This is a genomic window from Massilia sp. Root335 (genome assembly GCF_001425685.1).
GTDB lineage: Bacteria > Pseudomonadota > Gammaproteobacteria > Burkholderiales > Burkholderiaceae_D > Telluria > Telluria luteola.
In genome coordinates this window covers 402,008-459,054 of the sequence record NZ_LMCY01000003.1, presented here as the reverse complement: position 1 = coordinate 459,054, position 57,047 = coordinate 402,008, and the positions used below count along the sequence as shown (strand labels likewise).

The window sequence follows — 57,047 nt, the reverse complement described above, 5'->3', positions numbered from 1 at the left end:
GCGCCGGCGATCTCGTGCTGGACGCGCTCGGCGCCATCGTTTCGTTCCTGCTGGGCGCGGCCAGCACGGCGCTGCTCGTCAACTACGGACGGCGCCGCAGCCTGGCCAGCGAATACGCGCTGCCGCTGATGTTCGAAGCCGTGCTGCTGCTGGCGTTCGGCGTGCTGGGCGCGCGCCTGTCCAGCGTCCGCGGCCTGTTCGTGCCGGCCACCGTGATGCTGCTGTGCTATACGATGGGCCTGCAGAACGCCCTGGTGACGAAGCTGTCGCACGCCGAGATCCGCACGACGCACATGACGGGCATCGTCACCGACATCGGCATCGAACTGGGCAGGATGTTGTACTGGAATGCCGACGAGACCGCGCGTCCGCGCGTGGCGTCCAACCACGCGCGCCTCGCGGTGCTGTGCGGCCTGCTGGGCAGTTTTTTCGGCGGCGGCGTGGCCGGCGCGCTCGGGTTCAAGGTGCTCGGCTATGCGGCGACGGTGCCGCTGGCGCTGCTGCTGTGCAGCCTCGCCATCGTGCCGGCGCTGGACGACCTGCGCGCACGCGCGCGCAGGTCTTGACCCCGTTCAGCCGCCGCAGTGCGGCAGCGTGACGGAGGCGGCACGGCCGTCGTAGTCGACCTTGACGACGTCGCCGGCCTGCGGACCGCAGCGCACGGCGAACGCCTGGCGTGCCGGCATGCCGTCGTAGCGGCCCTCGCGCGGCGCGATGTCGAGGCGTTTCGCGCCGTCGTGCCACGTCATCCGCACCAGCGCATGCGCGCCTTTCTGGTAGGCGTAGCCGTCGCCGCCGTCGTCGTACAGCGCGTAGGCGCCGTCCTTGCCCGGATAGACGACGAGGTCCATCGGCGCGTCCGACTTCTCGTCCGCGAACTGTTTTACTGGACCCAGCGGCAGGATGCTGCCGGCACGGACGTAGACGGGGATCGTCGCGATGTCGGCCTTCGCCGTCACCACCTGGCCCGCGTCGAGGCGAGTACCGGTCCAGAAGTCGAACCACGCGTCCTTGCCGGGCAGGTAGACCTCGCGCGCCTGCGCATGCGCCTGCACGACGGGCGCCACGAGCAGGGCCTTGCCGAACATGTACTCGTCCGGGATGTGGAGCGCCTGGTCATCGTCGCGGAAGTCGAAGGCGAGGGCGCGCATCATCGTGCCGTCATTGTGCGTGACGTCCCACGAGGCCGAATAGATGTACGGGAGCAGGCGGTAGCGCAGGTCGATGTAGTCACGCATGATCTTCTGCGTGGCGGCGTCGAACTGCCAGATCTCCTTGCCGTCGCCGGTGCCGTGCACGCGGAACATCGGGTTGAACACGCCGAACTGGAACCAGCGCGTGAACAGTTCCGCGTAGGCCGGGTCTTTCGGCTTGCCGCCGAAGAAGCCGCCGATGTCGGCCGACCAGTACGGGATGCCGGTGAGGGTGAAGTTCAGCGCGGCCGGCACCTGGCGGCGGAACGTGTCCCAGTTGCCCATCGTGTCGCCCGACCACGTGATGGCCGCGTTGCGCTGCTGGCCGGCGTAGGCCGAGCGGGTCAGGATGAACGCGCGCTTCTCGGGCTGGTCGCGCACCATCCCGTCATGCACGGCCGTCGTGTGCAGCAGCGGGTAGGCGTTGTAGACGACGCTGCCCTGGCCGGCGGCCGTCTTGACGTCGCGCATCTGGCCCCACCAGCCGCCCAGCTCCGCTTCCGACGCGTCCAGCCACCAGCCGTCGAAGCCCAGCGTGCCCAGGTTGCGCATGATCTGGCGCCAGTACAGGTCGCGGGCGCGCGGGTTGTACGCGTCGTACCAGCGCCCCTTGCCGGCCGGGTAGACGTTCGGATACGTGGCCGGGTACAGGCCGCCGATGGCGTCCAGCGCATGCGTGTTCGCCGTGTCCGGATCGAGGCGCGCCCACACGGAAATGATGGCGTGGATGTTCTCGTCATGCAGTTTTTTCACCATCCCAGCCGGATCGGGGTAGCGGGCCTTGTCGAATGCGTGGCTGCCCCATTGGCCCGGCGCCCAGTACTGCCAGTCCTGGATGACGGCGTCGAGCGGCACCCGCATTTGCCGGTATTTCGCTGCGACGCCGAGCAGCTCGTCCTGCGTCGCGTAGCGTTCCTTCGATTGCCACAGGCCCCACGTCCAGCGCGCCATCATCGGCGCCGTGCCGGTCAGCCGGCGGTAGCCCTTGATCACGTCGTCGAGTTCCGGACCGTACATGAAGTGGTAATCGACGCCGCCCGCTTCCGAACGGATCAGGATCGCCGGTCCCGACGCCAGGCCGGCTTCCACGTCGGTGACGGCCGCGTTGTTCCACAGGATGCCGAACCCCTTGGGCGACACGAGCATCGGCACGGCCACGTCGCGGTTGGCCTGCTGCAGCCGCGTGATGGTGCCGTTGTAGTCGAGCAGGCCGTTCTGGTGCTGGCCCAGGCCGTACAGGATGGTCTCCGTCTGGAAGCGCTGCGTGACGCCGTGCGCCACGTCGCGGCCGCCCTCGCGCAGGATGTCGTGACCGTCGGCCGTCTGGAACGTGATCTCGCCGCCGGGGCGCGCCACGCGCACCCGCAGGTCCGCCGTCGACAGCGTCCAGGCGTCAGCCGCCTCGCCGATCTTGAATGCGATCTTCTCCGGCTGCGCGATGACGGCCGGGTTGTAATTGCCCGCAAAGCCGGCCGGACCGAAGCGCACGTGGACGACGCGCGGCGCCACCGGTTCGATGGTCAGCACGCCCGTGTCCGTGCGCACCTGCATGCCCGTGCCCACGCGCTGCATGGTCAGTGTGGCCGCATGGCCCGTCAGCGCCCACACGGACGCCCCCGCGATGAATAACGACTTCCACATTGTTGTTTTTCCTGTTCGTGTTGTTGAACCTGCCGGTTGTCCCCTGATTGGCAAGCGCGTTGCAACGTCATGTTGACGTTCTTTCAAAGTCTAACATGAAATGTTATCGCGAACATTCAGAAATGATGGCCGTCATGGCGCAGCCAGCGCCCGCTCGCGCCAGGCGCCCGGATTCATGCCGGACCACTCGCGGAACGCGTGCGTGAACGCGCTCTGTTCCTGGAAGCCGAGCAGGAAGGCGATGTCGACTAGCGACAGCCCGTCCTGGCGCAGATAGTCCATCGCCAGTGCGTAGCGGGCGGCGTCGAGCACTTGCTGGAAGGTCGCGCCGGCGTCGGCCAGCTTGCGCTGCAGGGTGCGCGGCGACAGGTCCAGCGCGGCGGCGATGCCGGCCAGCCGCACGGGTCCGGTCGCGAGCCTGCCCGCGATGGCCGCGTGGACCTGCGCGACGATGCCCCCTGGCGCCTGCGCCCGTTCGCGCAGCAGGCGCTCGGCGTGCTGCTGCAGCAGCGGATACATGGCAGTGTCCGCGGCGGGCAGCGGCAGGGCGAGGAGGGCGGCATCGAAGTCGACGGTGTGTGCGGGCGCGCCGAAGTCCGGGACCATGCCGAGCACGCGCGCGTATTCGGCCGGATCGGCGTCGGGCGGGCGCGCATGCGCGAAGGCGAGGGCGCGCGGCGCCAGCGGCCGCCCCGCGAGCCAGCAGCCGAACGTGCGGATGCCGGCGAAGACGCTTTCCGCCAGGTGGCGGCTCGCCGCCGGATAATGGCTGGCCCACGTGTAGCGCGCCATACTGCCTTCGGGTTCGAGGCGCGAGCGTCCGAGGTCGTGCGCCAGCTGTTCGTAGCGTTGCGTCTGTTCCAGCGCCTGGCCGATGTCGCGGCAGGCCAGCAGCACGAGGCCGTACACGCTGTACGTACCGGGCCGCACGCGCTCGCCCACGTGCAGGCCGAAATGCGGATCGCCCGCGAGGCGGCTGCCGGCGTCCAGCAGGGCGATGTAGTCGCATGCCGCCAGCGCGTCCGGCAGCGGGTCGAGCAGCGCCGGCGCGAGCCCGGCCGCCTGCGCCAGCGCGGCCGGCGCGATGCCCCGCGCGGCGGCCGCCTCCAGCAGCGGCTGCAGATAGGCCGCGGTGACGCGCGGCGGCGAGGCTGGCATGTTCGAACAAGCGCTTGGCATGAATCCGCAATACTCGGGTCGTCGGTTTTCTTAAAGTGGCAGCAAACGAGTATAGCCGCATAACACACTGGGGAGAACGGAACGATGCGACGCTGGAATGGTTGGGGAGACGATGCGGTCGACGTGGCGCTGGGCGAGCCCGCGCTGGCGTTCCTGCGCGGGCGCATCGGCGCGGGCACGCCCCCGCGCGACGCGGCATTCGAGGCGTCGTGCGCGGCGCTGCCGCCCGGTAGGCTGCCTGCGCACCGCCTCGCCGACGCCAGCGCGCAGGCGCGCCTGACGCATGCGACGGGCCAGAGCCTGCACGACTGGCTGCGCCTGCGCCATGGCCGCATCGGCGCGGCGCCGGACGCCGTCGCCTTTCCGGAGAGCGCGGACGACGTGCGCGAGCTGCTGCGCTGGGCGCAGACGGTCGATGCGGCCGTCGTGCCGTACGGCGGGGGCACGAGCGTCGCCGGCCACCTGGACGCCGTCGGCGCGCGGCCGACCCTGTGCGTCGACATGGCGCGCATGCGGTCCCTCGTCGCCATCGACCGCGAAGCGCAGCTGGCCGTGTTCGAAGCCGGCGTGGCGGGGCCCGACCTGGAAGCGCAGCTGCGCGCGCACGGCTACACGCTGGGCCACTTCCCGCAATCGTTCGATTACTCGACCCTGGGCGGCTGGGTCGTCACCCGCTCGTCCGGCCAGCAATCGCTGCGTTACGGCCGCATCGAGCAGCTGTTCGCCGGCGGCCGCGTGGAGACGCCGGCCGGCCCGCTCGTCATCCCGACATTTCCCGCGTCCGCCGCCGGTCCCGACCTGCGCGAGCTGGTGCTCGGGTCGGAAGGGCGGCTCGGCATCCTGACGGAAGCGGCCGTGCGCATCACGCACCTGCCGCCGTTCGAGGCGTTCCACGCCGTGTTCTTCCCCGACTGGACTCGCGCCGAGCAGGCCGTGCGCACCATCGTGCAGGCGCGGCTTGGCCTGTCGATGCTGCGCCTGTCGAACGCGGAGGAGACGGCGACGATGCTCACGCTGGGCGGCCATGGCCGCCAGGTGGCACTGCTGGAAACCTGGCTGAAGCTGCGCGGCGCGGGCGCCGGCAAATGCATGCTGCTCGTGGGCGCCAGCGGAGAAAAGGCGCAGGCGCGCGCCGCGCTGAAGGCCGCGCTGGCGCTGGCGCGGCGCGACGGCGGCGTGCACGCGGGCCGCGCGCTGGGCGACGCTTGGCGCCGCAACCGCTTCCGCAACGTCTACCTGCGCAACAGCGCGTGGGCGCACGGCTATGCGATCGACACGGTGGAGACGGCGCTCGACTGGCCGCGCGTCACGCCCGCGATGCGCGCCATCGAACGCGCCGCCCACGACGCGCTCGCGCGGGACGGCGAACGCGCGCACGCCTACACGCATCTGTCGCACCTGTATCCGCAGGGCGCCAGCGTCTACTCGACGTTCATCTGGCGCCTCGCCGGCGATTACGACGCCGACCTGGCGCGCTGGCGCATGCTCAAGACGGCCGTGTCCGAGGCGATCGTCGCGAGCGGCGGCACCATCACCCACCAGCACGGCGTGGGCCGCGACCACGCGCCGTGGCTGGCGCACGAAAAGGGCGAGCTGGGGATGGCCGCGCTGCGCACGCTGTTCGCGCATTTCGATCCGGACGGCCGCATGAACCCGGGCAAGCTGGTGACGCCATGAGCGGACAATTTTCCGCGCTGTGGCAGCGCGGCGGGCGCGCGGCCCTGCCCGACGTGCTGGCGCGCGAGTGGGACGTGCTCGTGGTCGGCGGCGGCATCAGCGGCGCCGGCGTGCTGCTGGAAGCGGCGCGGCGCGGATTGAAGGCGCTGCTGGTCGAGCGCCACGACTTCGCATGGGGCACGTCGAGCCGCTCGTCGAAACTCGTGCACGGCGGCCTGCGCTACCTGAAGGGCGGCCACGTGCGGCTGACGGCGGAATCCGTGCGCGAGCGCGAGATGCTGCTGCGCTGCGCGCCGGGCCTCGTCGAGCCGCAGGGCTTCGCGTTCGCGCAGTACGAGGGCGCGCGTGGCCGCCGCAGTTTCCTGGCGGGCCTCGCGATCTACGACGTGATGGCGGGCCGGCGCGAACGCCACTGGCTGGCTGCCGACGACTTCCTGATGGCGGCGCCGAACGTCAAACGGGACGGCCTCGCGGGCGGCATCGTCTACACGGACGCGCGCACGGACGACGCCAGGCTCGTGCTGCGCGTGCTGCGCGAGGCGCTCGACCACGGCGCGGCGGCCGTCAACCGGCTCGGCGCGCGCGCACTGCTGCGCGAAGGGGGCAGGGTCCGCGGAGCGACGCTTGCCTGCGCCGTCGACGGTACGGAATACGCCGTGCGGGCGAAGGTCGTCATCGATGCGACGGGCGCATGGTCGGGGCCTTTGCATGGCCTGGGCCCGCGCCTGCGCCCGCTGCGCGGCAGCCACCTGATCCTGCCCGCGTGGCGCCTGCCGCTGGCGCGCGCCGTGAGCCTGATGCATCCGCACGATGGGCGGCCCGTGTTCGCCTTTCCGTGGGAGGGCGCGACCCTGGTCGGCACGACGGACCTCGACCACGACGAGGGCATGGACCGCGCGGCCCGCATCACCCGCGCGGAGGTCGATTACCTGATGGCGGCGCTGCAGGCGCAGTTCCCGCATCTGCAACTAACCGACAATGACATCGTGTCCACTTACGCGGGCGTGCGGCCCGTCATCGCGGGCAAGGACGGCAGCGCGCCGTCGCAGGAAGGGCGCGAGCACGTCGTGTGGAGCAGCGCCGGCCTCGTCGCCATCGCCGGCGGCAAGCTGACGACGTTCCGCGCCATCGCCCTCGATGCGTTGCGCGTCGCGAAGGCGCAGCTGCCCGGCTGGAATGACCCGCTCGACGCCTGCGCCGTGTTCGCGCCCGTCCCGCCGCCGCAGGCGCCGCACCTCGATGCGAGTCTGCTGCGCCGCCTGCATGGCCGCCACGGCGCCTGTACCGCGGCCCTGCTGGACGCGGCGCAGCCGGGCGAACTGGAACGGATTCCCGGCACGGAAACGGCGTGGGCGGAGTTGCGCTGGGCCGCGCGCTGCGAAGCCGTGCAGCACCTGGACGACCTGCTGCTGCGCCGCACCCGCCTGGGCCTGCTGCTGCGCGACGGCGGCGCGGCGCACCTGGAGCGCATCCGCGCCATCTGCCAGCCGGAACTCGGCTGGGGCGCCGCGCACTGGGCGCATGAAGAAGCGGCGTATCGCGCATCATGGACTCTTCAACACGGCCTGCCTCATGAAGACTGATACGACCATCCTCGCCATCGACAACGGCACCCAGAGCGTGCGCGCGATCCTGTTCGACCTCGCCGGGAACATCGTCGCCAAGTCGCAGGTGATGCTGGACCCGTATTTTTCCACGCAGCCCGGCTGGGCCGAGCACGACCCGGAGGACTACTGGCAATCGCTGTGCCGCGCGTGCCAGGGCCTGTGGACGCAGCCCGGCGTGCGCCGCGAGTCCATCGCCGGCGTCGCCGTGACGACGCAGCGCGGCACCGTCATCAACCTCGATCGCGCAGGGCGGCCGCTGCGGCCCGCGATCACGTGGCTCGACCAGCGCCACACGGACACGGTGCCGCCGCTGGCGTGGTGGTGGCGCGCCGCGTTCAGGCTGGCGCGTGTGGACGGCACCATCGATTATTTTCGCGGCGAGGCCGAGATCAACTGGATCCGCGCGCACGAACCCGACGTGTGGGCCGCGACCGACAAATTCCTGCTGCTGTCCGGCTACCTGAACTGGCGGCTGAGCGGGCGCTTCGCGGATTCATCGGGCTCGCAGGTCGCGTATCTGCCGTTCGACTACCGGCGCCGGCGCTGGGCCGGGCCGCGCGACTGGAAGTGGCAGGCGCTGGCCGTCGAACCGCACATGCTGCCGGAACTCGTCGATCCCGGCGACCGTCTCGGCGAGATCGGGCGCGCCGCCGCTGACGCCACCGGCATCCCGGCCGGCACGCCGCTGCTGGCCGCCGCCGCCGACAAGGCGTGCGAGGTGATCGGCGCCGGCTGCCGCGAGCCGCATGTCGGGTGCCTCAGCTACGGCACGACGGCCACCATCAACACGACGGGCACGCGCTACGTCGAGGTGACGCCCTTTTTACCGCCGTATCCGGCCGCGATCCCGGGCGCCTACAGCAGCGAAGTGCAGGTGTTCCGCGGCTACTGGATGGTCAACTGGTTCAAGGAGCAGTTCGGCCACCGCGAACAGCAGCGCGCGCTCGCGGAAGACGTGGCGCCCGAGAAGCTGTTCGACCAGCTGGCCAGTTCCGTCCCGCCCGGATCGATGGGCCTGATGCTGCAGCCCTACTGGACGCCAGGCATCCGCGTGCCGGGCCGCGAGGCGAAGGGCGCGATCGTCGGCTTCGGCGACGTGCACACGCGGGCGCACGTCTACCGCGCGATCCTGGAAGGCCTCGCGTATGCGCTGCGCGAAGGGAAGGAGCGCATCGAAAAGCGCAGCGGCGTGGCGATCACCGAGCTGCGCGTGTCGGGCGGCGGCTCGCAGAGCGATTGCGCGATGCAGCTGACGGCCGACATCTTCGGCCTGCCGACGGCGCGGCCGCACGTGTACGAGACGTCGGGCCTGGGCGCCGCCATCGATGCGGCCGTGGGCCTGGGCCTGCACCGCGATTTCGCGGCGGCGATGGCCGCGATGACGCGGGTGGGGCGGGTGTTCGAGCCGGTGCCGGCGCACCGCGACGTGTACGAGCGGCTGTACCGGCAGGTCTACCTGAAGATGTACCGGCAGCTGGCGCCGCTGTATCGGGAGATCGCGGAGATTACGGGCTACCCGAAGAGATAATGCGTCGCGCCCGTGCACGCTGGCATCCAGGTGTTACGCATCGCGGCAGCGCCGGCGAGATTGGGTCCCCGCCATCGCGGGGACGACGTTGATATAACATCGGGGCCCGCCGTCGCGAGACGACGTGGATATGACCCGTCGTTCCCGCGCAGGCGGGAACCCAAGTTTACGGCGCGCGAGGGCACCCGGGTGTTACGCACTGCGGCAGCGCCGGCGAGTTCGGGGCCCCGCCGTCGCGGAGACGACGACGCATCCTATGTTGTCGGGTCGGCTGGCGCCGCCCACCCCGCTCAATACACCGCCGCGTCCCGCACCACATCCCACGCCGCGCCGACGATGGTCGACTCGACCCGGTTGCGGCCTCCGGCCTTGGCGGCATACATGGCGCGGTCGGCGCACACGAACAGGTTTTCGATGGCGTCCAGCTGCGTCGGCACGATCGTCGCGACGCCCACGGACACCGTGAGCCAGGTCGACGTCGTCGAGCGCGGGTTCGGCATCTGCAGGGCTTCGACGGCGGCGCGGATCGTTTCCGCGACGTGCGCCGCGTTTTCCGCCGGGGTCTCGGCGAACAGCAGCACGAATTCCTCGCCGCCGTAGCGGGCCGCGAGGTCGGTCGGGCGCGCGGCGTGGTCGCGCAGCGCCTGCGCGACCTTTTGCAGGCAGACGTCGCCCGCCGCGTGGCCCAGCGTGTCGTTGTACAGCTTGAAGTGGTCGACGTCGAGCACGACCAGCGACAGCGGCTGGGCGTTGCGGATCGCGCGCTGCCATTCCTTGTCGAGGAAGGCGTCGAAGTGGCGGCGGTTGGCGATCTGGGTCAGCGGGTCGAGCATCGCGGCGCGCTGCAGCGCGTCCTCCGATTGCTTGTGGTGGGTGATGTCGTGCAGCAGCGCGACGAACAGGCCGTCCGCGGCGTGCATCGGCGTCATCGTCAGGTCCATCGCGCGCAGGCCGCCGTCGCGGTGGCGGATCTTGACCTCGCGCGTGCCGTAGCTGATGGCGTCCAGGCCCTCGCAGCAGCCGGGCTCCTTGCAATCCAGCAGATCCTTCAGCGACCGGCCGACCAGGTCCTCGGGCGCATAGCCCAGGTAGCGGTCGCAGGCCGGATTGGCGTATTGCACGCGGCCGCAGCGCTCGACGATCAGGAGGCCCTGGTCCATGCTGTTGACGATCATGCGCAGGCGGTCGGCCTGTTCCGACTGTGTGTCCGTGCTGGTGCGCAGGCGCAGCTGGGCGCGCACGCGCGCACAGACTTCTTCCAGGCGCAGCGGCTTGGGGATGTAGTCGGCGGCGCCGGTGTCGAAGCCGGCGACGATGTCTTCCGTGTCGCCGCGCGCGCTCATGAAGATCACGGGAATGCGCATGGTGGCCGGATGCGCCTTGAGGCGGCGGCACGTCTCCAGGCCGTCGATGCCGGGCATCACGACGTCGAGCAGGATCAGGTCGGGTTTTACGCGCAGGGCGATCTCCAGCGCGCGGTCGCCGGAAGTGGCGACGAACGTCTGGTAGCCTTGACGCAGCATCATCGAACGCAGCACCCCGAGGTTGTCGGGCGCGTCGTCGACGATGAGAATGGCGGGCTTGCGTGGGTCGGCAAGCGGCACGGTCGCAGGGTTGGTCATACGGTGCTTGGCGGGGACTGCACGTTTAGATTGCGTGCAAAATCATACACCCCGCAGCACTGGCCTGGGCAATAACTTCTTTTACCGCTGGAAAAATCTGTAACTTTTGCGCAACTGACAAGTGTTTGGCTTGTTCAACAATTGTTTGAGTCCGGCGGCAACGCGTGCCGCCGGACGCGGACCCGTCTTACATCTGGTCCTTGATCAGCTTGCCGAGGGTGGCGATGCCTTCGCGGATGCGTTCCGGCGGCACCGTCACGAACGACAGGCGCAGCGTGTTCGTGACCGGTTCGTTGGCGTAGAACGGCGCGCCCGGGACGAACGCGACGCGGGCGGCGATCGCCTGGTCGAGCAGCTTCATGGCGTCGATGTGCTTGGGCAGCGTGACCCAGATGAACATGCCGCCTTCCGGACGGGTCCACGTCACGCCTTCCGGGAACTCGGCGTCCATTGCGTCCAGCATCGCCTGGCACTGGTTCGCGTACAGGTTGCGGATGGTCGGGATGTGCTCGTTCAGGAAGCCGTCCTTGACGACTTCGTGCACGACCATCTGCGTCAGGGTCGCGGTGTGCAGGTCGGCGGCCTGCTTGGCCAGTTCGAGGCGGCGCACGAGCGGCAGCGGGGCGACGACATAGCCCAGGCGGATGCCCGGCGTCAGCACTTTCGAGAACGACCCCATGTAGATCACGCCGTCCGGGTTCATCGACAGCATGCGCGGCATCGGCTCGCCCTTGTACGACAGCGCGCCGTACGGATCGTCCTCGATCAGCGGCAGGCCCAGGCGGGCGCAGGTTTCGACCAGCTCGCGGCGGCGCTCGATGGACAGCGAGCGGCCCGTCGGGTTCTGGAAGTTCGGCAGCGAGTACAGCAGGCGCGCACCCTTGGCCAGCGGTTCGATCGACGACGGCACGAGGCCGTGGTCGTCCGTCTCGACCGACCGGAATTCCGGACGGTAGACCGAGAAGGCCTGCAGCGCGCCGAGGTAGCTGGGGGTTTCCACCAGCACGCGCGAACCTTCGTCGATCAGCACCTTGCCCAGCAGGTCGAGGGCCTGCTGCGAGCCGGACACCATCAGGATCTGCTCCGGCACGATTGTCGAACCTTCCGTGGACAGGTAATTCGCCACCCATTCGCGCAGCGGTGCGTAGCCGTCCGTCGGGCCGTACTGCAGCGCCTGCTTGCCGTTTTCGCTGAGCACCTTGTCGTAGGCCGCCTTCATGCGTTCGACGGGGAAGGTGGCGGGCGAGGGCAGGCCGCCGGCGAAGGAAATGATTTCCGGACGCTGGGTGATCTTCAGGATCTCGCGGATCGCCGAGCTTTGCAGCTGCTGTGCGCGCTCCGAGAACTGCCACTGGATGGGATTGGGATTTTCGATTTTCATACTGGTCTCACAGGAAGGGCCACGATGGTGCGCCGGTCATTATAAAGCACGCCGGGTAGGCTGCTCTCTCAAGAGGAGCACGCCTGTTGGGCATGCTCCGGTTAAATAAGTACTGCGGAGCGATAGCTTACGCGACTTCGGCGATGAGTTCGATCTCGACGCAGGCGCCGAGGGGCAGGGATGCCACGCCGAACGCCGAGCGCGCGTGCTTGCCCGCGTCGCCGAACACTTCGCCCAGCAGTTCCGAGCAGCCGTTCGTGACGAGGTGTTGCTCGGTATAGTCCGGCGTCGAGGCGACCAGGCTCATTACCTTGACGATGCGTTTTACGCGATTCAGGTCGCCGCCGACGGCCGCCTGCAGCGTGCCCATCAGGTCGACGGCCACGGCGCGCGCCGCCGCCTTGCCCTGTTCCGTCGTCTTTTCCCTGCCCAGCAGGCCCGCATTGACCGTGCCGTCCGCATTCTTGGCGATATGGCCGGACAGGAAGACCGTGTTGCCGGTCTGCGCATACATGACGTAGGCGGCCGCCGGCGTCGCCGGTGCGGCCAGGGTGATGTTCAGTGCTTTGAGTTTGTCGTAGACGGACATGAATTCCCCAGGGTTGTGTGAAAAGAAAGCCGCTATTGTAAGCCTTGCCGGCGGGCGTGCCCATCGCAGGGTGCATACCCATTATCGCCTCACCTGCATGCGGCGGCCCAGCGCCACGGTCGCGATCACGGCCAGCGCGAAGCCGACATTGGCCACCGTCAGCGCCTCGCCCAGCAGGACGGCCGCGCCGGCCAGCGACAGGAAAGGTTGCAATAATTGCACCTGGCCCACGCGCGCCACGCCGCCCAGCGCCAGGCCGCGATACCAGAAAAAGAAGCCGATGAACATCGAGAACGTCGTGACGTACGCGAACCCGAGCCAGCTGGCCGGGCCGACGGCGCCCAGCCGTTTGACCTGGTCGCTTTCGAACGCCGCCAGCAGGATTGCGGCGGGGACGGCCGCCAGCACGAGCGCCCAGCAGATCGTTTCCTGGCCGCCCAGCGTGCGCGCGAGCCGCCCGCCTTCCGCATAGCCGGCCGCCGCGGCGGCGATCGCGCCGAACATCAGCAGGTCGGCCTTTTGCAGCGTCCCGCCGCCCTGGCCCAGCGCGAACGCGAGCACGAGGCTTGTGCCCAGCAGGGCGACCAGCCAGAACCCTGTCGATGGCCGCTCGTAGCCCCGCAGCGCCGCGTACAGGGCCGTCGCGAGCGGCAGGACGCCGCCCAGCACGGCGCCGTGCGACGCCGGCACGCTGCGCATCGCAATCGAACTGAGCAACGGAAACCCGAGCACGCAACCGAGCGCCACCACGGCCAGCGGCCACAGCGCGGCGCGTCCCGGCAAGGCGGCGCGGCGCATGCGCAGCCAGCCGGCCGCCAGCACGGCGGCGCCGAGCGCGCGGCCCAGCGTGAGGAACAGCGGATCGAGCTCGCGCACCGCCAGCCGCGTAAACGGCAGGGTGAGGCTGAAGACGGCGACGCCGATCAGGCCGAGCAGCATGCCGCGCGCTTCGTCGGATGCCGCCGTGGGGACGCCGGCCGGGGTGAGGGTGGTGGGACGCATGGGTTCTCCGGTTATCGTTGCAGCACGCCTTGGTCAGAGGTATGCTAGACCGGACGAGCAGTACAGTCCCTATACACTTACCGATATCCTTTTGCGTACTGTGTTGCAAAAATGACCGATACAATCATGCCGACGCTGCTGTCGCGCGATTCGGGCGAACCGCTGGCCGACCAGATCGTCCGCGCCGTCACTGCGCGCATCGACGACAGGCAGCTGCGCGCGGGCAGCCGCATGCCCTCGATCCGCCGTTTCGCCGCGGACCACGGCGTGTCGCCGTTCACCGTCGTGGCCAGCTACGACCGCCTCGTCGCGCAGGGCTACCTGGAATCGCGCCGCGGCGCCGGCTTCTTCGTGCGCGAGCGCGCGCCCCTGAACACGGCATTGCGGCGCGCCGAACCGCATGCCGATCCGGCCCTGGAAGCGCGCGCGCTGGACGTCGTCTGGCTGATCCGCCACATGTTCCGGCAGATGCCGGGCCAGCCGTCGAGCGCCGCGGGCGTCCTGCCGACGGCCTGGCTGGATGGCCCCGGCGTGTCCAACGCGCTGCGCGCCGTCAGCCGCCAGAACAGCAGCGTGCTGCTCAACTACGCCGCCCCGCAGGGCTATGCGCCGCTCCGCGAACAACTGCAGCGCAAGCTGGCCGAGCTGGAAATCGCGGCCGCGCCCGGACAGTTCGTGACGACGCTCGGCGTGACGCAGGGCCTGGACCTCGTCGCGCGCGAATTCTGCCGTCCCGGCGACACCGTGTTCGTCGACGATCCGGCGTGGTTCCTGATGTTCGGCTCGTTCGCAGCGATGGGCCTGAAGGTGGTCGGCATCCGCCGCCTGGCCGACGGTCCGGACCTGGCCCAGCTCGAGGCGCTGGCGGCGCTGCACCAGCCGCGCCTGTACATCATCAATTCGGTGCTGCACAACCCCAGTTCCACGTCGCTGTCGGCCGCCAAGGCCTTCCAGATCCTGCGCATCGCCGAGCGCCACGACATCACGGTCGTCGAGGACGATATCTATTGCGACCTGCACCCGGGCGGCGCCCAGAGCGTGACCCGGCTGGCGGCGCTGGACCAGCTGCAGCGCGTGATCTACCTGAGCGGCTTCTCGAAATCGCTGGCCGCCAATTTGCGGGTCGGCTTCATCGCGGCCTCCGCGGACGTCGTGCAGCGCCTGGCCGACCGCAAGATGCTGGCCACGCTGAGCACGAGCGACCTGGGCGAGCGGATCGTCTACAAGATCCTGTGCGAAGGCGTGTACCGCAAGCACCTGGACCGCATCCGCGCCCGGCTGGACGCCGTGCGGCCGCAGGTGCTGCGCCGCGCGGAATCCCTCGGCATGACGCTGGAACCCGCGCCGACGGCCGGCATGTTCGCGTGGGCCGACTGCGGCCGCGACACCAACGTGCTGGCCGCGCGCGCGATGGACGAGGGCCTGCTGCTGGCGCCGGGCAGCCTGTTCTCGCCGGACCAGCTGCCGTCCACCAAGCTGCGGCTGAACGTGGCGGCGCTGGAGGACGACGAGGCGTGGCGGGGGCTGGAGCGGGTGCTGGGGTGACGGTCGCCCGGGCTGGCGCCGTGGCCGGCTTGACAGGCATGCGCCCTTACCCTACGCTGCGCGGCACCAGGCTCCGGCCACTACGGACAGATGAAGGAGATTCATGCGCGCGGCAGCGTTTTGCAGGGTTTGCATGCGGCCCGTCGTGTTGGCGGGCCTGCTGACGGCGGTACTGGCGCCGGCACAGGCCGGCCGGCTGGACGACATCGCCGCGCGCGGCGTCCTGCGCGTGGGCAGTACCGGCGACTACAAGCCCTTCAGCTACCTGCAGCCTGGTGGCGAGTTCATCGGCATGGATGTGGCGCTGGCGGGCGAGCTGGCGCAGGCGCTCGGCGTGCGGCTGCAACTGGTTCCGACCGGCTGGCCGACGCTGATGGCCGACCTGGATGCGGACAAGTTCGATCTGGCGATGAGCGGCGTGTCGGTGACGGCCGAGCGGCAACGGCGCGCGCTGTTTTCGGTGCCCTATCTACACGACGGCAAGACGCCGATCGCACGCTGCGAAAACGTCGCCCGCTTCCAGACGCTGGCGCAGATCAACCAGCCGGACGTGCGGCTGATCGTCAATCCGGGCGGCACGAACGAACGCTTCGCCCGCGCCTGGGCGCCGCGCGCCCAGCTGACCGTGTACCCGGACAATGTGACCATCTTCGGCCGGATCGTCAGTGGTGCGGCCGATCTGATGATAACCGACGCCGTCGAAACCCGTTTGCAGCAGCGCCTGCATCCGCAGCTGTGCGCGGTGCATCCGGACGCGCCGTTCGACCAGGCGGAGAAGGCCATCCTGCTGCCGCGCGATACGGCGCTGAAGGCGTATGTCGACCGCTGGCTGCAGCACCGGCTGGACAACGGCGACGTGTCGAGGAGCCTGGATCGGTGGCTGGCGTTTCCCTGGGGACTGGAGCCATTGCGCCAGGCCATCGACCAACGCCTGCTGCTGGCGCGGGACGTGGCGCGCGCCAAGTGGAACGCGAAGGCTGCCATCGAAGACCGGCCGCGCGAAGAACAGGTCATCGCCGCCGCGGTGCGTCAGGGGCGTGGGCTGGGATTGCCGGAGGCATGGATACGCAGCGTGTTCCGGGCGCAGATCGAAGCATCCAAGACGGTGCAGCGCGAACTGTACCGCCGCTGGCGGGCAGAGGACGCCGGCCGCTTCGACGACGCGCCCGACCTCGCCAACACCATCCGCCCCGAGCTGGACCGCCTCACCGCCCAGCTGCTCCGTTCCATGGCCGACAACCAGGCCCTGTTGCACGACGGCGGCCGTACAGCCGACGTCGCCGTCGCCATGCATGGGCTGCAGGCACGCGCCATCAATCCGGCCGCGGCCGACCAGGCACTGGCGCCGTTCCTGTCCCCCGACTGACGCCCGTTGTCACGCCATCGGTTGGCGGATGATCGTCTTCCACCGGCTGGCATCGGCGCGCCTGATGTCGCTCAGATAGATTTCGTGGTGCTTGCCGGCGAGGGCGGCGCGGGTCTCGATGAAATCGTGCACGCGCCGGATCGTCGGTCCGTCCGCGGTGAACGGTCCGACGTGCAGCGTCTGCGCGCACGGGCCTTCCGTGAACGATTCCAGCCGCAGCGCCTCGACGGCGGCCAGGCCTTTCTTGCGCTTCACTTCCGCCATCGCGTCGCGCAGCACCGACTCGTCGGCGTACGGCGGCTGATGGATCATCATCGTCCATTGCCACTTCGACCTGTCGTTGGCGACGAATGACGACGGGTCGTCCGACCACCACAGGCCTTCCAGCGGCATCACCGCGTAGTCGATGCCCGACGGTCCCTTTTTCACGATGAACTTCGCCGTATAGGACACGGAGAACAGGGCTTCCACGGCCCGGGCATACAGCGGCGACGTATTCGGATCGCCCGCGCCGTCGATCATGAGGAAGCGCAGGGCGGGGACGTCGACCTGCACGACTTCCCGCGCGGGCGCCTGGTAAAGATGCTTCAGCTCTTTCTTGAGGTCGATTTTCGGCACGCGTGCTCCCGATGAATGTTCACTCGCCGCGCGCGAGCCGGGTCTTGCTCGTCCCGGCCCGCACCAGCAGCAGTTCGCGTTCCCGCTCGTTCTGCGTCATGCCCGCCGCGCGCTCGAATTCCGCCGCCGCCTCGTCGTGGCGCCCGAGCTTCGCCAGCAGGTCGCCCCGCACGCTGGGCAGCAGGTGGTAGTTGCGCAGCGCAGGCACGTCCAGCAGCGCGTCGGCGAGGGCCAGGCCGGCGGCGGGGCCATAGGCCATGCCCAGCGCCACCGCGCGGTTCAGCTCGACGACGGGCGAGGGCATCAGCTGGGACAGCGCGTCGTACAGGGCGGCGATGCGCGTCCAGTCCGTCGCGTCGGGCTTGAGCGCGCGGGCGTGGCAGGCGGCGATGGCGGCCTGCAGCGCGTACGGTCCGAGGGCGCCCAGGCGGCCGGCGCGGTCCAGCGCCGCCAGGCCGCGGCCGATCAGCAGGCGGTCCCAGCGGGAACGGTCCTGGTCCATCAGCAGGATCGGTGCGCCGTCCGGCCCCGTGCGTGCGCGCTCGCGCGAGGACTGGATTTCCATCAGCGCGACGAGGCCGTGGACCTCGCCTTCGTCGGGCATCAGTTCCGCCAGCACGCGGCCCAGGCGCACTGCCTCGCGGCACAGCGTGGGCCGCAGCCACTCGTTGCCGGCGCTCGCGGAATAGCCTTCGTTGTAGATCAGGTAGATCACCTGCAGCACGGACGCGAGGCGCGGCTTGAGTTCGTCGCCGCCCGGCACCTCGAACGGCACGCGCGCTTCCGCCAGCGTCCGTTTGGCGCGCACGATGCGCTGGGCCACCGTCGCTTCCGGCACGAGGAAGGCCCGCGCGATCTCGCCCGTGGCCAGGCCGCCCAGCAGTTTCAGCGCCAGCGCCGCGCGCGCCTCGGCCGACAGCACCGGGTGGCAGCAGACGAAGATCAGGCGCAGCACGTCGTCGTCGATCTCGCCGGCCGTCTCCTGCGCCAGCGCGGCCAGCTCGGCGGGATCGCGGAAGCTGCCGCCGTCGGCCAGCATATTGTCGAACTCCCAGCTCAGCTCGCCTTCCTTGCTGGCGTGCATGGCATGGTGGCGCAGGTGGTCGAGCGCGCGCCGCTTGGCCACCTGCATCAGCCAGGCGCCGGGACGGTCGGGCACGCCGTCCGCCGGCCAGCGCTCCAGCGCTTCCAGCAGCGCGTCCTGGGCGAGTTCCTCGGCCCGTCCCAGGTCGCGCAGCATGCGCGTCAGCGCGCCGACGATGCGCGCCGATTCCATGCGCCACACCGCCTCGACGACGCGGCCCGTGTCGGCGCCGCCCGTCATGCGTGCCGTCCCGCCCGGACAGGCGTCACGGCCGGTCCCACGCCGGTTGCGGCGCCAGCTCGGCGCGCAGGGCGGCGTCGAGCTGTTCGGCGCGCACGCTGGCATCCTCGCGCAGCCGGTCCGGCGCATCGGCCGTCACCGCGGACGCGCCGAGCGGCGCGATCAGGGCCACGCGGCGGATCTCGACGTCGACCTCGGGCCCCGTCGGGTAGGGCAGCGTACGCGCCCAGTCGAGGGCCGCTTCGATCGACGGCGCGCGGACCATCCAGAAGCCGGCGATCAATTCCTTGGCTTCCGCGAACGGTCCGTCGATCACGCTGGCGCCGCCGTTCGCCACGCGCACGCGGGCGCCGCGCGCGGTCGACTTCAGCCCGTCCCCGGCCAGCAGCGTGCCTGCCGCCGCATGGATGGCGTTGAAGGCGTTCAGGCGGTCGAGCTTTTCCTGCGGCGGGATGGCGTCGCGCTCCGTGCCGGCGTCGGAACGCAGCAGGATCGCGTAGCAGGCGTCGCCGCCGGCCGCGCCGGGCGGGACGCCGGCGCAGCCGCCCGGGCAGCCCGTCTCGCGCAGTTCCAGCGTGGCGGTGCCGGCGGCGTGACTGGGCAAGTGGTCGCGCAGCCATGCCAGCGCGGCGGCGCGCGATCGGGCCTCGAACACGGCGAAGCCGGCCGGCAGGCGTTCGTCGGACGGGAACGGTCCGGCCGTCACGGCCTCGCCGCCGGGCCACAGCTTGAGGCGCAGCGCTTCCGCGTCCGGCGCGAATGCCAGCGCCAGCGCGGGCGCGCGGGGAGCGTCCGCGCCGGCCCCGGCGCCGCCCGGCAGCCGGCGCAGCAGATCGTCCAGTACCGCCTGCGGGTCGGCCGTCGCGGCGCGGCCGTCGTTGTCGGTGCGAATGAGCATGAACTGCATGGCCGGCCTCCTCAGCGTGCCGCGAGTTGTTCGCGCATGCGGTCTTCCTGCGCGCGCACCTCGGACGGCAGGTCCGTGCCGAAGTCGTCGGGGCCGAACAGCTGGCGGATCTCGATCTCGCTCGCCATGTCCTCGTGCGGGTTCGGGCAGCGCTTGAACCACTCGATGGCTTCTTCCTTCGAGCCGACTTCGATCATCCAGAACCCGGCGATGAGTTCCTTCGTTTCCGCGAACGGACCGTCGATGACGGTGCGCCGGTCGCCGTCGAAGCGGATGCGGGCGCCTTTGGAACTTGGCATCAGGCCGTCGGCGGCCAGCAGGATGCCGGCCTTGACGAGTTCCTCGTTGAAGTTGCCCATGTCGACGAACAGTTTTTCGCTCGGCATGATGCCGGCTTCCGAGGCCGCGCTGGCCTTCACGATGACCATGAATTTCATTGTTGTGCTCCCGCGCAGCCCTGGCCCATCATTTTCTGCATCTCGTCGCGCATCTGGTCGGGCGTCATGTCGCGCTTGTGGGTGGCGATCGACCAGCGGTGGCCGAACGGGTCCTCGATCTGGCCGTAGCGGTCGCCCCAGAACATGTCGGCCATCGGCATGACCGGTTTCGCGCCCGCTTCCACGGCGCGGGCAAAGACGGCGTCGGCGTCCTCGACGTACAGGTGGATGTAGACGGGCGTGTTCTTGAGCGCGAGCGGGCCGACGCAGCCGGAATCCGGAAAGTCGTCGGCGAGCATGATCAGCGAGTCGCCGATGCGCATCTGGGCATGCATGATCTTGCCGCCCGGGCCCGGCATGCGGCTGTTCTCGACGGCGCCGAAGGCCTGCTTGTAGAACGTCAGCGCGTCGGCCGCGCCGCTGCAGACGAGGTGCGGGGTGATCGTGTGGAAGCCTTCGGGGATGGGACGCACTTGTTCGGTCATGATGATCTCCTGTTCAGTGAATGGTCTGCGGCTGCCGGCACGGAGGTGCCGAACCGGTGCCGCTGTCCGTACGACGATCGGGCTTCCACGTTTTCGACACGCCCGCGCAAAAAAATTTCGATGGATCGACACGGTATGCCGACTCGGTCAAAAAGTCGAGAACCTTGTCGTATGCATAAGAAGTGCGACCGGGAAAAAATAACTCTTGAAATCCTTGTTGGTATCCCAATATCGAACCGGTCTGTCCAACCCTGATACGAACGAGGATATAAGATGGCCGTAGCCGAAAAAGAAACCCTTGGGTTCCAAGCAGAAGTCAAGCAGCTGCTGCAACTGATGATTCATTCCTTGTATTCCAACAAGGAGATTTTCCTTCGGGAACTGATTTCCAACGCGTCCGACGCGGCCGACAAGCTGCGCTTCGAGGCGATCAACAACGACAGCCTGTACGGCAACGACCATGAGCTGAAGATCAAGGTCCTGTTCGACAAGGATGCGAAAACCGTCACCATTTCCGACAACGGCATCGGCATGAGCCGCGACGAGGTGATCTCGCACCTGGGGACGATCGCCAAGTCGGGCACGAAGGAATTCTTCAGCAAGCTGTCGGGCGACCAGCAGGCCGATGCCGCGCTGATCGGCCAGTTCGGCGTGGGCTTCTACTCGGCCTTCATCGTGGCCGACCGCGTCACCGTCGAGACCCGCCGCGCCGGCGCCGCCGCTGCCGACGGCATCCGCTGGGAATCGACGGGCGAGGGCGACTACACCGTCGAGCAGATCGAGAAGACCAATCGCGGTACGGACATCATCCTGCACCTGCGCGAAGGCGAGGACGAGCTGCTGTCGTCGTGGAAGCTGAAGTCCATCATCCGCAAATATTCCGACCACATCTCGCTGCCGATCGAGATGAAGAAGGAAGAGTGGGACGAGGAGAAGAAGGAAACCGTCGTCCGCGATGAATTCGAGACCGTCAACCAGGCGTCCGCGCTGTGGGCCCGTTCGAAGTCCGACATCACGCCGGAGCAGTACGAAGAGTTCTACAAGCACGTGTCGCACGACTTCCAGCCGCCGCTCGCGTACACGCACAACCGCGTCGAAGGCCGCAGCGAATACACGCAACTGCTGTACGTGCCGGGCCACGCGCCGTTCGACCTGTGGGACCGCAACAAGCGCGGCGGCATCAAGCTGTACGTGAAGCGCGTCTTCATCATGGACGACGCCGAGCAGCTGATGCCGGTCTACCTGCGCTTCGTGAAGGGCGTGATCGATTCGAACGACCTGCCGCTGAACGTCTCGCGCGAGATCCTGCAGGAGTCGCGCGACGTGCGCGTGATCCGCGAAGGTTCGACCAAGCGCGTGCTGGGCATGCTGGAAGAAATGGCGAACAGCGACGAGCAGGAAGGCCGCGACAAGTACGTGACCTTCTGGAAGGAATTCGGCCAGGTGCTCAAGGAAGGCATCGGCGAGGATTCGACCAACAAGGACCGCATCGCGAAGCTGTTGCGCTTTGCGTCCACGCACACCGATTCCGCCGACCAGACCGTGTCGTTCGCCGACTACATCGGCCGCATGAAGGAAGGCCAGGACAAGATCTACTACGTTACCGCGGACAACTACAACGCCGCGAAGAACAGCCCGCACCTGGAAATCTTCCGCAAGAAGGGCGTGGAAGTGCTGCTGCTGACGGACCGCGTCGACGAGTGGATGCTGTCGTTCCTGAACGACTTCGACGGCAAGGAACTGGTGTCCGTCGCCAAGGGCGGCCTGGACCTGGGCAAGCTCGAGGACGAGGCCGAGAAGAAGGAACACGAAGAGACCGAGTCGCAGTACAAGGACCTCGTCGAGAAGATGAAGGGCGCCCTGAGCGACAAGGCCAAGGACGTGCGCGTGACGCACCGCCTGACCGACTCGCCGGCCTGCCTCGTGGCGGACGAACATGAGCTGTCCGCGAACCTCGTGCGCATGCTGAAGGCGGCCGGCCAGGACGCGCCGGAAACCAAGCCCATCCTCGAGATCAACCCGAACCACCCGCTCGTCACGCGCCTGAAATACGAAGACGCGGCGAACCCGCGCTTCGCCGACTGGTCGCACATCCTGTTCGACCAGGCCATGCTGGCCGAGGGCGGCAGCCTGGCGGACCCGGCGGCGTTCGTCAAGCGCTTGAACGAGATGCTGCTGGCGACGGCGGCGAAGTAAGCACAAGCGCCGCAGCGCGGCGCGATCGCAACAGCAAGGAGCCGGGCACTGCCCGGCTCTTTTTCTTTGTGATGTATCAAAAAAACAACTCTAGTTCATCTCTTTTCATGCGCAACCGATAGTTAAGGCGCGGGGGCTGTCGTCGTAAATATCGTTCGAGTACAGTGAAGTTCAGAAAACGCTAAAGCTGTGTTGAGCAACCACAAGCATTAGACGATAACCACCCTATGGGAGTCCTGATGAACCATCTGCCTCGGCATGGCGGACGCATGCGGCTGCTCGCCTGCGTCACCGCCTTCGCGACGTCTGCCTGCTCGACCCTGATGAATCCCTATCTCGATACGAGTGCCCTGAACAAGGGGCCGGCGTGCGCGCAGACCCAGACGTGCAGCGCGACCCAGCGCTTCATCGGCATCCGCGATGCCGTCGTCACGGCACAGGAAGGGCCGCGCACGGCTTACGTCGAGCGGGCGAAACTCAATTCCTGGTCGTCGGCGCTGGCGTTCCCGCTGAGCGGCCTGTTGCTGTACGGCGCGGCGACCCGGTCGTCCGAAGGGGCGCGCAAGGGCATCCTGGGTGGTGGACTGCTGATGGGCTCGGCTTACGAGACGCGCAATGCGTTGATGTCCGGGTCGCCCGAAAGCACGTATCTGCTGGCCGAGGCGCGGCTGGCGTGCGTGGTCGATGAGGCGGCCAAATACAATCTCCAGCCCGCCGCTCCTGCCTGCACGGGCAAGCTGCAAGCGGTAACCCAACAGCTCGCCGTCGTCCGGGGACTCAATCCCGCGGCCGACCTGCGCCCCAAACGCGACGACGACGTCGCGAAAGCCGAGGGCGCGATCGCGCAATACCTGCAGCGCGAGCAGAGGATTTCCACGGCCGCCGACCATATGCAGTCGGCGGCGCGCGCGATTCTCGTGAACACCAACGCCCAGATCAGGACGGCCAGCGTGTCGCCGGCCACGGCAACCGCTCTGATGAAATCGGAAATGTCGCTGTTTCAACCGGTGACGAAGCTCGATGCGGGCAAGGTGGTCGTTGCGACCGGGGCGGGCGAGACGCCGTATCCGACCGTGGCCAAGGAATTGAACGACCTCAGCGACAAGTTGACGGACTTCGCCGAAGCGTGCGTGCGGCCGCAACCCCAGTCGCCGGCCCCGTTCGACGGTTGCGTCACGTATTCCCCCGCGGCGCCGGCCCTGCCGACGATCACGACGTCGCTGGCGGGCAACCAGTTCGACATGTCCCCCGGCGCCAGCAAGACGTTCACGGTGACCAGCGCACCCAGCGGCACGCCGTGGGCCGACTACGGCGGCGATCCCGGTGCCGCCAACGCCGCCCTGGGCCGTCCGCAGATCGTGACGCTGACGCCGACCCAGTCGCAGGTCACGCTCAACTACGCGAAGGCCGTCGCCAAGGAAACGCCCATCACGTTGAGCCTGTACACGATCGGCGTCGCCGGCAATGCGCTGCCGCTCACGATCACGTTGAAGCCGGACGCGCCGGGGAAGGACCAGGACGGCACCGCCGCCGCGGCCGCGGCGCCCGGCGGCAGTATCGATCCCAGGATCGTGGCCCTCGCGGCGACGGACAAGTGCCTGATGAAGTCGATGCAGCCGTACCCCACGGATGCGGTCCAGCTCGATCACATGTTGCGCGTGCAGTGGAATAATCTCAAGCCGCCGGGCGCCGCGCCCACGCCGGAGCAGTTGACCGGCAAGGCGTTCATCCAGCAGATCAAGGATGCCGCCAAGCCGCCGCCGCCCGAGTGCGCCGCCAAATGACCGCGGTCAGGATCCGTAACCTGGCCGTGCCGGACGACTTCGGTACGCTCAGCTGCCTGGTGCACCGGAACGGCGAGTACGCGGTGCTGTGCGTCGCGCACGTGCTGGCGCCGCCGCTGCTGGGCGTCGATCCTTCGATGCAGCCGGTCGTCGCATGCGACGTCGGGCAGTCCTCGGAGGTGGGGTTGCTGCGCAACTGGGACATGCCTGTCAGCAGCAGCGGCGTCCCGTACGGCCCCTCGCTCGACGCCGCGGTCGCCGGCGTCAGTGTCCGTACCGCGCAATTGCTGGGCAATCTGCCGGATTTTCTCCCCAGCGCATTGCGTACCGCACCCCTGGCGTTGCAGGAAACGGTCCATTTCACCGGTGCGTCCAGCGGCATGAGGCATACGACCGTCGTGCACGATACGGACGCGCGGACGGACGTCAGCTATTTTCTGTACGACCTGGGGCGCGGCGCCGCCATGACGTCGGTGGACGTCTCGCTGCGCGGGCTGATCCAGACCGACCTCACCACCCAGGTGATCGGCGGTGACAGCGGTTCCCTGCTGCGCGACGGCGACGACCGCGCGGTCGGTATCCTCGTCGGTACGGACATCGTCCGCAATTACTGCTATTTCTCGCCGTTGGACAAGATCCTGCACGAGTTCAATGCCACGCTGTGGCCGGCGGGGCGACCGATCGCATGATGAAAGGAAAACGATGCCAAGCGCCTTGAACTTTATCTGCAGCATGGTCCTGGTGTTCTTCGTGTTCTCCGTTCTCGTCAGTACCGTGACCGAAGTCTTCAACACCGCCCATAACCGTCGCGGGAAATGCCTGTGGGCCGGCATCGACAGGCTGCTGGGGACGGAGGAGATCGGCCTCGAACTGGCGCGGCTGTTGCGCGCGCACCCGGCCATCGCGTCGTTGGCGAGCAACGACGCCGACAAGGCGTCCTACTTGCCGTCGCCGGTATTCGCGTCCGCCCTGGTCGACGTGTTGATCGGCATGATGAAATCCAGGGTGACGCAGTCGCCGTACGGCATCGGCGAGGCCATCGCCGCGCTCCCGGGTACGGAGCGTATCGGCGGCGTGCTGCGCTTCCTGTGGCGCCAGGCGAATGGCGATGCCGCCGCGTTCGAGCGCAACCTGGCGGCCTATTTCGACCAGTTGATGGACCGGGTGTCGGGCTGGTACAAGCGCGGCGCGCAGCGGCGCTGCTTCCTTGCCGGACTCCTGTGCGCCGTCGTCCTCAACATCGACGCCGTGCACGTGGCGCGCGCCCTGTGGAACGAGCCGCACCTGGCGGAACAGGTCGCCGGCGACGGGCAGCGCGTCCTCGTCAGCTATCAACCGAACCAGCCGCCGGGAACGCCGCCCGACAAGGCCGTGTCCGCCGTCGGTCACGGGCTCGCCGCCGAGCTCCCGATCGGCTGGCCGGCGCGCTGGTACCGGAACATGGTCCACCCCACGGGCCTCGACCTCGCCGCCGAAATGATGTGGACAGCCATCGGCTTCCTCGTGATGGCTTGCGCCTGCCTCGTCGGGGCGCCGCTGTGGTTCCAGCTGTTGGGCACCTTGTTGCCCCTCAGGCTGGCGGGACCCGTGCCCGATCGCGTCACGCCCGTCGCGCCCGCGGCCCCGGCCTACCCGGGCGCACCGGCGGCCCAGGCGCCGCAGGTCGTCGCCAATGTCCGCCAGGGGCCCCTGAACTTCGTCGAGGAGCGGATCGTCGCGAACGGAAAGGTCAAGGCGCTGCAGCTGGCGCTCGGCGTCGGGCAGACCGGCGAGTTCGACGTGGACACGCGCGGCGCCATCGTGCGCGAACAGGCCGCGCGGGGATTCGCCAGGACGGGGCAGGTGACGACCGCGCTTCTGCAGGGGCTGGGCGTCGACGCTTAGTTCGGCTTCATGCCCATCCGCGTCCCGAGCGCGAGCCCGGCCTCCAGAGCGCGCCGCAACCCGCGCTGCAGCGCTTCGGTGACCGGATTCGACGCCAGCGCCACCACGGCGATCGCGATACCGATGGCGACGATCTCGTGCGCCGCCCCGCGCTCGATCGGCAGCACCGACTGCCACAGGCCGATCACGATGCCGTGCGACAGATACAGCGTGAACGTGTGCCCGGCCAGGAAGCGGATGGGCCGCGCCAGGCGCAGCACGACGTCGAACCGGGCCTGGCGCGCGCAGGCGAAATTCAGCAGCACGAGCCCCATCACGGCGTAGTCGGCCAGCACGCGGTCGGCGCTGCCCATGCGGATGTGCGCGAACGGCCACAGGCCCTGTGCGACGCCGCGCAGCCAGGGCTCCGGATCGAGCCAGCCCCACAGCCCGATGAGGACCATGCTCAGCACCCAGCCCGCCCGCGCGGGGCCCGGACCGAACGCCAGCCGGCCCTGCAGGCGGTACAGCGCGACGCCGGCCAGCCACACGGGCAACAGGAGCCACAGCCGCGGGCCGACGAGGGCGAGGACGGCGCCGGCCGCGAGCCAGCGGCGCCGGCCGGGGACGAAGTGAACGACGCCGAACAGCACGTAGTACCACGCTTCGTAATCGAGCGACCAGTACGGGATCAGCCAGGGCGGACGTTCGACGAAGTGCCACACGTCGCCCAGGAAGGCCAGGTGGAACGGGATGTACAGCCAGGGGCGGCGCAGTTCGTAGCCGTCTTCGACCGGCATGTGCAGCATGTCGTGCACGCATGTCGCGAGGATGAACGACAGCGCCAGCACCGGCAGCACGACGGAAAACAGGCGCGCCGCACGGGCGATGAAGTAGCTGCGCGCCGTGAGGTTCTTGTGTTCCGCGCTGTAGGCGATGACGAAGCCGGACAGCACGAAGAACGTGATCACGGCCTCGCGCCCGAAATCGGGAATGCGGGCGATTTGAACGTCGTCGAAGATGCGGAAGTAGCCGAAGTGCGCCACCACGACGGCCAGCGCGGCGCAGGCGCGCGCGAGGTCGAGGTAGAGGGAAAAGCGCGCGTCGAGCGCGCGGGGCGGCGTCATCGTGCCGTCCGGGCGTTCAGGGGTTCAGGTCGCGGCAGAATTCGTCGAGCAGCGCCAGGCCCTCCGGCCACGGGCCGTAGCCGCTGCCGCCGTTGATGTGGCCCGCCGGACCGATCTCCACCAGCTTGCTGCCCCACGCCCGGGCGAACGCGCGGGCGCGTTCCGGCGCCACGTATTCGTCGTTGCTGCTGGCGACGACGAGCGACGGGAACGGCAGCGGCGCGAGCGGGATGGGCTGGAAGCCGTTGGCGGCGATCGGGTAGGACGGCGCTTCGACGTCGCTGGGCGCGACGAGGAAGGCGCCGGCCACTTTCAGCTTCGACCCGGACTGCGCCCACTGCGCCACGAGCATGCACGCGAGGCTGTGCGCCACGAGGATCGGCCGGCCCTCGCAGTCGGCGATGGCGGCGTCCAGTTCGGCCACCCACTCGGCGCAATCCGGATCGTTCCAGTCGCGGTGCGGCACCCGGGTCCAGCACGGGTGCCGCTGTTCCCAGTGGGTCTGCCAGTGCTGCGGGCCGGAGTTCCACAGGCCGGCGAGGGTCAGGATGTCACAGTTCATGGTCGCTCCAGTATGCTCGTGCCGCCGATTGTACGATGGCGCGGCGTTACAGCGCCGTGCGCAGCGCAAACAGCTCCGGGAACAGCACGACGTCCAGCATCTTGCGCAGGTAGCTGACGCCGGCCGTACCGCCGGTGCCGGTCTTGAAGCCGATGATGCGCTCCACCGTCGACACGTGGCGGAAGCGCCAGAAGCGGAAGGCCGTCTCCAGGTCGACGAGCTTCTCGGCCAGTTCGTACAGGGCCCAGTGGTGCTCGGGGTCGCGGTACACCTCGAGCCACGCGGCCATCACGGAATCGTCGTGGGCGGTCGGCTGCGTCGGATCGGCGTCCAGCCGGCCCTGCGCGATGGCCAGGCCCGAGCGCGCCAGCAGGCGCACGGCTTCGTCGTAGATCGACGGCGCCCGCAGCTCGCGTTCGAGGAGGTCATGGTGCTCGGGCGACGTCTTGTGCACGGCCAGCATGGCGGCGTTCTTGTTCCCGAGGATGAATTCGAGTTCGCGGTACTGGAACGACTGGAAGCCCGACGACGACGCCAGGTAGGGGCGGATCGCGCTGTATTCCGGCGGCGTCATCGTGGCCAGCACGTCCCACGCGTGCACCAATTGGTCCATGATGCGCGCCACCCGCGCCAGCATCTTGAAGGCGGGCGGCAGGTCGTCGGCGCGGACGTGGGCGCGCACGGCCTGCAGTTCGTGCAGCATCAGCTTGATCCACAACTCGCTCGTCTGGTGCTGGATGATGAACAGCATCTCGTTGTGGTTCGGCGAGAGCGGGTGCTGGGCCGACAGGATCCGGTCCAGCCCCAGGTAGTCGCCGTAGCTCATGCTGCGGCTGAAATCCATCTGCGCCCCGTGCCACTTCGGGTCGGTCTTGTCGTCGTCCATATGCCCTCCTCAGGTCACGGCGGTGCGCGCGGCGCGGGTGTCGTAGGCCTCGGCGTCGAGGATGTCGCGCAGTATTTCCACGGCGTCCCACACGTCCGCGAAGCGCGTGTACAGCGGCGTGAAGCCGAAGCGCATGATCGCCGGTTCGCGATAGTCGCCGATGACGCCGCGCGCGATCAGCGCCTGCATCACCGCATAGCCGTGCGGATGCGTGAAGCTCACCTGGCTGCCGCGCTGCGCATGCGCGCGCGGCGTGACGAGGCCCAGCGGATGCGCGGCGCAGCGCGACTCCGCAAGCGCGATGAACAGGTCGGTGAGGGCGAGCGACTTGGCGCGCAGGGCCGTCATGTTCGTCGCCTCGAAGATCTCCAGCCCGCATTCGACGAGCGCCAGCGACACCACCGGCTGCGTGCCGCACAGCGCGCGCCCGATGCCCTCGGCGGCCTCGAAGCCGTGCGCCATCGCGAACGGCGCCGCGTGGCTCCACCAGCCGGTGAGCGGATGGCGGAACGCGGCCTGGTGCCGCCGCGGCACCCAGATGAAGGCCGGGGCGCCGGGGCCGCCGTTCAGGTATTTATAGGTGCAGCCGACGGCGAAGTCGGCATCGGCGCCGTTCAGGTCCAGCGGGACGGCGCCGGCGGAATGGGCGAGGTCCCACACGGCCAGCGCGCCGCGCGCATGCGCGAGGGCGGTCAGCGCCGCCATGTCGTGCTGGCGGCCGGTGCGGTAGTTCACGTGCGTGAGCATCAGCACCGCGCAGTCGGCGTCGACGGCGGCATCCAGCTCTTCCGGCGAATCGACCAGGTGCACGCGGTAGCCGCGGTCCAGCCAGCGGGCGAGACCGTCCGCCATATAGATATCGGTGGGGAAGTTGCTGCGCTCGGTGACAAGAACCTTGCGGACGGGGTCGCGCCCGGCCTGGATCGCCAGCGCGGCGGCGAGCGCCTTGAACAGGTTCAGCGACGTCGTGTCCGTGACGACCACTTCGCCGGCCCCGGCGCCGATGAGCGGGGCGATGCGGTCGCCCAGCCGGCCGGGCAGCGCGAACCAGCCGGCCGTGTTCCAGCTGCGGATCAGTCCCTGTCCCCATTCCTGGGCGACGACGTCGCGCGCGCGCTCGAGCGCCGCGCGCGGGCGCGCGCCCAGCGAATTGCCGTCCAGGTAGATGACGCCCTCGGGCAGGTCGAAGCGTTCGCGCAGCGGGGCGAGCGGATCGGACGCGTCCAGGGCGAGGCAGGCGGCGCGCGTGGCGGCGCCGGCGATGTCGTACGTGGCAGTGTTCATGCGACCACCTTGGTGGGGCCGGCAGCCGAGATCGTCGGGCTGATGTCCCAGGGGGTTGGAGCGGGCATGTGGTTTCCTGAAGGGTAGAGGAGCGGGAAGTGTAGCAAAATTGCATCGAACTGCGGCGGCCGAAAAAATTTCAAAAAAATGTCGGGGGCACCCTAAAGTTCTCCAAAAGCCGGCCGATAACCTGACCAGATGACCGGGATCGGGTCTTGAAATTTTTTTTTGCAGGAACCCTAAAGTTTCGCAAAAGGCATCCGATAACCCATACAGACGACCGGAATCGGATCGAAAAAAAGTTTGTCGAAACCCTAAAGTTCGGCAAAGACCGACCGATAACGAGTCTGAAGGGGATGCTGGAAAACAAAAAAATTTTCTTGCGGCACCCTAAAGTTCCCGAAATTGTTGACGTAAACCAACACAGCAATAAGTAGTTCGTTGCGTCACCGGGCTGCAAAACGCCCCGTAGTTACATCTCGCCTTCCGCCCCTTTTCATAGGGGCGCGACCACGATCCGGCAGGGTTTGTCAGACAAACTCCTACGGGTCGATCTCGTCTTTGCCGGACGAAAAATACAGACACTCTCCAATACACTAAAAGTTTCCTCACGGTCAGAATCTATCTCAACGGCAACACACAACGCCTCACAGATACGATCAACCGGAGAGATGGAAATGACTGCGAACGACATGATGGCTGAAATTCGTGATGCGAACCTGAGCTACCTGATGCTGGCACAGCAGATGATCCGCGCAGACAAGGTCACCGCAATTTTCCGCCTCGGCATCTCGGCCGACATCGCCGACCTGATCGAAGGCATGAGCAACGCCCAGATCCTGAAACTCGCCGGCGGCAACATGATGCTGGCCCGCTTCCGCTTCGACGACGCCGCCATCCTCGGCATGCTGACGAGCCACACCAAGGACCGCGCCCTGGCCCAGTCGCACGCCGCGATCCTGATGGCCGGCCAGCCCGCCGAAGAAATCGCGTAAGAGAACCCCGGTTCTCAGCCCGTCAAGTCAATCGCAAGTCACGGAGAGCAGCATGACCAAGAAAAGCGTCGTCTCGGAAGCACAGGAAATCCAGCTGGCCATCGAACTGATCCAGCTCGGCGCCCGTCTCCAGCTGCTGGAAAGCGAAGTCTCCCTGTCGCGCGAGCGCTTGATCAAGCTGTACAAGGAACTCAAGGGCGTGTCGCCGCCGAAGGGCATGCTGCCGTTCTCGACCGACTGGTTCCTGACCTGGCAACCGAACATCCACGCTTCGCTGTACATCAACATCTATAAATTCCTGGTCGAATACGCCGGCGCCACGGGCGTCCAGGCCGTGATGAAGGCCTACAAGCTGTATCTCGAACAGATGCCGCCGGCACCCGGCGAAGAGCCGCTGCTGTCGCTGACCCGTGCCTGGACCCTCGTGCGCTTCTTCCAGGGCAATATGCTCGTGCTGGCGCCGTGCGGCAAATGCCAGGGCAAGTACGTCGTCAACGCGCTCGACCTGAACAACGATTACCAGTGCGGCCTGTGCCACATGCCTTCGCGCGCCGGCAAGACCCGCAAGGCCAAGGACGCCGCGCTCGCCGCCGCCTGAGTTTTTCGGCCGGGCCGTTTCGCTCCTCCGTGATCTCCCGTTTCGTTCCCGCGCGGGGCAGGCCATGAATGCGCCCGCCCCGCGTTCCGTTTTCGGCGCGCCGTCCGTGCGTGCGCTGCTGGCCCAGGCCGGCGCCTTTCCACTCACCCTGATCTGCGTCTGGCTGCTGGCCCGCGTGGGCATGCCCATGTCGTGGGAAGCCGTCGCGCTGATCCAGGGGGCATTGGCCGCGCTGCTGGCCTGGCGCCTCGGGCTCGCCGTCTGGTGGCGCGCCATCGAACTCGCGTTTCCCTCCGGCGTGCTGCTCGCGCGCGGGCTCGACCTGCCCCCGACCCTGTTTCTTGCGCTGTTCGTGCTGTTCCTGCTCGTGTACTGGTCCACGTTCCGCACCCAGGTGCCGTATTACCCGTCCGGGCGTGGTGCCTGGGACGCCGTGGCGGACGTGTTGCCGGCCGACCGTGCGTGCGCCGTCGCCGACGTGGGCAGCGGCCTGGGCGGCCTTGTGCTCGACCTGGCGCGGCGCCGGCCCGATTGCCGGGTGGACGGCATCGAACTGGCGCCGCTGCCGTGGTTCGTCAGCCGGCTGCGCGCGACACTGTCCGGCAGCCGCGCGCGCTTCGTGCACGGCGACTACGAATCGTTGAATTTTGGTCACTATGACGTCGTGTTCGCCTATCTGTCGCCGGCCGCGATGGCCGCGCTCTGGCGCAAGGCCGAGAGTGAAATGCGGCCCGGCAGCATCCTGTTGAGTTATGAATTCGACATTCCCGGGAGAATGCCCGACCGTCGCATTGTGACGACTAACAGTAAGAAAATTCTCTATCTTTGGCAATTTTGACGGTCATCGGGGCACTTTTACTTGCCCGTGGGCCATTCTCAAGCTAATCTAGTTCCCTACGTAAATATTTCTCTTTGGATTCATCAACTTGGATCCAAACCGGGCCTGCCCCGGATTCACGCATCGGGAGTCCCGTGTTTGTCATTGTTGGTTACGTTGTAGTGCTCGCCGCCGTGTTCGGCGGCTTCGCGATGAACGGCGGTCACCTGGCGGCGCTGTGGCAGCCGCTCGAGCTCGTCATGATCGGCGGTGCCGCACTGGGCGCATTCCTCGTCGGTAACAACCCGAAGGCCGTGAAGGCGACGCTGGGCGCGCTGCCCACGCTGTTCAAGGGTTCCAAGTACACGCGCGAGATGTACATGGAACTGATGTCGCTGCTGTTCGACGTGCTGTCGAAGGTGAGGAAAGAGGGCCTGATGTCGATCGAAGGCGACATCGAGGCGCCCGAGCAGAGCCCCGTGTTTTCGAAGTACCCGGCGGTGCTGGCGGACCATCACATTGTCGAATTCATTACCGATTACCTGCGCTTGATGGTTTCGGGCAACATGGACGCGTTCCAGATCGAGAACCTGATGGACAATGAGATCGAGACCCACCATCATGAGGGTGCGGTCCCGGCACATTGCATTGCCAAGCTGGGCGACGGCCTGCCGGCGTTCGGTATCGTGGCGGCCGTGATGGGCGTCGTGCACACCATGGAATCCGTGGGCCTGCCGCCGGCCGAGCTGGGCATCCTGATCGCGCACGCGCTGGTCGGCACGTTCCTCGGCATCCTGCTGGCCTACGGCTTCATCGGCCCGCTGTCCAGCCTGCTCGAACAGAAGCTGGAGGAGTCGACGAAGATGTTCCAGACCGTGAAAGTGACGCTGCTGGCCAGCCTGAACGGTTATGCGCCGGCGCTGGCCGTCGAATTCGGCCGCAAGGTGCTGTACTCGACCGAACGTCCGACCTTCGCCGAACTCGAGGACCATATCAAGAAAGCCAAGAACAAGTAATGGTGCGTAATATCCACATCAGCGCGGGAGTGCGGCATGGCTGACGAAGGCCAGCGGCCGATCATCGTCAAGCGCGTCAGGAAGGGCGGCCATGGACACCATGGCGGCGCCTGGAAGATCGCGTACGCCGACTTCGTGACGGCGATGATGGCATTCTTCCTGCTCATGTGGCTGCTCGGCTCGACGACCAAGGGCGACATGGAAGGCATCGCCAACTATTTCAAGACGCCCCTCAAGGTCGCCATGCAGGGCGGCACGGGCGCCGGCAGCACCAATTCGATCCTGCAGGGCGGCGGCAAGGACCTGACGCGCCGCAACGGCCAGGTCAAGAACGGCGACATCGAGCGCAACAAGAAATCGATCGACCTGAAATCCGCGCGCGAAGCCCTCGAGAAAGAGGAAGCGGCGCGCCTGGAAGAGCTCAAGCAACGCATCGAACAGACGATCGACGCCAATCCGCTGCTGCGCAAGTACAAGAACCAGCTGCTGCTCGACGTGACGAGCGAAGGCCTGCGCATCCAGATCGTCGACGAAAAGAACCGCCCGATGTTCGCGTCCGCGAGCGCCCAGCTGCAGCCGTACACGCGCGACATCCTCGACGTGCTGGGCCTCGTGCTGAACGACGTGCCGAACCGCATCGGCCTGTCGGGGCATACGGATTCCACGCCATATTCGACGCCCGAGGGTTATACGAACTGGGAACTGTCGGCCGACCGCGCCAATGCCTCGCGCCGCGAACTGGTGCACGGCGGGCTGGGCGATGCGAAGATCCTGCGCGTGGTGGGCCTCGGCTCGGCCGTCCACCTCGACCGCGACGACCCGTTCAACCCGATCAACCGACGCATCAGTATCCTGGTCATGAATAAACGTACCGAGAACGCCGTGCTGCACGACGGCACGCCCCTGGATGTGCCGGGCGAGAGCGCGGACGCGGCGGTGAAAGCGGTCGCCGAGGCGACGGGTGCCGGGGTGGCGGCACCCGTCGAAAAGGGTGGCGGTTTGGCGCAGCCGGCGGCGACGCCGGCGGGAAAAAAATAACGGACGGGATGTTCTGGAGGATTCCATGACGACAAGAAAAAAGATTCTCGGGTCACACGTCAAGCGCCTGTTGTCGGGCGTGTCCGACCATGGCCGGCGCCACCTGTCCGAAGTGGAGACCGACCTGGTGCAGACGACGTTGTTGCTGGAGGAAGCCGTCGAGAAGCTGACGAGCAGCTTCATGGCGATCCACCACGTGGTCGATTCGCGCCAGGAGGCAATCAACCGCCTGCTGGCCGGCCAGGCGCCGACGGCGGAGGAGAGTGCCTGCCTGACCGGCATGTCGGGCGAGATCGCCGGCCATGTGAACGCGGCGGTGACGAGCATGCAGTTCCAGGACATGACGAGCCAGCTGCTCGATCGCACGCTGCGCCGGGTGACCGGCCTGCGCGATTTCCTGACCACGCTGTCCGAGCACGGTGACGATATCCTGCCGGAGAGCGACGGCGACGAGATCGTCGAACGCCTCGGCAAGGTCAGCATGGCGCTGGCGATCCAGTCGCTGGAGCTGCGCAGCATGTTGCGCAAGTCGGTCGAGCAGCGCCACCTTGAAAGCGGCGACGTCGAATTGTTTTAATTCATGGGGTCGGAGCCGGGTGTTCCAGGTGGGCTCCGACCCCGTCTGACCAGATATACGAGTAGCCGGTACAACGGCAAACGGAAAAAACAGCAGGAGCATAAAGATGGCAAAAACTATTCTCGCAGTCGACGATTCCAGTTCCCTGCGCCAGATGGTGGCTTTCAGCCTGAAGGCCGCCGGCTACCAGGTGGTGGAAGCCGTCGACGGACAGGATGGCCTGGAGAAGGCGAAGCTGCAGACCGTCGACCTGGTCCTGACCGACCAGAACATGCCCAAGATGGACGGGCTCACCCTGATCAAGTCGCTGCGCGGCCTGCCGGGCTACCAGAAGACGCCGATCCTCATGCTCACGACCGAATCGTCCGAAGACATGAAGACGAAGGGCCGCGCGGCCGGCGCCAATGGCTGGCTGGTGAAGCCGTTCGACCCGCAGCGCCTGATCGAGGTGGTCAAGAAAGTCATCGGCTGAGCGGCCCCGGGGCCGCCGCGCCGTTCGTACCAGACGGATATTCAACATGACCATCGACATCAGCCAGTTTTACAAGGTCTTTTTCGACGAAGCGGAAGAGCTGCTCGCCGAAAAGGAGCGTCTGCTGCTGGCCGTCGATATCGATTCGCCGGACCCGGAAGACCTGAACGCGATCTTCCGCACCGCCCATTCGATCAAGGGCGGGGCGTCGACCTTCGGCCTGACCGACATGAGCGAAGTGACGCACGTGCTCGAGTCCCTGCTTGACCGCATCCGCAAGGGCGAGATGGCACTGACGGCACAGCACGTGGACGCCTTCCTGGCCGCCAAGGACATCCTCAAGATGCAGCTCGACGGCCACCGCAACGGTGCCGACGTCGACCAGGAAGCCGTCGCGAACGTGCGCATGATGCTGCACGACCTGTCCGAAGGCGTGATCGTGCCGACGCACCAGCCGACCGTGCCCTCGTTCCTGCACGCCGAACAGAAACAGCAGATCACCGACGGCGCGCACCGCTACAAGATCGAGCTGCCCGACCTCGCCAAGCGCGACGTCGACGCGCTCGTGGACGAACTCGGCCTCCTGGGCCGCGTGTCCGTCGTGCCGCTCGCGGCGGGGCGCACGGCGCTGATCATCATGACGCACGAGAGCCTGGACGACATCATCGCCATCTGCTCCTTCGTGCTCGACCCGACCGATCTCAAGATCTTCGAGGCGCCTCCGCTCACGCCCGAGCAGCGCGCGCGCGAGGCGGTGGAACGCGCCCGCATCGAGGAGGAGCAGGGCTACGGCTTCTTCGACCCGGCCGACCCGCTCGACGGGGCCGCGGACGAGGCGTCCGAGGACGAAATCGGCTACGGCTTCTTCCAGCCGATCGAACAGATCCGCCGCGAGGCCGGCATCGTGGCCGAGGCGCCGCCGCCGGCGCCGGTGCGGCCGGAGCCGCTCGAGGTCGCCGAAGTGGCGGCGGAAAAGAAGGCGGCCAAGAAGGCCGGCGAAGGCGCCCACGCGCAGGGCGGCGAATCGTCGTCGATCCGCGTGTCGATCGAAAAGGTCGACCAGCTGATCAACCTCGTGGGCGAACTCGTGATCACGCAGGCCATGATCGAGCAGCGCAGCTCCGGCCTCGATCCGATGCTGCACCAGCGCCTGCTGGCGTCGGTGTCGCAGCTGACGCGCAACACGCGCGACCTGCAGGAAGCCGTCATGTCGATCCGCATGATGCCGATGGACTTCGTGTTCTCGCGCTTCCCGCGCATGGTGCGCGACCTGGCCGGCAAACTCGGCAAGAAGGTCGACTTCATCACGAACGGCGCCGCGACGGAACTGGACAAGGGCCTGATCGAGCGCATCGTCGACCCGCTCACGCACCTGGTCCGCAACTCGATCGACCACGGCATCGAGCTGCCCGCCGCGCGCATGGCCGCGGGCAAATCGGAATCGGGACGCCTGTTCCTGTCCGCCGCGCACCAGGGCGGCAATATCGTGATCGAAGTCGCCGACGACGGCGGCGGCCTGAATCGCGACCGGATCCTGGCCAAGGCGAAGCAGAGCGGCCTGCCGGTATCGGACACCATGAGCGACGCCGACGTCTGGCAGCTGATCTTCGCACCGGGCTTCTCGACGGCGGAAATCGTGACCGACGTGTCGGGCCGCGGCGTCGGCATGGACGTCGTCAAGCGCAACATCCAGGCGCTGGGCGGCACCATCGACATCCGTTCGGCGCGCGGCTTCGGCACGACGATCCTGATCTCGCTGCCGCTGACGCTGGCGATCCTGGACGGCATGTCGATCCGCTGCGGCGACGAGATCTACATCCTGCCGCTCGGCTTCGTCGTCGAATCGCTGCAGCCCGCGCGCGCCGACGTCAAGGAAATCGCGGGGCAGGGCCGCGTCGTCAAGGTGCGGGGCGAATACCTGCCGCTGGTCCCGCTGTACCAGATGTTCAACATCGAACCGCGCATCACCGATCCGTGCGAGGGCATCCTCGTGATCCTCGAGACGGAAGGGCGCAAGGCCGCGCTGTTCGTCGACGAACTGGTCGGCCAGCAGCAGGTCGTCGTGAAGAACCTGGAAGCGAACTACCGCAAGGTGACCGGGATCTCCGGCGCCACCATCCTCGGCGATGGCGGCGTGGCGCTGATCCTGGACGTGGCCGCGCTGCTGCGCTCGTCGCGCCAGCTGTCCGACGAATCCGTCGTCTTCTGATTGATTTAACCCGTTACTTTTGCTCCGATAAGGAACCGACATGTCCACCCAACCGACGAACAAGCCGAACGATGCCCACGACGGCAGCGGCAGCGAATACCTCGCCTTCACCCTCGGGTCCGAGGAATACGGCATCGACATCCTCAAGGTGCAGGAGATCCGCGGCTACGAGGCCGTGACCCGCATCGCCAACGCGCCCGAATTCATCAAGGGCGTCATCAACCTGCGCGGCATCATCATCCCGGTGGTCGACATGCGCATCAAGTTCAACCTGGGCACGCCGACCTACGACCAGTTCACCGTCGTGATCATCCTGAACATCGGCGGCCGCATCATGGGCATGGTGGTGGACAGCGTGTCGGACGTGACCACTCTGACCCCGGACCAGATCAAGCCGGCGCCGGAGATGGGCAGCGCCTTCAACTCCGACTACCTCACCGGGCTCGGGACCGTCGACGAGCGCATGCTCATCCTGATCGACATCGACAAGCTGATGTCGTCCAGCGAGATGGGCCTGATGGACCGGTTGGCAGCTTAAAAAAACGCAGCGCGGCGCAAGGGACAACCCGGACCGCACGCGGTCCGCAGAACTAACACAACCCATGGCTAACAACGTGCCGCCCAATACGACCAAACAGGAAACCGGCAAGGAGTTCGACTTCACGCGCGCCGATTTCGAGCGCGTGCGCGGCCTGATCTACCAGCGCGCCGGCATCTCGCTGGCCGACAGCAAGCAGGAGATGGTCTACAGCCGGCTCGCGCGCCGCCTGCGCGCCAACGGCATCGCCACGTTCGCGTCCTACCTCGACGCGCTTGAAGCGGGCCGCATGCCGGCCGAGTGGGAATCGTTCACGAACGCGCTGACGACGAACCTCACGTCGTTCTTCCGCGAAGCCCATCACTTCCCGCTGCTGGCCGAACACGCGCTCAAACGACGCGCGGGGCACGGCGGACCGCTCACGATCTGGTGCTCGGCCAGCTCCACCGGCGAAGAGCCGTATTCGATCGCCATGACCGTGTGCGAGGCGTTCGACACGCTCACGCCGCCCGTCCAGATCATCGCCACCGACATCGACACGAACGTGCTGGCCACGGCCGGCGCCGGCGTCTATCCGATCGAGCGGGTCGACAAGATGGAGCAGGCGCGCCTGCGCCGCTTTTTCCTGAAGGGGAAGGGCGCCCAGGAGGGGCTCGTGCGGGTGCGGCCCGAATTGCGCCAGCTGATCACGTTCCGCCAGCTGAACCTGCTGGCCGACGGCTGGGACCTCAAGGGCCCGTTCGACGCCATTTTCTGCCGCAACGTGATGATCTATTTCGACAAGGCCACGCAGCGCAAGATCCTCGCGCGCTTCGTCCCGCTGATGAAGCCGGAGGCCCTGCTGTTCGCCGGCCATTCCGAGAACTTCCTGTACGTCTCCGATGCGCTGCGCCTGCGCGGCAAGACGGTCTACGAACTGAACCACGGCTGACGCCCACGCACCCGATCATGGATACGAACAGCCATTTCGCCACCAACGTCTATTACGACCGCACCTTCGACTGCGACGCGGCCAAGATCCTGCCCGGCGAGTACTACTACACGGGCCGCGACATGCTGATCGTGACGGTGCTCGGCTCGTGCGTGTCGGCCTGCATCCGCGACCGCACCAAGGGCCTGGGCGGCATGAACCACTTCATGCTGCCGGACGGCGGCGATCCGGCCAACCCGGTCTCGGCCTCGATGCGTTACGGCACCTATGCGATGGAAGTGCTGATCAACGACCTGCTGAAGGCCGGCGCCCGCCGCGAGCACCTCGAAGCGAAGGTCTTCGGCGGCGGTGCCGTGCTGCGCGGTTTTTCCGCGATGAACGTGGGCGAACGCAATGCCGCGTTCGTCATCAACTTCCTCAAGACCGAGCGGATTCCCGTGCTGGCCGAGGACCTGAACGATATCTACCCGCGCAAGGTGTATTTCTTCCCGCGCACTGGCAAGGTGCTCGTCAAGAAACTGATGCAGACCCATAACGATACGCTGGCGAAACGCGAACTCGACTACGCCAGCCGCCTCAAGGTCACCCCCGTCTCGGGCGCCGTCGACCTGTTCTGACCAGAAAGGCAAAGGATGACCTTAAACCCGATTACAAAGATCAAAGTGGTGATCGTGGACGATTCCGCCCTGATCCGCAGCGTGATGACCGAGATCGTCAACTCGCAGCCCGACATGGAAGTCGTCGGCGTCGCCCCCGATCCGCTCGTCGCGCGCGATCTGATCAAGCGCACGAACCCGGACGTGCTCACGCTCGACGTCGAGATGCCGAAAATGGACGGCCTCGACTTCCTCGAAAAACTCATGCGCCTGCGCCCGATGCCGGTGCTGATGGTATCGTCGCTGACGGAGCGCGGCTCCGAGATCACGATGCGCGCGCTGGAACTGGGCGCCGTCGATTTCGTCACCAAGCCCAAGATCTCGATCCAGAGCGGCATGCGCGAGTACACCGAGCTGATAGCCGACAAGATCCGCGCCACGGCGCGCGCCCGCGTCAAGGCGCGCACGCTGCAGGCGCCTGCCGGCGGCGGCACCGTCCCGCTGCCGCAGCTGAGGAGCCCGCTGACGTCGTCGGAAAAGCTGATCATCATCGGCGCCTCGACGGGCGGCACGGAAGCCATCCGCGAATTCCTGATGCAGATGCCGTCCGACTGTCCCGGCATCCTGATCGCCCAGCACATGCCGGAAGGCTTCACGAGTTCCTTTGCGCGCCGCCTCGATTCGCTGTGCAAGATCAGCGTCCTCGAGTCCGCCGGCAACGAACGCGTCCTGCCGGGCCACGCCTACATCGCGCCCGGCCACTCGCATCTGCTGCTGGCCCGCTCCGGCGCCAACTACATGACCAGGATCGAGCAGTCCGAGCCCGTCAACCGCCATCGCCCGTCCGTGGACGTGCTGTTCCGTTCGGCGGCCCAGGCGGCCGGCAAGAACGCCGTCGGCGTGATCCTGACGGGCATGGGCAAGGACGGCGCACAAGGTATGCTGGAGATGAAGACCGCGGGCGCCTACAATTTCGCCCAGGATGAAGCGTCGTGCGTCGTGTTCGGCATGCCGCGCGAAGCGATCGCCATCGGTGCCGCCCACGAGGTGGCCCCGCTGACGGCACTGCCGGGCCTCGTGCTTGGCCATCTGGCCACACACGGGGGCCGGGCGTTGCGCGTTTGATCCGCATATGGTGCGTTCACCGCGGTTTTATCGCCGTAGAGCAACAAAAATGCTATGCTTCAGTTTGTATCGTAGTGCCGAACCCAACCAACACAGTGAGGCGTGCAACCGGCAAAAGGTTGAACAAAGCCTCATAATCAGAATTAGAGAAACAACGGAGTAATTCATGGCTGATCCAAAGATGCGTTTCCTGGTGGTTGACGATTTCTCGACGATGCGACGCATCGTCAAGAATCTGTTGAAAGAACTGGGTTACGGCAATGTCGACGAGGCGGAAGATGGTGTCCAGGCACTGGCCAAGCTGCGCAGCGAACAGTTCGATTTCGTCGTGTCGGACTGGAACATGCCGAACATGGACGGCCTGACGATGCTGCAGAACATCCGTGCCGATCCCGCACTGGCCAAGCTGCCGGTGCTGATGGTCACCGCCGAAGCCAAGAAGGAAAACATCATCGCGGCGGCGCAGGCCGGCGCCAACGGCTACGTCGTGAAGCCGTTCACCGCGGCCACGCTGGACGAAAAGCTGAACAAGATTTTCGAAAAGATGGAAAAGGCCGCGTAAATGACCGAGTACACTGCCGACTCGACCTCGCCTGACGAGGTCCTGAGCCGGATCGGACATATGACCCGCGCGCTGCACGAAAGCCTGCGCGGGCTCGGCCTGGACAAACTGATCGAAAAGGCGGCCAGCGACATCCCCGATGCGCGCGACCGCCTCGATTACGTGGTCCGGCTGTCCGAACAATCGGCCAAGCGTGTGCTCGATGCGACCGATGCCGCCAATCCCCTGCAGGACGGTATCGATGACCGTGCCGCCGAACTGAGCCGTTCCTGGGAGGCCCTGCTGGCCGCGCCGGGCGACGGCGCCTGGCGTGCGTTGGCCGAGCGCACGGTGGCCAGCCTGGCGGAGTCGCGCACTGCCGCCAACGCCACCAAAGGCCATCTGATGGACATCATGATGGCCCAGGACTTCCAGGACCTGACCGGCCAGGTGATCTCGCGCATCACGGGCATTGCCCAGAACCTGGAAAAGCAGCTGGTGCAGGTGCTCGTCGATTTCGCCCCCAGCGAGATCAAGCGCGAGCTCGACAATGGCTTGCTGAACGGTCCGCAGATCAATCCGGACGGCAATAGCGAAGTCGTGGCCGACCAGGGCCAGGTCGACGACCTGCTGGACAGCCTCGGTTTCTGATCCCGCGCGGCGGCCGTTGCGCCGCGCGATTTCGTTTCATCCCGGGATCGTTACACACATGCACCAGACTAATTTTATCGTCCGTGAACCGCTGCTCGATCCCAACCAGCGCGTGATTGGATACGAGCTCTGCTGGCAACGGCGGGACGGCCAGGCAGTCGTCGACGCCGACCTCGAAAGCCTCGTCGCCTTCGTGGCCGGGCACGTGGTCGACGACGAGCAGGGCTGGCTGCTGCGCGACAAGATCCTGTTCCTCGACGCCGTGCCGGCCATGCTGTCGCTGGACGCCTTGCACGTGCTGCCGCCGGAGCGCACCGTGCTGTCGCTGCGCGTGCGCGACCTCGCGAACGCCGACACCCGCGCCGCCGTGCAGGCGCTGCGCGCCGGCGGCGTCGGCATCTCGATCCGCGACGCCGACCTGGCCCTGCTCGGCAAGAACCTGTCGCCCTACGCTTCCTACGCCGAAGTGCGCTTCACGGGCGCCGACGTGGCGGCCCAGGCGCGCGCGTACGCGGCCGCCAGGCAGTCGGCGCTGCGCCTGGTCGGGCGGCCGGTCGCGACGTGGCAGGATTTCGACGCCTGCGCCGCGCTGGGCCTGGACGCCTTCGTCGGCAAGCTGCACCTGACGCCGCGGCCGGGCAATCCCGTCAAGGGCATGAACCCGGCCCAGACCATCATCCTGCAACTGATGCAGATGGTGCAGAACAACGAGGACGTGCCCAAGATCGAGGCCGTGCTCAAGCGCGACCCCGCGCTCATCTATAAACTGCTGCGCTTCATCAATTCGGCCGGCTTCGGCAGCGGGCGCGACATCCAGTCGCTGCGCCAGGCGATCGCCATGCTCGGCTATGCGCCGCTGTACCGCTGGCTCGTCCTGCTGCTGGCCACCGCCAGCGCGAGCGGGTATTCGCCCGTGCTGATGGAAACCGCCGTCGTGCGCGCGCGCCTGTGCGAGCTGCTCGGCCAGACGGCCCTGCCGCGCAGCGAGGGCGAGCACCTGTTCGTCGCCGGCATGTTCTCGCTGCTGGACCGCCTGCTGGGACTGTCGATGAAGGAGGTGCTGGACACGATCCAGCTGCCGGAACAGGTCGTGCAGGCACTGCTGGGACGCGAAGGCACCTACGGGCCCTACCTGGCGCTGGCCGAAGCGTGCGAGCTGGATTCGGACCTGGTGGCGTCGCTGGCGGCATCGCTGGACATCAGCCCGCACGACGTCAACAAGGCGCATCTGTCGGCGCTGGCGTGGGCGCAGAACGTGGCGGCGTGATCCCGGCGTCGCCGCGGGTGGAGGGCGCGCCGGGAAGCGCGCGCCGTTCCGGTCAATAGATCGACGCCCTGGTGGCCGTCTTGGCGATGCCGTACTGGCCGTACCACACGGTGTTGCCCCACGTTGTCGTACCCGACCAGTCAGTCATCAGGTCGAGCCAGGCATTGGGCGTATCGTTGCCGGCCGTCGACCAGGCCACGTAGCCGACCCCGAACTGCTGGGCCCATTGCATCAACAGCGACGCGTCGACCTTGCAACCGAGGTTGTTGTTGCCATTGTCGTAGTCATAGCCGAACTCGCCGATCAGCAACGCCAGGTTGTTGTTCCGGTAGTTGTACATCGCGTTATAGATGTCGTTCGCGTTGTTGAACGTGCTGTAGGCGTGGACCGAGAACAGCAGATTGTGCCGGGGATCGTAGTTGACCAAGTCCCAGCCGTACCAGAGCCCGCCGTTGGCATTGCCGCCATAGTTCGGGTTGTCGATCACGAGCGTGGTGGTCAGGCCCGTGTTGCGGATCGTCGTGATCGGCCCTTTGTAATCCTCGCGCCATTGCAACGGCGTCTTGCCGGCATCGCCCCATTCGTTGGCGATGTTGACCATCGTGGTGCGTTCGTGTTTCTTGAGGACGGCGACGACGTCGCTGCGTGCCCAGTAGTTGGCCATGCTCTGCAGCAGTGCGGCGTCGTTGCTGCCCGTGCCGTCGTGCAGTTCGACGATGGACACCATTTTCCGGGCTTCGATGGCCGTCAATATCTGGTCCAGGCGCGCCGCGGTGCCGCTGGTGGTCCACACGACCCGGATGAGATTGGTCTTGCGCGCGGCGAGGTTGCCGAGGACGTCGTACGCCTGGGTGTCGTACCACGCGTGCGGGTTATTCACGCCGCGCGCGATGAAGGCATTGCCGTTGGCGTCTTTCAGCACGGCGCCGTCCACGCGGAATCCCTTGAACACGACCTTGCACGACGCGTTGTTTTCCCAGCCCCAGCCGTCGCCATCCGGATCGGACGCGGCGTTCGCGCAATCGGCCCAGGCCAGCGCTTTCCCTGCCGACATCGACAGGATCGCGCCCACGACCAGCAGCCGCCTCATATCGCTGTTCATGACTGTCTCCTTAATCATTTTCAGGGGGAATTCCCTGAAATGATTATAGGAATGCGGTCACGCGGATTTTTTTGGCGGGTCTTTTTTCCACGCAGTTTAGTGCCCGGCGCGATAAACGCGCCGGCTTACCTGCGCTTCTGCATCTTGCCCACCGCCCGCTCCAGCGTCTGGCGCATCTGCATGGTGATGTTCGAGATCCGGCACCCGACCTGGACCTGCGGGCCCAGCAGGAAGGTGCGGAATGGCCGCAGCAGGCGGACTTCGAGGTCGGCCGACACGATGAGCGACGAGCCCAGTTCCAGCAGCACGCCTTCCAGCTTCTTGCCCACGTACAGTTCGAGCGCCTGCTCCGGCGTTGCCCGCAGGCCGACGCCGCCGCGCGAGAAATCGTACAGCGGCATCTCGAACACCTTGCCCATCATCGAGAAGCGGGCGCCGTAGTTCATGCCCAGCGGCGATTCGAGGCGGGGCTCGGCGCGCCGGTTCAGCACAAGGCAGGCGGCCGGCAGGGGGAATTGCAGCAGGTCCGGCCGATCGGCGACGGCGCCGGGCGCCGCGTCGAGCTCGAACTGGACCTTGGCATTGCTGCCGAGCGCCGCGACGAACACCGTCTTGCCCTTCGGTAAAGTACCGTGTTCCGCGAGGTCGAGCGTGAAAACCTTGCCCTCCGGATCGACGCTGTCGATGCGCGCCATGGCGAAGTCCTGGCCGAACGGATACACGGTGACGGGCTCGCCGGTCAGGGCGAGTGTCGTCAGCGCGTCGCCGATATCGAACGGATCGCGCATTTCATGAGCGGCCGGGTTCTGGGTAATCCGGTCGACGGCGTCCGCCAGTTTGGGCGGACCCTTACGCATGAGCGGCATTGAAAGGTCAGTCAAGGCGCTACTCCTTCTTTTTACGTGGGTTGGGTAAAAAGCCAAACCCCGAGTCTAGCAAGAAGTGTTGACAATTCCTACAGCACATTTGCAACAATGGAACGTTTAGAGTCAGATCTCAAGATTATCGATCAGACGCGTCGCGCCAAGCTTGGCGGCGGTCAGGACGACGAGCGGTGCGCCCGCTTCGTATTCCTCGCGGCTCGGCGCCTGCAGGTTCATGCGCTTGCGGATCGACACATAGTCCGGCTGCCAGCCGTGCGCGGCCAGGCGCGCCATCGCGTCGCGTTCCAGCGCCATCAGGTCGGTATGGCCGGCGCGGGTGCGTTCGGCCACGTACTGCAGGGTCTGGTACAGGAACGGCGCCTCTGCCCGCTCCACGGCGCTCAGGTAGCCGTTGCGCGACGACAGCGCCAGGCCATCCTCGGCGCGGAAGGTCTCGGCGCCGATGATTTCCGTCGGCAGGGCGAACTGGCGCGCCATGTTGCGCACGATCATCAGCTGCTGGTAATCCTTCTTGCCGAATACGGCCACGCGCGGCTGCACGCACGAGAACAGCTTCGTCACGACGGTGCACACGCCGTTGAAGAAGCCGGGGCGGAACTCGCCTTCCAGGATATTGCCCAGGTCGTCCGGCGGCTGGACGCGGTATTCCTGCGGTTCCGGATACAGGTCTTTCTCGGTCGGCGCGAACAGTACGTACACGCCTTCCTTCTCCAGCTTGGCGACGTCCGCTTCGAACGTGCGCGGGTATTTGTCGAAGTCCTCGTTCGGACCGAATTGCAGGCGGTTGACGAAGATCGAGGCGACGACCGGGTCGCCGTGGCGCCGCGCCAGGCGCATCAGCGACAAGTGGCCCTCGTGCAGATTGCCCATCGTCGGCACGAAGGCGGTGCGCAGTTGTCCGCGCAGCTGGTCGCGCAGTTCGTCAATGGTGGAGATGATTTTCATGGTGTCGGATGCGTGGAGGCGTCATGCCGGTGAATAGGCGAGCCGCACATAGATGGGGGCGAAAGGTTCGGCCTGGGTGATTTCGATTAAGGTTTCTTTCGCCAGTTCGAGCATGGCGACGAAGTGCACGACGACGACGGGCACGCTGGCATGGCCGCCGAACAGGTCCGCGAACTCGACGAAGCGGGCCGACTGCAAGGTGCGCAGGATGGCCGACATGTGCTCGCGCACGGACAATTCCTCGCGGCCGATGCGGTGATGCTGGGTCAGCTTCGCGCGGCGCAGCACGTCCATCCAGGCGCGCTGCAGGTCGTGCGGGTCGACGTCCGGCCAGATCGGCCCCAGCGCCTGCTCGATGTGCAGCTGCGGCCGCGTGAAGTCGCGGCCTTCCTGGGGCAGGGCGCCCAGTTGCTGGGCCGCGAGCTTGATCTGCTCGTAGTCCAGCAGGCGCCGCACCAGTTCCGCGCGCGGGTCGTCCGCTTCCTCGACGAGCGTGTCGACGCGCTTGGGCAGCAGCATACGCGACTTGATCTCGATCAGCATGGCCGCCATCAGCAGGTATTCCGCCGCCAGCTCCAGGTTGCTCTTGCGGATCTGCTCGACGTATTCCAGGTACTGCAAGGTGACCTGGGCCATCGGGATGTCGAGGATGTTGAAGTTCTGCTTGCGGATCAGGTACAGCAGCAGGTCGAGCGGACCTTCGAAGGCGTCCAGGAAGATCTCGAGCGCATCGGGCGGGATGTACAGGTCGGTGGGCAGGTGCAGCAGCGGTTCGCCGTACAGGCGCGCGATGGCGCTCTCGGCGTGGGCCGCGGCGGCATCGAGGTCAGCGCCCGCCGCGGTGCCGTCGCCCGTGTCGGGATCGGCGCGCCCACCGGGCGTCGCCTGCTCGGGCGCCATCGTCGTCGGCCTCGGATAAGCTCAGGTTGCGCTCAGATCTTGGTCTGGTACGGATAGGCCTGCTGGCGCAGGCGCGATTCTTCGATGCGGCGCTGCTCGTCCAGCGAGAGCGGGGCCTTGTCCCACAGCAGGGCGCGGCCGGCTTGCTGGCGCTCTTCCATGCCCGGGGTCTTGTCTTTCAGTTGCTTGATGAACTTGGTGTGCTCGGATTCGTACTGGGAGTGTTTCATGGCTTTTCTAGGCGAGTCCAAAAAGCGGCGGCCTCATTTATGGAGGGCCGCCGCATCATAAAAACAAGGAATGATACTGCGTGTCAGCGCTTATTGGTGCAGCGCATTGAGCTGGCGCGCGATGATGTCGTGGTTGAGCCACAGCACCGGTGCGATCTTTTCGGCCGCGCCGTGGAACATCAGCGGTCCGGCGCTTTCCAGCACGAGGGACGACAGGTGGTCCGTGATCAGCGCCTTCTTGTCCTTGTGCAGGGAGGTGATTTCTTCCGACGTGCCGATCATCAGGTCGGCCAGTTCCGGCGTGTTGTCCATCGGCCAGGCGTCGAAGTTGCGGAACGACGCGCTGGTGGCGGTCTGCAGATAGGTTTCCAGCTTGTCCAGGATCGATTGCAGCGAGACGCCGTCGGCCAGCAGGCCCTGGCAGATGTCCCATTGCTCCTGAGCCCAGGCGCCGCCACCCTCTTTCTTGAGGGCGAGAAGCAGGGGGAACAGCGACAGTTCCACGCCGACGAAGATGTCGGACGAGTTCGTGCGGATTTCCGGGCAGTTGAACACGGTGGCGCTGACGCCCCTGGCCCAGGCGGCTTCGGCGATCGATTCCAGGCGCATCTTGGCATAGCCCTGCGTGTAGTTCGTGTAGGTCTGCCACAGGTATTCGTCGCCGATCAGGATCTCGGTGCCGTGGTAGCCGTACGCCGTGTAGCGCACCTGGCCGCCTTTCGATTCCACGCGGGCGCGGATCGCGGCGGAGGCGTCGATCAGGTATTTCAGCGTGTTCGCCGTGACTTCGTCGAAGTTCATCAGGATCAGCTTGCCCAGGTCGCTGTCCAGCAGGGCGCGCGAGGACATGAAGCGGTCGCCGCGGCCCTTGTAGATGCGGTTGGCGATGGCCAGGAAGGCCTTGATCTTGGGGATGCCGCCAGCCATCGTGTGCGCGAAGAACACGTTGGCGCCGTCCGGGATCAGCTTGTCGATCTCGGCCATGACGGCCTGGGCGGACTGGGTGAAGCGCTGCACGCCGGCGGCGCGGCAGGCTTCGATCTTGGTCCAGTCGAGCTTGTCTTCCTGCCAGCCCTTGAGGGTAACGCCGGACAGCATCTCGGTCGGATTCTGCTCGCCCGGGGGCGCATCCATGTCGAAACCGGCCATCAGCGGCACGTTGACGATACGGCCGCCGAGTTTTTCTTCCGCTTCGGCATGCTCTTCCGGCGTCAGCGCGCGCAGGGTGCCGTCGTCGTTGCGGCGGCCGACGGTGATGCCGAGGATCGTCATGCCGGCGGCGCGCGCCTCGTCGATCAGGCCGTTCACATAGCCGCGGCCGAACAGTTCGCCGAACAGGACGAAGACGTCACCTTGGCGGTACAGGGTCGCTTGCGGGATGTGCCTCAGGGCTTTGTATTCGGTCATATTTTTCGCTACCACTTAAAAGTGAATTTATTGATGGGCCGGCGTACGGATTTTCCGTGACTGCTCCGGCCGTATCTAATTAAAAAACAGCGCATTATACTGCCACTGGCGCGCGGAAACTGATGGCATTCTGGCAAGGTATCGACGCTCTTTCCATGCCGGTCCACGGCAGGCGATCCATGAAAACCGCCTGCATTGCGCTGCGCTTCCCGTTGCCGTTCAATCGCCGGGCCGGACGCGGCCGCCGGGACCGGCGGCCAGGATTACGAGGGCAACAAGAGCGCGTTGCGGTCGCCCTGCGGAGCAACCGGACGCTCAGCGAATCCGCATGCCCGGCTGGGCACCGCTCGCCGGCTCGAGCAGGTACAGGCCCGGATTCGTCTTTTCATCCTGCGCCGATGCGCACAGCACCATGCCTTCCGACACGCCGAACTTCATCTTGCGCGGCGCCAGGTTCGCAACCAGCACGGTCAGCTTGCCGATCAATTGCTCCGGCTGGTAAGCCGACTTGATACCCGAGAACACATTACGATAGCGGCCTTCGCCCACGTCCAGCGTGAGGCGCAGCAGCTTGTTCGAACCTTCGACGTGCTCACAATTGACGATCTTCGCGACGCGCAGGTCGATTTTGGTGAAGTCGTCGATCGAGATTTCCGGCGCCAGTGCCTCGATGTCGGAAGGTGCGGCGGTCGTCACCGCGGCGGTCGCCACCGCGGCGGTCGTCACCGCGGCGGTCGTCACCGCGGCGGTCGCCACCGCGGCCGCGGCGTCCGCAGCGAGCGCGGGGTCGGCCGCGGCCGGCTTGTCGAACAGGTCCTCGACCATCTTGGCATCCACGCGCTGCATCAGGTGGCTGTAGGCGTTGATGGTGCGGCCCAGCAGCGGCGCGTAGACGCGCTCGCCCTGGGTGTCGTCCCACGAATAGGCATCGTCGCCGAGGAATTCGCGCACGCGCGCGGCCACGTGCGGCAGCACCGGCGACAGCAGGATCGTCAGCTGGCGGAACAGGATCAGCGCGGCGGTGCACACGTCGTGCAGCTCGGCCGTCTTCGTCTCGTCCTTGGCCAGGAGCCACGGCTTGTTCTCGTCGACGTAGCGGTTGGCGACGTCGGCCACTTCCATGATCTCGCGCAGCGCCTTGCCGAACTCGCGCGACTCGAAGTTCGCGGCGATGGACGCCTGGCGTTCGCCGAGGTTGCCATTAACTTCGCTGTTCAGCGCACGCTCGATCCAGCTGCGCGCGTCATCCGACAGCGCGGACGCCAGCTTGCCGTCGAAGCGCTTGGCGATGAAGCCGGCGCAGCGGCTGGCGATGTTCACGTACTTGCCGATCAGGTCGCTGTTCACGCGCGCGACGAAGTCGTCGCCCGTGAAGTCCAGGTCTTCGACGCGCGCGTTCAGCTTGAACGCGAGGTAGTAGCGCAGCCATTCCGGATTCATTTTCAGATCCAGGTAGCGCAGCGGCGAAATGCCGGTGCCGCGCGACTTCGACATCTTTTCGTTGTTCACGGTCAGGTGGCCGTGGACATTGACCTTCAGCTTGTCGATGATCGGGTGGCCCGAGAAATTCAGCATCGCCGGCCAGAACAGCAGGTGGAACGAGACGATGTCCTTGCCGATGAAGTGCACTTGCTCGGCGGCCGGATCTTTCAGGAAGGCTTCGTAATCGAGGCCTTTCTTTTCGAAGTAGTTCTTGAGGCTGGCCAGGTAGCCGACCGGCGCGTCCAGCCACACATAGAAGAACTTGCCCGGCGCGTCGGGAATCGGGATGCCGAAATAGGGCGCGTCGCGCGAGATGTCCCAGTCGGCCAGCTTCTCGCCGTTTTCGCCCAGCCATTCCGACACTTTGTTGACCATCTCCGGCTGCAGGCGGCCCGGTGTGTTCAGCCACTCCTTGAGGAATTGGAAGCAGCGCGGGTCGGACAGCTTGAAAAAGTACTGTTCGGAGGGCTTCAGGATCGGCGTCGACCCGGTGAACACGGAGTATGGATTGATCAGCTCGGTCGGCTGGTAGGCGGCGCCGCAGACCTCGCAGTTGTCGCCGTACTGGTCCTTCGCGTGGCAGACCGGGCACTCGCCCTTGATGTTGCGGTCGGCCAGGAACATGCCTTTCGCCGTGTCGTAGAAGCGGTCGACGGTCTTCGTGTAGATGAGGCCGTTGTCGCGCAGGCGGCGGTAGATGCTTTGCGAGAGGTCGACGTTTTCCGGCGAATCCGTCGAATGCCAGTTGTCGAAGGCGATGTGGAAGCCGTCCAGGTATTGCGCGCGGCCGGCCGCGATCTTCGCCACGAATTCCTGCGGCGTCACGCCTTCCTTCTCGGCGGCGATCATGATCGGCGTGCCGTGCGTGTCGTCGGCGCCGACGAAGTGCACGGTCCGCTGTTCGCCGGCGTCGCGCTGCATTCGCTGGAAGCGGACCCAGATGTCGGCCTGGATGTACTCCATCATGTGGCCGATGTGGAAGGCAGCGTTGGCGTAGGGCAGGGCAGTGGTGACGAACAGCTTGCGTGTCATGGTCGGTGGTTGCGTGGGATGTAAAAAAAGGCATTTTACCAGCGGATCACCTCGACGCGCAGCGGACAATCCGCGCATTTGCCAGCCTGGCAACAGTCGAACCCCCGTTTTGCGCTAAACTTGCGCATCACATCCGGAGAACCCAATGAGCATCACGCCTGAAGACGTCAAGTCGGCCCTGGCCGCTGTCGTCGATCCCAATACCAATAAAGATTTCGTCTCGTCCAAGGCAGTCAAGAACATCCAGATCGACGGCGGCAGCGTCGCCCTCGACATCGAACTCGGCTATCCGGCGAAGAGCCAGGCGGCAGGTATCCGCGCGGCCGTCGTCGACGCGCTGCGCAAGCTGCCCGGCGTGGAGAACGCCAGCGTCAACGTCACGACCAAGGTGCTGTCGCACGCGGTCCAGCGCGGCCTGAAGGTGATGCCGAACGTGAAGAACATCATCGCCGTCGCCTCCGGCAAGGGCGGCGTGGGCAAGTCGACGACGGCCGTCAACCTCGCGCTGGCGCTGGCCGCCGAGGGCGCCGCGGTCGGCCTGCTGGACGCCGACATCTACGGCCCGTCGCAGCCGATGATGCTGGGCGTGAACGGCCGTCCGCAAAGCCTGGACGGCAAGACGATGGAGCCGCTGGAAAACCATGGCGTGCAGGTGTCGTCGATCGGCTTCATGATCGACCCGGACGAACCGATGGTATGGCGCGGCCCGATGGTCACCCAGGCCCTGCAGCAACTGCTGGAGCAGACCAACTGGAAGGACCTCGACTACCTCGTCGTCGACATGCCCCCAGGCACCGGCGACATCCAGCTGACCCTGTCGCAGAAGGTGCCCGTCACGGGCGCCGTGATCGTCACGACGCCGCAGGACATCGCCCTGCTGGACGCGCGCAAGGGCCTCAAGATGTTCGAGAAGGTCGGCATCCCGATCCTCGGCGTCGTGGAAAACATGAGCACCCACATCTGCTCGAACTGCGGTCACGTCGAAGCGATCTTCGGCGCGGGCGGCGGCGAGAAGATGTGCGCCGACTTCCACGTGGAATTCCTCGGCAAGCTGCCGCTGCAGCTGTCGATCCGCGAGCAGACGGATTCCGGCACGCCGACCGTCGTCGCCGAACCGGATGGCCCGGTCGCCGCGATCTATAAGGACATCGCGCGCAAGGTGGCCGTCAAGGTGGCGGAGCAGGCGAAGGATATGACGGCGAAGTTTCCGACGATCGTCGTCAAGAACGACTGAATCACCCCGTCGTCCCCGCGAAGGCGGGGACCCAATTTTGTTCGCGTTTCGACTGCGCGCGCAGGACTTGGGCCCCCGCCTCCGCGGGGGCGACGTTCATACGTCAACAACAGAATGCGTATCGAAGCAATCCGCAGCCGCCTCCGTGCGCTGGGCGCTCAACCCCTGCACGCAGACCGCGTGCTGCGCGACTGGGTCCGCGTGATGGACCACGACCGCGGCCGCCGCCGCCCCGACGATTTTCTCCCGAAGCCCGTCCGTGAAGCGCTGCCGCAGCTGGACGCCGAACTGGATGCGCTCGCGCGGGTCGTCAGCACGCACCCCGCCGACGACGGCTCGGCCCGGCTGCTGGTCGGCCTCGCGGATGGCCAGACCGTGGAATCCGTGCTGCTGCCGCGCGACGGCGTGTGCGTGTCGAGCCAGGTCGGCTGCGCGGTCGGCTGCCAGTTCTGCATGACGGGGCGCGATGGCCTGATCCGGCAGGTGACGAGCGGCGAGATCGTCGCGCAGGTCGTGCTGGCGCGGCGCCTGCGTCCCGTGAAGAAAGTCGTGTTCATGGGCATGGGCGAGCCCGCCCACAACTTGGACAATGTTCTGGAAGCCATTGACCTGCTCGGCATCGAGGGCAATATCGCGCACAAGAACCTCGTGTTCTCGACGGTGGGCGATCCGCGCGTGTTCGAGCGCCTGCCCGTCGGGCGCGTGAAGCCGGCGCTGGCGCTGTCGCTGCATACGACCAGGGCCGACCTGCGCGCGCGCCTGCTGCCGCGCGCGCCGCGGTTTTCCGCCGCCGAACTGGTCGAGGAGGGCGAGCGCTACGCACGCCTGACCGGCTATCCGATCCAGTACCAGTGGACGTTGCTGGACGGCGTCAACGATGGGCCGGACGAGCTCGAGGCCCTCGTGGCCCTCCTGCGCGGCAAATATGCCGTGCTGAACATGATTCCCTACAATACGAACCCGGGCCTGGACTTCCGCCGTCCCAGCTGGGACAAGGCGCGGACGATCGCGGCGTGGCTGTTCGAGCGCGGCGTGCTGACCAAATTGCGCGATTCGGCCGGGCAGGATGTCGACGGCGGCTGCGGCCAGTTGCGGGCGCGGGCGGCGGGGGAGCAGCCTGTCACGTTACGGCGCGCGGCCGGATAACGTCCACGTCTCGACGGTTTCCACGGCCGCGTTCGACATATACCAGTCGTTCACGACGAGCTGCAGCGTCTCTACACGCATCGTCCCGAGCGGCAGCGCGCGCAGCCCGGCCAGCACCGCGGCCAGGCGTGCCGGGTCGTGCGGCGGCGCGACGAAGCGCAGCAGCGTTGAATGCGCCGTGACGAGCCGGTAGCGCTGGTCCAGCGAGCCATCCAGTCCGCTCGCGCGCAACGCGTCGCGCAGGCGCGCGCGCAGCAGTTCCAGCGTACCGTCGCGCGGAAAACCGCGGGCCAGCACGGCGCCGCGCGAGATCGTGATGCCGTCGAAATCGATGTCGAACGCGGGCAGGCCCGCCACCGCGGCGCGCACGGCCGCGGCGTAGTCCGCGCGGCGCGCCAGGTGCGGCGCGTAGTCCGCGGTCACCGTGAACAGGGACAGGATCGTCACGTGCAGGTCGGCGCCGGGCTGGCGGTACTGGCACGGGTCGGCGTCGAGCAGGCGCTCCTGCAGCGCGCCGAAGCGGGCGGCCAGGGCCGGTCCGGGGCGCGCGGCCAGGGTCAGGCCGCGGCGCGGGTCGAGACCGCCGGCCAGGTGGGTGTCGCAGTCGACGTCGCCGCTCGACACCGCGGGCCAGGCGCGGTCCCACATGGCGTCGTAGTGGGTGTGCAGATCGGGAAGGTCGCTCATCGCTGCGATTATCGCCCGCGCGTCGCGTCTACGCCACCCGCGCGAGGCAAGGGTCCAGGTGGCGCGCGCGCACCCGGTTGCGGCCGCCGCGCTTGGCGTCGTACATCAGTTCGTCCGCGACGGCAATCAGGCCCTGCGGCGTGACGGCCTCGCCGGCGCCGAAATCCGCGCCGACGACGCCGAAGCTGGCGGTCGTGGCCAGCACGACGTCGCCGTGTTCGACGCGCCGGGCGGCGAAGGCGGCGCGGATGCGTTCGGCCAGTTCGACGGCGCCGTCCAGCCGGGTTTCCGGCAGCAGGATCAGGAATTCCTCGCCGCCGTAGCGCACCACCGTGTCGACCGCCTCGCGCGTCATCGCCTGCAGCAGGTGCGCGAAGCCGCGCAGCAGCGCGTCGCCGGCGTGGTGGCCGTAGGTGTCGTTGATCGCCTTGAAACCGTCCAGGTCACACATGATCAGCGACAGGCTGAGCCGGTAGCGCCGGGCCCGCGCGATCTCGCCGTCGAGCAGCGCGGCGTTCAGGTGGCGCCGGTTGTAGCAACCCGTCAGCGGATCGCGCACGGACAGGTTCGTCAGCACCTGTTGCGTACGATATTGTTCGCGCCACAGGCGGGCATGGCGGTTCGCGGCGACGGCGCCGAACGCGTTGGCGAACAGGATCAGCATCGTCATCGACACGAGGTGGCGCGTCGATTCGAGGTGCCGGCACCAGGCCAGCGCAATGAAGACGAGGCTGGAGCCCAGTGCGATGGCGGCAGCCGTGCGCAGGCGGTTCGGAATGAAGATCAGGATCACGACCGCCATCAGGCCGACGGAGGTGCCGTGCAGCAGGGTGTCGGCCGGACGGCGCCAGGCGACGACCATATAGGTGAGCATCCCCAGCAGCGTGAACGTGCTCGCCACCCGGTACGCGGCCGCGACGGGCGCCGCCGCTTGCCAGGCGTGGCGCAGGCCCGCGTATGCCAGCACGGGTACGGCGCAGCGGGCCAGCAGGGACGGCATGGCGCCCGCCAGGCCGAGGGCGAGCACGTCGCTCACGCTGAACATCATGTAGAACAGCGAGCACAGGATCAGGGCGCGGCGCAGGTCGCGCAGGATCGTCCTGGCCTGCGCGTGCAGGAAGCCGGCTTCCGTCGCCGCGCAGACGAATTCCCCGCGCAAACGCGCAATGGCAGCGGTGCTCGGATCGGTGGGCATGGACAGGGAGGGGCGCGGGGTGGGAAGACCAGCGCGAGACTCTAGCCAAAAACTTAATTTCTGTAAAGTAATTTACAGCCGTCCGGGGTAGCGGTGGCGGGGGCTTGCGCGTCTCGCCCGTTGGCGGGGCAGGCTGTAAAATAGCTGCTTGACCAACATCCAGGCAGTATCCGACCATGACCGTCCGTACCCGTTTCGCCCCCAGCCCGACCGGCTACCTCCACCTCGGCGGCGCACGCACCGCGCTGTATTCGTGGGCCTTTGCCCGCCACTTCGGCGGCACCTTCGTCCTGCGCATCGAAGATACCGACCTGGAGCGTTCGACGCCGGAAGCCGTGCAGGCGATCCTGGAAGGCATGCAGTGGCTGGGGCTCGCCCACGACGAAGGTCCGTTCTACCAGATGCAGCGCATGGACCGTTACCGCGAGGTGGTCAAAGGCATGCTGGAAGCCGGCACGGCGTACCTGTGCTACTGCTCGCCGGAAGAAGTGGAAGCGATGCGCGAGCGCATGCGCGCCGCCGGCGAGAAGCCGCGTTACGACGGCACCTGGCGCCCGGAACCCGGCAAGACGCTGCCGCCCGTGCCGGAAGGCGTGAAGCCGGTCGTGCGCTTCAAGAATCCGCTGGACGGCGAAGTCACGTGGCACGACGTGGTCAAGGGCCCGATCACCATCGCCAACAAGGAAATGGACGACCTCGTGATCGCCCGCCCGGACGGCACGCCGACGTATAACTTCTGCGTCGCCGTCGACGACTGGGACATGAAGATCACCCACGTACTGCGCGGCGACGATCACGTCAACAACACGCCCCGCCAGATTAATATCCTGCGCGCGCTGGGCGCCGAGCTGCCGCAATACGGCCACTTGCCGATGATCCTCGGCGCGGACGGCCAGAAACTGTCCAAGCGCCATGGCGCCGTCAGCGTGATGGACTATCCGGAGCAGGGCTATCTGCCGGAAGCGATGCTGAACTACCTCGCGCGCCTCGGCTGGAGCCACGGCGACGACGAGATCTTCTCGATGCAGCAGTTCACCGAGTGGTTCAACCTGGAGCACCTGACCGCGTCGGCCGCGCAGTTCAATCCGGAAAAGCTGGGCTGGCTGAACAACCATTACATCAAGCTGGCCGACAACGAGCGCCTGGCCGGTCTGGCGCGTCCGAAGATGGAGCGCGAGGGCGCCGCGTTCGACGGCGCGCCGCCGCTCGCCGCCGTGCTGGGCCTGATGAAGGAGCGCACCAACACGATCAACGAACTGGCCGACGCCGCCATGCTGTTCTATCGCGCGCCGAAGCCGGATGCGGCGCTGCTGGCCCAGCACCTGACCGACGCCGTGCGTCCGGCCCTGGCCCAGTTCGCCGAGCGCCTGCGCGACGTCGAGTGGACCAAGCCAGCGCTGTCCGCCATGATGAAGGAAGTGCTGGCGGCGCACGGCCTCAAGATGCCGCAACTGGCCATGCCGCTGCGCCTGCTGGTCACCGGCCAGCTGCAGACGCCGGCCATCGACGCCGTGCTGGAATTGTTCGGCCGCGACACCGTATTGGCCCGCGTGAACAAAGGTTTGTGATTCCCTCTGGGTATTTGCGAAATGCAAGTGCGTCCGCTATAATGCTCGCACTTCAGCACTG

At 66.9% G+C, this 57,047-nt stretch carries 52 protein-coding genes (1 of these 52 cut by a window edge); 28 read left to right on the top strand and 24 right to left on the bottom strand.

What is annotated here, in order from left to right; genetic code table 11:
* Window positions 1–566: the 3' portion of a YoaK family protein gene (locus ASC93_RS02435; protein ID WP_056436351.1), read on the top strand. The gene continues 190 nt to the left of window position 1, outside the view; 566 of the gene's 756 nt are visible here — the last part of the coding sequence; its start codon lies off the left edge, out of view; the stop codon is at window positions 564–566.
* 6 nt (window positions 567–572) lie between these two features.
* Here ASC93_RS02435 and ASC93_RS02430 read toward each other — a convergent pair whose 3' ends face one another.
* Window positions 573–2,834: a glycoside hydrolase family 31 protein gene (locus ASC93_RS02430; protein WP_056436348.1), complete on the bottom strand. Its 2,262-nt coding sequence runs from the start codon at window positions 2,832–2,834 to the stop codon at window positions 573–575.
* 132 nt (window positions 2,835–2,966) lie between these two features.
* Window positions 2,967–3,992 (bottom strand): AraC family transcriptional regulator, encoded by a 1,026-nt coding sequence (locus ASC93_RS02425; protein WP_229412575.1) that lies wholly within the window; start codon window positions 3,990–3,992, stop codon window positions 2,967–2,969.
* Between the two features lie 105 nt (window positions 3,993–4,097).
* On the opposite strand from ASC93_RS02425, the gene ASC93_RS02420 reads away from it, so the two are divergent.
* The 3 genes from ASC93_RS02420 to ASC93_RS02410 are packed head-to-tail and all read left to right on the top strand — an operon-like array spanning window position 4,098 to window position 8,825.
* Complete coding sequence (locus ASC93_RS02420) at window positions 4,098–5,690, top strand: FAD-binding oxidoreductase (RefSeq protein ID WP_056436342.1); 1,593 nt, start codon at window positions 4,098–4,100, stop codon at window positions 5,688–5,690.
* Window positions 5,687–7,273, top strand: coding sequence for a glycerol-3-phosphate dehydrogenase/oxidase (locus ASC93_RS02415; RefSeq protein WP_056436339.1), 1,587 nt, complete (start codon window positions 5,687–5,689; stop codon window positions 7,271–7,273). Before ASC93_RS02420 ends, ASC93_RS02415 begins: the two co-directional genes overlap by 4 nt.
* On the top strand, window positions 7,263–8,825 hold the full coding sequence (locus ASC93_RS02410; RefSeq protein WP_056436336.1) for an FGGY-family carbohydrate kinase: 1,563 nt from the start codon (window positions 7,263–7,265) through the stop codon (window positions 8,823–8,825). Before ASC93_RS02415 ends, ASC93_RS02410 begins: the two co-directional genes overlap by 11 nt.
* Window positions 8,826–9,115: 290 nt before the next feature.
* Here the strand turns inward: ASC93_RS02410 and ASC93_RS02405 are convergent, their stop codons facing one another.
* From ASC93_RS02405 to ASC93_RS02390, 4 genes are all read right to left on the bottom strand, one after another.
* On the bottom strand, window positions 9,116–10,447 hold the full coding sequence (locus ASC93_RS02405; protein ID WP_056436333.1) for a diguanylate cyclase: 1,332 nt from the start codon (window positions 10,445–10,447) through the stop codon (window positions 9,116–9,118).
* A 187-nt stretch (window positions 10,448–10,634) separates the two neighbouring features.
* Entirely contained in the window at window positions 10,635–11,828 is a 1,194-nt protein-coding gene (locus ASC93_RS02400) for a PLP-dependent aminotransferase family protein (protein WP_056436330.1), read from the bottom strand.
* 127 nt (window positions 11,829–11,955) lie between these two features.
* Entirely contained in the window at window positions 11,956–12,417 is a 462-nt protein-coding gene (locus ASC93_RS02395) for a RidA family protein (RefSeq protein WP_056436327.1), read from the bottom strand.
* Between the two features lie 81 nt (window positions 12,418–12,498).
* On the bottom strand, window positions 12,499–13,419 hold the full coding sequence (locus tag ASC93_RS02390) for a DMT family transporter (protein WP_056436325.1): 921 nt from the start codon (window positions 13,417–13,419) through the stop codon (window positions 12,499–12,501).
* A 126-nt stretch (window positions 13,420–13,545) separates the two neighbouring features.
* On the opposite strand from ASC93_RS02390, the gene ASC93_RS02385 reads away from it, so the two are divergent.
* Window positions 13,546–14,964 (top strand): PLP-dependent aminotransferase family protein, encoded by a 1,419-nt coding sequence (locus ASC93_RS02385; protein WP_229412574.1) that lies wholly within the window; start codon window positions 13,546–13,548, stop codon window positions 14,962–14,964.
* 133 nt (window positions 14,965–15,097) lie between these two features.
* A complete protein-coding gene (gene aroQ / locus ASC93_RS32580; protein WP_056436321.1) occupies window positions 15,098–16,330 on the top strand; it encodes a gamma subclass chorismate mutase AroQ in 1,233 nt (410 codons plus the stop codon).
* 9 nt (window positions 16,331–16,339) lie between these two features.
* Here the strand turns inward: aroQ and ASC93_RS02375 are convergent, their stop codons facing one another.
* Genes ASC93_RS02375 through ASC93_RS02355 form a run of 5 tightly spaced genes read right to left on the bottom strand, consistent with a single transcriptional unit; the run spans window position 16,340 to window position 20,101 of the window.
* Entirely contained in the window at window positions 16,340–16,948 is a 609-nt protein-coding gene (locus ASC93_RS02375) for a GyrI-like domain-containing protein (RefSeq protein WP_056436318.1), read from the bottom strand.
* A gap of 19 nt (window positions 16,949–16,967) precedes the next feature.
* Window positions 16,968–18,272 carry an RNA polymerase sigma factor gene (locus tag ASC93_RS02370; RefSeq protein WP_056436316.1) on the bottom strand — a complete coding sequence of 435 codons (1,305 nt, stop codon included), beginning with the start codon at window positions 18,270–18,272 and terminating at the stop codon, window positions 16,968–16,970.
* A 25-nt stretch (window positions 18,273–18,297) separates the two neighbouring features.
* Window positions 18,298–19,179 carry a YciI family protein gene (locus tag ASC93_RS02365; protein ID WP_056436313.1) on the bottom strand — a complete coding sequence of 294 codons (882 nt, stop codon included), beginning with the start codon at window positions 19,177–19,179 and terminating at the stop codon, window positions 18,298–18,300.
* Window positions 19,180–19,190: 11 nt separating this feature from the next.
* The gene (locus ASC93_RS02360) at window positions 19,191–19,616 is read right to left on the bottom strand and encodes a YciI family protein (RefSeq protein WP_056436310.1); all 426 of its coding nucleotides are present in this window, start codon (window positions 19,614–19,616) and stop codon (window positions 19,191–19,193) included.
* The gene (locus ASC93_RS02355) at window positions 19,613–20,101 is read right to left on the bottom strand and encodes a VOC family protein (RefSeq protein WP_200958254.1); all 489 of its coding nucleotides are present in this window, start codon (window positions 20,099–20,101) and stop codon (window positions 19,613–19,615) included. Before ASC93_RS02355 ends, ASC93_RS02360 begins: the two co-directional genes overlap by 4 nt.
* A gap of 273 nt (window positions 20,102–20,374) precedes the next feature.
* Here ASC93_RS02355 and htpG point away from each other — a divergent pair, with 273 nt between their 5' ends.
* The 4 genes from htpG to ASC93_RS02335 all read left to right on the top strand — a co-directional run bounded on the left by htpG (window position 20,375) and on the right by ASC93_RS02335 (window position 25,965).
* The gene (gene htpG / locus ASC93_RS02350; protein WP_056436307.1) at window positions 20,375–22,297 is read left to right on the top strand and encodes a molecular chaperone HtpG; all 1,923 of its coding nucleotides are present in this window, start codon (window positions 20,375–20,377) and stop codon (window positions 22,295–22,297) included.
* Window positions 22,298–22,536: 239 nt separating this feature from the next.
* Window positions 22,537–24,081, top strand: coding sequence for a hypothetical protein (locus ASC93_RS02345; protein ID WP_157201712.1), 1,545 nt, complete (start codon window positions 22,537–22,539; stop codon window positions 24,079–24,081).
* Window positions 24,078–24,770, top strand: a complete 693-nt coding sequence (locus tag ASC93_RS02340) for a hypothetical protein (RefSeq protein WP_157201711.1) — start codon at window positions 24,078–24,080, stop codon at window positions 24,768–24,770. The genes ASC93_RS02345 and ASC93_RS02340 overlap by 4 nt, the downstream gene beginning before the upstream one ends.
* Before the next feature lie 13 nt (window positions 24,771–24,783).
* Window positions 24,784–25,965 (top strand): hypothetical protein, encoded by a 1,182-nt coding sequence (locus ASC93_RS02335; protein ID WP_157201710.1) that lies wholly within the window; start codon window positions 24,784–24,786, stop codon window positions 25,963–25,965.
* Here ASC93_RS02335 and ASC93_RS02330 read toward each other — a convergent pair.
* From ASC93_RS02330 to kynU, 4 genes are read right to left on the bottom strand one after another with little or no spacing between them, the layout of a single operon-like run.
* Window positions 25,962–27,071 carry an acyltransferase gene (locus ASC93_RS02330; RefSeq protein ID WP_056436295.1) on the bottom strand — a complete coding sequence of 370 codons (1,110 nt, stop codon included), beginning with the start codon at window positions 27,069–27,071 and terminating at the stop codon, window positions 25,962–25,964. The two genes, ASC93_RS02335 and ASC93_RS02330, sit on opposite strands and share 4 nt — an antisense overlap.
* 16 nt (window positions 27,072–27,087) lie before the next feature.
* A complete protein-coding gene (locus ASC93_RS02325; RefSeq protein ID WP_056436292.1) occupies window positions 27,088–27,633 on the bottom strand; it encodes an alpha/beta hydrolase in 546 nt (181 codons plus the stop codon).
* A 46-nt stretch (window positions 27,634–27,679) separates the two neighbouring features.
* Window positions 27,680–28,519, bottom strand: coding sequence for a tryptophan 2,3-dioxygenase (gene kynA, locus ASC93_RS02320; protein ID WP_056436289.1), 840 nt, complete (start codon window positions 28,517–28,519; stop codon window positions 27,680–27,682).
* A gap of 9 nt (window positions 28,520–28,528) precedes the next feature.
* Window positions 28,529–29,803, bottom strand: a complete 1,275-nt coding sequence (gene kynU / locus ASC93_RS02315; protein WP_056436286.1) for a kynureninase — start codon at window positions 29,801–29,803, stop codon at window positions 28,529–28,531.
* Window positions 29,804–30,480: 677 nt separating this feature from the next.
* Between kynU and flhD the strand changes: the two genes are divergently transcribed.
* The 15 genes from flhD to ASC93_RS02240 all read left to right on the top strand — a co-directional run bounded on the left by flhD (window position 30,481) and on the right by ASC93_RS02240 (window position 43,174).
* Window positions 30,481–30,798, top strand: a complete 318-nt coding sequence (flhD, locus tag ASC93_RS02310) for a flagellar transcriptional regulator FlhD (protein ID WP_056436282.1) — start codon at window positions 30,481–30,483, stop codon at window positions 30,796–30,798.
* Between the two features lie 52 nt (window positions 30,799–30,850).
* On the top strand, window positions 30,851–31,396 hold the full coding sequence (gene flhC / locus ASC93_RS02305; protein ID WP_056436279.1) for a flagellar transcriptional regulator FlhC: 546 nt from the start codon (window positions 30,851–30,853) through the stop codon (window positions 31,394–31,396).
* A 64-nt stretch (window positions 31,397–31,460) separates the two neighbouring features.
* Complete coding sequence (locus ASC93_RS02300) at window positions 31,461–32,234, top strand: class I SAM-dependent methyltransferase (protein WP_056436276.1); 774 nt, start codon at window positions 31,461–31,463, stop codon at window positions 32,232–32,234.
* Between the two features lie 134 nt (window positions 32,235–32,368).
* Window positions 32,369–33,229 (top strand): flagellar motor stator protein MotA, encoded by an 861-nt coding sequence (gene motA / locus ASC93_RS02295; protein ID WP_056436273.1) that lies wholly within the window; start codon window positions 32,369–32,371, stop codon window positions 33,227–33,229.
* A gap of 36 nt (window positions 33,230–33,265) precedes the next feature.
* Entirely contained in the window at window positions 33,266–34,267 is a 1,002-nt protein-coding gene (motB, locus tag ASC93_RS02290) for a flagellar motor protein MotB (protein ID WP_056436270.1), read from the top strand.
* Window positions 34,268–34,292: 25 nt separating this feature from the next.
* A complete protein-coding gene (locus tag ASC93_RS02285; protein ID WP_056436267.1) occupies window positions 34,293–34,844 on the top strand; it encodes a hypothetical protein in 552 nt (183 codons plus the stop codon).
* Between the two features lie 106 nt (window positions 34,845–34,950).
* Window positions 34,951–35,316 (top strand): response regulator, encoded by a 366-nt coding sequence (locus tag ASC93_RS02280; RefSeq protein ID WP_036230353.1) that lies wholly within the window; start codon window positions 34,951–34,953, stop codon window positions 35,314–35,316.
* 46 nt (window positions 35,317–35,362) lie between these two features.
* Window positions 35,363–37,525, top strand: a complete 2,163-nt coding sequence (gene cheA / locus ASC93_RS02275) for a chemotaxis protein CheA (RefSeq protein ID WP_056436264.1) — start codon at window positions 35,363–35,365, stop codon at window positions 37,523–37,525.
* 40 nt (window positions 37,526–37,565) lie between these two features.
* Window positions 37,566–38,063 (top strand): chemotaxis protein CheW, encoded by a 498-nt coding sequence (locus ASC93_RS02270; protein WP_056436261.1) that lies wholly within the window; start codon window positions 37,566–37,568, stop codon window positions 38,061–38,063.
* Between the two features lie 64 nt (window positions 38,064–38,127).
* Window positions 38,128–38,994, top strand: a complete 867-nt coding sequence (locus tag ASC93_RS02265) for a CheR family methyltransferase (RefSeq protein WP_056436258.1) — start codon at window positions 38,128–38,130, stop codon at window positions 38,992–38,994.
* A gap of 17 nt (window positions 38,995–39,011) precedes the next feature.
* Window positions 39,012–39,611 carry a chemoreceptor glutamine deamidase CheD gene (gene cheD, locus ASC93_RS02260; protein WP_056436255.1) on the top strand — a complete coding sequence of 200 codons (600 nt, stop codon included), beginning with the start codon at window positions 39,012–39,014 and terminating at the stop codon, window positions 39,609–39,611.
* A 15-nt stretch (window positions 39,612–39,626) separates the two neighbouring features.
* Complete coding sequence (locus ASC93_RS02255) at window positions 39,627–40,715, top strand: chemotaxis response regulator protein-glutamate methylesterase (protein WP_056436252.1); 1,089 nt, start codon at window positions 39,627–39,629, stop codon at window positions 40,713–40,715.
* Between the two features lie 166 nt (window positions 40,716–40,881).
* A complete protein-coding gene (cheY, locus tag ASC93_RS02250) occupies window positions 40,882–41,277 on the top strand; it encodes a chemotaxis response regulator CheY (protein ID WP_036230336.1) in 396 nt (131 codons plus the stop codon).
* Window positions 41,278–41,907 (top strand): protein phosphatase CheZ, encoded by a 630-nt coding sequence (gene cheZ, locus ASC93_RS02245; RefSeq protein ID WP_056436248.1) that lies wholly within the window; start codon window positions 41,278–41,280, stop codon window positions 41,905–41,907. It abuts the gene before it with no gap.
* Window positions 41,908–41,965: 58 nt separating this feature from the next.
* Complete coding sequence (locus tag ASC93_RS02240) at window positions 41,966–43,174, top strand: EAL and HDOD domain-containing protein (protein WP_056436246.1); 1,209 nt, start codon at window positions 41,966–41,968, stop codon at window positions 43,172–43,174.
* Window positions 43,175–43,226: 52 nt separating this feature from the next.
* Here ASC93_RS02240 and ASC93_RS02235 read toward each other — a convergent pair whose 3' ends face one another.
* From ASC93_RS02235 to metG, 7 genes are all read right to left on the bottom strand, one after another.
* Window positions 43,227–44,276: a cellulase family glycosylhydrolase gene (locus ASC93_RS02235; RefSeq protein WP_056436243.1), complete on the bottom strand. Its 1,050-nt coding sequence runs from the start codon at window positions 44,274–44,276 to the stop codon at window positions 43,227–43,229.
* A 125-nt stretch (window positions 44,277–44,401) separates the two neighbouring features.
* Window positions 44,402–45,157, bottom strand: a complete 756-nt coding sequence (locus ASC93_RS02230) for a flagellar brake protein (RefSeq protein WP_229412573.1) — start codon at window positions 45,155–45,157, stop codon at window positions 44,402–44,404.
* 108 nt (window positions 45,158–45,265) lie between these two features.
* Window positions 45,266–46,105, bottom strand: coding sequence for a pantoate--beta-alanine ligase (gene panC / locus ASC93_RS02225; protein WP_056436240.1), 840 nt, complete (start codon window positions 46,103–46,105; stop codon window positions 45,266–45,268).
* A 21-nt stretch (window positions 46,106–46,126) separates the two neighbouring features.
* Window positions 46,127–47,005 (bottom strand): ScpA family protein, encoded by an 879-nt coding sequence (locus ASC93_RS02220; RefSeq protein ID WP_056436238.1) that lies wholly within the window; start codon window positions 47,003–47,005, stop codon window positions 46,127–46,129.
* A gap of 32 nt (window positions 47,006–47,037) precedes the next feature.
* Window positions 47,038–47,235 (bottom strand): DUF3460 family protein, encoded by a 198-nt coding sequence (locus ASC93_RS02215; RefSeq protein ID WP_056436235.1) that lies wholly within the window; start codon window positions 47,233–47,235, stop codon window positions 47,038–47,040.
* 90 nt (window positions 47,236–47,325) lie between these two features.
* Window positions 47,326–48,642, bottom strand: coding sequence for a hypothetical protein (locus ASC93_RS02210; protein WP_056436232.1), 1,317 nt, complete (start codon window positions 48,640–48,642; stop codon window positions 47,326–47,328).
* 315 nt (window positions 48,643–48,957) lie between these two features.
* Entirely contained in the window at window positions 48,958–51,156 is a 2,199-nt protein-coding gene (metG, locus tag ASC93_RS02205) for a methionine--tRNA ligase (RefSeq protein ID WP_056436229.1), read from the bottom strand.
* 145 nt (window positions 51,157–51,301) lie between these two features.
* Here metG and apbC point away from each other — a divergent pair, with 145 nt between their 5' ends.
* Both apbC and ASC93_RS02195 read left to right on the top strand, forming a co-directional pair.
* On the top strand, window positions 51,302–52,390 hold the full coding sequence (gene apbC / locus ASC93_RS02200; RefSeq protein WP_056436226.1) for an iron-sulfur cluster carrier protein ApbC: 1,089 nt from the start codon (window positions 51,302–51,304) through the stop codon (window positions 52,388–52,390).
* A 114-nt stretch (window positions 52,391–52,504) separates the two neighbouring features.
* On the top strand, window positions 52,505–53,536 hold the full coding sequence (locus ASC93_RS02195) for an RNA methyltransferase (protein ID WP_056436223.1): 1,032 nt from the start codon (window positions 52,505–52,507) through the stop codon (window positions 53,534–53,536).
* On the opposite strand, the gene ASC93_RS02190 is transcribed toward ASC93_RS02195, so the two are convergent.
* Both ASC93_RS02190 and ASC93_RS02185 read right to left on the bottom strand, forming a co-directional pair.
* Entirely contained in the window at window positions 53,516–54,223 is a 708-nt protein-coding gene (locus ASC93_RS02190) for a 2'-5' RNA ligase family protein (protein WP_056436220.1), read from the bottom strand. The two genes, ASC93_RS02195 and ASC93_RS02190, sit on opposite strands and share 21 nt — an antisense overlap.
* A gap of 28 nt (window positions 54,224–54,251) precedes the next feature.
* A complete protein-coding gene (locus ASC93_RS02185) occupies window positions 54,252–55,418 on the bottom strand; it encodes a GGDEF domain-containing protein (RefSeq protein WP_082547705.1) in 1,167 nt (388 codons plus the stop codon).
* Between the two features lie 176 nt (window positions 55,419–55,594).
* On the opposite strand from ASC93_RS02185, the gene gltX reads away from it, so the two are divergent.
* Window positions 55,595–56,986 carry a glutamate--tRNA ligase gene (gltX, locus tag ASC93_RS02180; protein ID WP_056436214.1) on the top strand — a complete coding sequence of 464 codons (1,392 nt, stop codon included), beginning with the start codon at window positions 55,595–55,597 and terminating at the stop codon, window positions 56,984–56,986.
* Window positions 56,987–57,047: the final 61 nt, after the last annotated feature.

Coding starts and splice junctions, on each gene's coding strand:
- ASC93_RS02430 (WP_056436348.1), bottom strand. CDS start 2,834: ATGTGGAAGTCGTTATTCATCGCGGGGGCGTCCGTGTGGGCGCTGACG.
- ASC93_RS02425 (WP_229412575.1), bottom strand. CDS start 3,992: ATGCCAGCCTCGCCGCCGCGCGTCACCGCGGCCTATCTGCAGCCGCTG.
- ASC93_RS02420 (WP_056436342.1), top strand. CDS start 4,098: ATGCGACGCTGGAATGGTTGGGGAGACGATGCGGTCGACGTGGCGCTG.
- ASC93_RS02415 (WP_056436339.1), top strand. CDS start 5,687: ATGAGCGGACAATTTTCCGCGCTGTGGCAGCGCGGCGGGCGCGCGGCC.
- ASC93_RS02410 (WP_056436336.1), top strand. CDS start 7,263: ATGAAGACTGATACGACCATCCTCGCCATCGACAACGGCACCCAGAGC.
- ASC93_RS02405 (WP_056436333.1), bottom strand. CDS start 10,447: ATGACCAACCCTGCGACCGTGCCGCTTGCCGACCCACGCAAGCCCGCC.
- ASC93_RS02400 (WP_056436330.1), bottom strand. CDS start 11,828: ATGAAAATCGAAAATCCCAATCCCATCCAGTGGCAGTTCTCGGAGCGC.
- ASC93_RS02395 (WP_056436327.1), bottom strand. CDS start 12,417: ATGTCCGTCTACGACAAACTCAAAGCACTGAACATCACCCTGGCCGCA.
- ASC93_RS02390 (WP_056436325.1), bottom strand. CDS start 13,419: ATGCGTCCCACCACCCTCACCCCGGCCGGCGTCCCCACGGCGGCATCC.
- ASC93_RS02385 (WP_229412574.1), top strand. CDS start 13,546: ATGCCGACGCTGCTGTCGCGCGATTCGGGCGAACCGCTGGCCGACCAG.
- aroQ (WP_056436321.1), top strand. CDS start 15,098: ATGCGGCCCGTCGTGTTGGCGGGCCTGCTGACGGCGGTACTGGCGCCG.
- ASC93_RS02370 (WP_056436316.1), bottom strand. CDS start 18,272: ATGACGGGCGGCGCCGACACGGGCCGCGTCGTCGAGGCGGTGTGGCGC.
- ASC93_RS02365 (WP_056436313.1), bottom strand. CDS start 19,179: ATGCAGTTCATGCTCATTCGCACCGACAACGACGGCCGCGCCGCGACG.
- ASC93_RS02360 (WP_056436310.1), bottom strand. CDS start 19,616: ATGAAATTCATGGTCATCGTGAAGGCCAGCGCGGCCTCGGAAGCCGGC.
- ASC93_RS02355 (WP_200958254.1), bottom strand. CDS start 20,101: ATGACCGAACAAGTGCGTCCCATCCCCGAAGGCTTCCACACGATCACC.
- htpG (WP_056436307.1), top strand. CDS start 20,375: ATGGCCGTAGCCGAAAAAGAAACCCTTGGGTTCCAAGCAGAAGTCAAG.
- ASC93_RS02345 (WP_157201712.1), top strand. CDS start 22,537: ATGAACCATCTGCCTCGGCATGGCGGACGCATGCGGCTGCTCGCCTGC.
- ASC93_RS02340 (WP_157201711.1), top strand. CDS start 24,078: ATGACCGCGGTCAGGATCCGTAACCTGGCCGTGCCGGACGACTTCGGT.
- ASC93_RS02335 (WP_157201710.1), top strand. CDS start 24,784: ATGCCAAGCGCCTTGAACTTTATCTGCAGCATGGTCCTGGTGTTCTTC.
- ASC93_RS02330 (WP_056436295.1), bottom strand. CDS start 27,071: ATGACGCCGCCCCGCGCGCTCGACGCGCGCTTTTCCCTCTACCTCGAC.
- ASC93_RS02325 (WP_056436292.1), bottom strand. CDS start 27,633: ATGAACTGTGACATCCTGACCCTCGCCGGCCTGTGGAACTCCGGCCCG.
- kynA (WP_056436289.1), bottom strand. CDS start 28,519: ATGGACGACGACAAGACCGACCCGAAGTGGCACGGGGCGCAGATGGAT.
- kynU (WP_056436286.1), bottom strand. CDS start 29,803: ATGAACACTGCCACGTACGACATCGCCGGCGCCGCCACGCGCGCCGCC.
- flhD (WP_056436282.1), top strand. CDS start 30,481: ATGACTGCGAACGACATGATGGCTGAAATTCGTGATGCGAACCTGAGC.
- flhC (WP_056436279.1), top strand. CDS start 30,851: ATGACCAAGAAAAGCGTCGTCTCGGAAGCACAGGAAATCCAGCTGGCC.
- ASC93_RS02300 (WP_056436276.1), top strand. CDS start 31,461: ATGAATGCGCCCGCCCCGCGTTCCGTTTTCGGCGCGCCGTCCGTGCGT.
- motB (WP_056436270.1), top strand. CDS start 33,266: ATGGCTGACGAAGGCCAGCGGCCGATCATCGTCAAGCGCGTCAGGAAG.
- ASC93_RS02285 (WP_056436267.1), top strand. CDS start 34,293: ATGACGACAAGAAAAAAGATTCTCGGGTCACACGTCAAGCGCCTGTTG.
- ASC93_RS02280 (WP_036230353.1), top strand. CDS start 34,951: ATGGCAAAAACTATTCTCGCAGTCGACGATTCCAGTTCCCTGCGCCAG.
- cheA (WP_056436264.1), top strand. CDS start 35,363: ATGACCATCGACATCAGCCAGTTTTACAAGGTCTTTTTCGACGAAGCG.
- ASC93_RS02270 (WP_056436261.1), top strand. CDS start 37,566: ATGTCCACCCAACCGACGAACAAGCCGAACGATGCCCACGACGGCAGC.
- ASC93_RS02265 (WP_056436258.1), top strand. CDS start 38,128: ATGGCTAACAACGTGCCGCCCAATACGACCAAACAGGAAACCGGCAAG.
- cheD (WP_056436255.1), top strand. CDS start 39,012: ATGGATACGAACAGCCATTTCGCCACCAACGTCTATTACGACCGCACC.
- ASC93_RS02255 (WP_056436252.1), top strand. CDS start 39,627: ATGACCTTAAACCCGATTACAAAGATCAAAGTGGTGATCGTGGACGAT.
- cheY (WP_036230336.1), top strand. CDS start 40,882: ATGGCTGATCCAAAGATGCGTTTCCTGGTGGTTGACGATTTCTCGACG.
- cheZ (WP_056436248.1), top strand. CDS start 41,278: ATGACCGAGTACACTGCCGACTCGACCTCGCCTGACGAGGTCCTGAGC.
- ASC93_RS02240 (WP_056436246.1), top strand. CDS start 41,966: ATGCACCAGACTAATTTTATCGTCCGTGAACCGCTGCTCGATCCCAAC.
- ASC93_RS02235 (WP_056436243.1), bottom strand. CDS start 44,276: ATGAACAGCGATATGAGGCGGCTGCTGGTCGTGGGCGCGATCCTGTCG.
- panC (WP_056436240.1), bottom strand. CDS start 46,105: ATGAAAATCATCTCCACCATTGACGAACTGCGCGACCAGCTGCGCGGA.
- ASC93_RS02220 (WP_056436238.1), bottom strand. CDS start 47,005: ATGGCGCCCGAGCAGGCGACGCCCGGTGGGCGCGCCGATCCCGACACG.
- ASC93_RS02215 (WP_056436235.1), bottom strand. CDS start 47,235: ATGAAACACTCCCAGTACGAATCCGAGCACACCAAGTTCATCAAGCAA.
- ASC93_RS02210 (WP_056436232.1), bottom strand. CDS start 48,642: ATGACCGAATACAAAGCCCTGAGGCACATCCCGCAAGCGACCCTGTAC.
- metG (WP_056436229.1), bottom strand. CDS start 51,156: ATGACACGCAAGCTGTTCGTCACCACTGCCCTGCCCTACGCCAACGCT.
- apbC (WP_056436226.1), top strand. CDS start 51,302: ATGAGCATCACGCCTGAAGACGTCAAGTCGGCCCTGGCCGCTGTCGTC.
- ASC93_RS02195 (WP_056436223.1), top strand. CDS start 52,505: ATGCGTATCGAAGCAATCCGCAGCCGCCTCCGTGCGCTGGGCGCTCAA.
- ASC93_RS02190 (WP_056436220.1), bottom strand. CDS start 54,223: ATGAGCGACCTTCCCGATCTGCACACCCACTACGACGCCATGTGGGAC.
- ASC93_RS02185 (WP_082547705.1), bottom strand. CDS start 55,418: ATGCCCACCGATCCGAGCACCGCTGCCATTGCGCGTTTGCGCGGGGAA.
- gltX (WP_056436214.1), top strand. CDS start 55,595: ATGACCGTCCGTACCCGTTTCGCCCCCAGCCCGACCGGCTACCTCCAC.